This window comes from Pandoraea sp. CB10b_02 (assembly GCF_002216225.1).
In the GTDB taxonomy this organism is placed as follows: domain Bacteria; phylum Pseudomonadota; class Gammaproteobacteria; order Burkholderiales; family Burkholderiaceae; genus Pandoraea; species Pandoraea nosoerga.
Window position 1 is genome coordinate 1 of sequence record NZ_NJGW02000001.1, and the last position, 57,671, is coordinate 57,671.

Genomic DNA, 57,671 nt, shown 5'->3' on the forward strand with positions numbered 1-57,671 from the left:
TCTGTGGATAACTACGTTGGTGAGTGCTTCGGCGGAACGCCAAGAATTCTAGTGGTGCCCAGGGCCGGAATCGAACCGGCACGCCTTGCGGCGGGGGATGTAGCGGCGCGCCGCTGTTTGGCATGGCTAGATCGTCAAGTTAGACAATGCATCTCAAGTTAGACAAAAGGCCCGACGAGAAAAACTCGTCAGGCCTTCTATTTATTGGTCGGGGCGAGAGGATTTGAACCTCCGACCACCTGCACCCCATGCAGGTACGCTACCAGGCTGCGCTACGCCCCGTGAGAGATGCGTCGTTAGATGCATCGCTCGAAAGCAGGCGATTATAGCAGAGCTTTTTGCCGGAAAGGAAGGGCCCATGCGCACTGGACGCATAATTTTTTTGCGTCTCACCCGGCGTCCAACTCAACGTCCGACTCAGCGTCACCAGGCGTCACCACATCGCCACCGGTATCCCGCACCGCGCCACGGTCGCACGAAGGTCACCCCCAATCTTGCGTCGAGAGCCCCGCTTACCGGTGATGGTTATCCCGGATGTCGCAATCAGGGCCCCTCACGATAATGGAATCCTGCCTATCGAGGCTTGGAGACAAGCGATGCCGCACATCCAGGGATTCGAGGCCGCGCGCGATTTGCTGCTCGCGCAGCGCGCCCATTACGACGTGGCGTACCGTGATTTTCGCTGGCCCGTCCTCTCGCAGTTCAACTGGGCGCTGGACTTCTTCGATCCCCAGGCGCAAGGCAACGACAACCCGGCACTGTGGATCGTCGAAGAGGACGGGCGCGAAGCGCGCCTGTCGTTTCGCGAGATGTCGGCGCGCTCCAACCGCGTTGCCAACTTCCTGCGCGCCCAAGGCGTGGCGCGAGGCGATCGCGTGCTGCTCATGCTGCCCAATCAAGTCGAGCTCTGGGACCTCATGCTCGCCTGCATGAAGCTGGGTGCCGTCATGATCCCTGCCACGACGCTGCTCGCCGCCGGCGACCTCACCGACCGGCTCGAACGCGGGCGCGTGCGCCACGTCGTCACCACGGGCCGCGACGCCGTCAAGTTTGCGGACCTGCCGGGCGACTATCGCCGCATCGCCGTGGGCGGCGCGCCGCCAGAAGGCTGGACGCCGCTCGCCCCCGCTTACGAAATGCCCGACGAGTTCACGCCCGATGGCGTCACGCTCGCGACCGACCCGCTGCTGCTTTACTTCACCTCGGGCACCACGTCGCGTCCGAAGCTCGTGCTGCATACGCACCAGAGCTACCCGGTCGGCCACCTCGCCACGATGTACTGGCTCGGCCTGCAGCCCGGCGACGTGCACTGGAACATCAGCTCGCCCGGGTGGGCGAAGCATGCCTGGAGTTGCTTCTTTGCGCCATGGAACGCGGGCGCGACCATCTTCATTTACAACTTTTCCCGTTTCGACGCGCGCGCGGCCCTGGAGACAGCAGCACGCTGCGGCGTGACCACGCTGTGCGCTCCCCCGACCGTCTGGCGCATGATGATTCAGGAAGATCTCACTCGCCACGCGGTGAAGTTTCGCGAACTGATCGGCGCGGGCGAGCCGCTCAATCCCGAAGTCATCGAACAGGTGCGGCGGGCGTGGAACATCACGATTCGCGACGGCTACGGTCAGACGGAAACATGCTGCCAGATCGGCAACTCGCCGGGGCAGACGGTGAAGCCGGGCGCGATGGGCCGCCCCATGCCGGGCTATCGCGTCGTGCTTCTCGATCACAACGGCGCCGAGGCCGACGAGGGCGAGATCGCGCTCGTCCTGTCGCCGCGTCCGACCGGCCTCATGCAGGGCTATGAGGACGACTGCGAGAAGACCACCGACGCAATGCGCGACGGCTACTACCACACCGGCGATGTCGCGATGCGCGACGAACGCGGCTACTTCACCTACGTCGGCCGTGCGGATGACGTGTTCAAGGCGTCCGACTATCGCATCAGTCCGTTCGAACTCGAAAGCGAGCTCATCAAGCATCCCGCCGTGGCCGAGGCCGGCGTCGTGCCAAGCCCCGACCCCGTGCGGCTCGCGGTGCCCAAAGCGTTTATCGCGCTGCGTGCCGGCTTTCGCGCCGATGAGACGCTGGCGCTCGACATCCTGCGCTTTTGCCGCGATCATCTCGCGCCGTACAAGCGCATCCGGCGCATCGAATTTTGCGACTTGCCGAAGACGATCTCGGGGAAGATCCGCCGCGTCGAGTTGCGCCGCACGGAAGAAGGCCGCAGCCTCGACACCCGCCGCCAGATGGAATTCTGGGATGTGGATTTCGCCGACCTGAAGTGAGCGTAGCGCCGCATCGGCCCCGAGGGGGCGCAGGCGAGCGTATTGCAAGCATTGGCAAGCATTGGCAAGCATTGCTCAGCGCATATGCTGGACGACCAGTTCGGCGCCCAGCATGGCCAGCCCGACGAAGAAGCACCGGCGAAACACCGGCGCGCTCACCCGCGCGCGCACCCACTGACCGAAGAACATGCCGCCCAGGGCCGGCGCGAGCGCGAGCAACGAGACGCCGATCGCATGGCCATGAAAGACGCCGTCGCGCGCCAGACCGGCCGCCAGCGCCAGCGTCGAGACGGTAAACGACAGGCCCAGCGCCTGCACGAGATCGTCCTTGTCGAGATCGAGCGCCTGCAGAAACGGTACTGCGGGAATCACGAACACGCCGGTGGCGGCCGTCACCAGCCCGGTCACGACACCGATGCCTGCGCCCACGGCACCGACGCGCGCGCCAGGCCAGCTTTTCGGCACGTGCAGGCGCACCGCCGCCAGGCCCAGCGCGGCGTAGGCGAGCAGCGCGACGCCCAGTGCCATCCCCGCCAGGTTGCCGCCATTGGCCAGCCAGCCGCCGCCGGCCCAGGTGCCGAGGCAGATGCCGAGCAGCATCGGCCAAAGGCGTCTTGCCAGGGCGGCGAAGCGCGGGCCCGCCAGCAGTTGCCACAAGTTGGTGACGAGCGATGGCACGATCAGCAGGGCGGCGGCTTCGGCCGTGGGCATGGCCAGGCCCAGCAGGCAGACGGCCACCGTTGGCAGACCGAGCCCGATCACGCCTTTGACGAAGCCGGCGAGCACGAAGGTGACGAGGCCCAGCCAGAGCAGGGGGACGAGATCGTTGAAGTGCTGAGTATTCATCATGCGGGCAGTATCGGTGCGCGGGCGCGCGTCGCCAATGCGGCATTCGCGCAGGGGGACTCAGGCTGGCGCTGAGGCTGGCACTCAAGCTGACGCCAAGGCTGGTTCTGGAGCTGGTAGTGGGGATGGCACCGGGGATGGCGCCGGGGATGGCGCTGGGGATGGCGCTGGGGATGGCGCCGGGGCGGCGCCAGGACTCGCCTGCCGCGACCGGCGGGGCGCCCGACGCGCTTTGGCGTTTTCAGTTATGCTCAGGCCAAATTCGCGCCGTGCCGCGCATCGAGCGCGTCCACCGGAGTCCCACTTCGGCGGTCGTGCCGCCGCCGTCGGCACCCCGTAGACCCCAGTACGCCGCTGTCTCCCGTGCTTGCATGGTTCGTGCCATGCCCGCAGGGGCCGGCGTCGACAGCCATGCCAAGCATTGCGCCTGCCCAGAGGGATGGAAGTTGGAAAAACAGAATCGTCAACACGAACACGCCGGGCAAACCGGATACGCCGCCGCTCACGACACGCTCGATCGGCGCCTCGCGCTCGTCATGCAACCCACTCACCGCGCCCTGCTCGGCGAGGGCTTGTCGGGCATCGAGCGTGAGACGCTGCGCGTCGAGAGCGACGGCGCGCTCGCCCTCACGCCGCACCCGCGTGCGCTCGGCTCCGCACTGACTAACGACGAAATCACCACCGATTACTCCGAAGCGCTGCTCGAATTCATCACGCCGCCGCAGCACGACGCCGCCCAGGTCATCGCGCGTCTGCACGAAATCCATCAGTTCGCCTACCGCAAGCTCGGCGCGCAACTGCTGTGGAGCGATTCGATGCCGCCCGCGCTGCCGCCGGAAGACGTGATTCCCATCGCGGACTACGGCACGTCGCACATCGGCATGCTCAAGCACGTCTACCGTCGCGGCCTGGCGCTGCGCTACGGCAAGCCGATGCAATGCATCGCCGGCATCCACTACAACTTCTCGCTGGCCGAGCCGGTGTGGGAACTGCTGCGCGAGAGCGAAGGCGCGAAGGAATCCGCACGCGACTACCAGTCGGCGCGCTACGTGGCGCTCATTCGCAATTTCCGCCGCTACAGCTGGTTGCTGATGTATCTGTTCGGCGCGTCGCCGGTCCTGCATGCCGAGTTCCTGCGCGGACGGCAACACGGCCTCGAGTCGTTCGACGAAGGCACGCTCGGCTTGCCCTATGCGACCAGCTTGCGTATGAGCGACCTGGGCTACCAGAACAGCGCACAGTCGGAAGTCTCGCCGTGCTACGACTGCCTGCCGAGCTACATCGACGCGCTCACACAGGCCGTCAGCCAGCCGCATCCCGCCTATGAGGCGCTCGGCACCAAGCGCAATGGCGAGTGGATCCAGCTCTCCACGAATTTGCTGCAGATCGAGAACGAGTTCTACGCCACCATCCGCCCCAAGCGCGTGACGTACAGCGGCGAGCGCCCCGTGCAAGCCCTCGCGCGCCGCGGCGTGCAGTACGTGGAAGTGCGCTGCATCGACATCGACCCGTTCCTGCCCGTCGGCATCGACGTCGACACGGCGCGCTTCATCGACGCCTTCTTGCTGTTTTGCGCGCTCGAAGACAGCCCGTCGTGCTCGAATGCCGAGAACATGGAGAATCGCGACAACTTCGCGCACGTCGTCAAGGAAGGGCGCAAGCCCGGCTTGATGCTGCATCGCGGCGGCGAGGCGATCACGCTGCTCGACTGGGCCGAGCAGTTGCTCGAGCGGATCGACCGCACGGCCGCCGCGTTCGACGCGCAGCGCGGCGGCGCGCATTACGCTCACAGCATGGCGCTGCAGCGCGCGAAGGTGCGGGACGTCTCGCTCACGCCGTCCGCGCGCGTGATGGCGGCGCTCGAGCCGCTGCGCGGCACGAAGGGCGGCGCCTTTCAGGCGTTTGCGCTCGCGCAGAGCCAGCGCCACGCACAGACCTTGCGCGACATGCCGCTCGATGCCGCCGTTGTCGAACACTTCGAGACGCTCGCGCGCAAGTCGCTCGAGGCGCAGGCTGAACTCGAGCGCACACAGGTGGGTGATTTCGACGCCTTCGTCGCCGCCTATCGCGCCGGCACGCTCGGCACCGTGACGGTATGACGGCGCGCCGCGCGCCCTCGCACGCATGATGTGCCAAGAGCGCCTCGCGAGGCGCTCTTTTTTGCTTTGCAGGGCCGGCCGCACACGGCGCGTGGGTCGCTGCTCGCCCGGGTGTCGCCTGGGTGTCGCCCGGATGTCGCCCGGATGTCGCTCAGGTCGCCTGGGTCACCTGGGGGTGCTTCGGCCGCATTCAGCCGAGCACGCCCAACTGCCAGGTGAAGAAAACGGCAAGGCCGACGCCGATGGTGAGCAACTGGTGACGCGTCGCGGCGCACACGGCAATGGCGGCGAGCGCAGCGACCAACTGCGCGTTGCGCCACGTCAGCTCCAGCCCCTCGCCGTGCGGCGCAAGCGTCATCGGCACGATGATCGCCGTGAGCACCGTCACCGGCACGAACGACAGCGCTTCGCGCAGCCACTCGGGAAAACGCACGCGGTCGCCGAGCACGAAGATGCCGGCCTTGACCGCGAACGTCACAGCCGCCATGCCGAGAATGGCAAGGACGTAGTTCATCGTGCACCTCCGGCCGACGAGCCAGGGGCGCGGGTCGCCGTGCCGCCGGGCGTGTTGTCGCGCCCGGCGTCGTTGCCCGCAGCGCGCTCGTGCGACGTGTCCTGCGTCGCCCGGTGCTGCTCGCCATCGCGACGCTGCCGATGCAACGCCGCCATCCCGGCGGCAATGCCAAGCGCGACAGCCGCGAGCAGACCGAGCTTGTAAGGCAGTCCCCGGCAAAGGTACGCCGCGGTGCCCGCGACGACCGTCGCCACCGCCCACGGCATGCGCGCCATCTGCGGCACGATGATGGCGATGAACGTGGCCACCATCGCGAAGTCGAGGCCAAGCGTCTGCAGACGGGGAAACGCCGCGCCGAACAGCAGCCCGGCGAGTGTCCACAACTGCCAGTTCAGATACATCGACAGCCCCGAGCCGAGGAAGTACCAGTGACCGAGCGCATCGTCGGGATGCCGGTGAAAGTAGCTGCTCGTGACGGCGAACGTCTCGTCGGTGAGCAGCAAGCCCAGCGTCACGCGCCACCGCGCATTCAGATGGCGCACGTGCGGCAGCAGGTTGGCCGCGTAGAGCATGTGGCGCAGATTCACGATCAACGTGGTCGCCCACAGCACGGCGTAGCCCACGCCGGTGGCGAAGAGTCCCGCCGCGATGAACTGGCTCGACCCGGCGAACACGGTGAGCGACATGAGCTGGCCATGCCACGGGGCCAGCGGCGTACTGGCGACGAGCGCGCCGAAAATGAGCCCGAAGGGCGCTGCGCCGACGATCATCGGCACGGTGTCGCGGGCGCCGGCGAGGAAGCTGCCCGCGCGTGAAGGAACCGGCATGAGGAACGATCCTGAACGTTGAGACGATACGGCGAGCATACCGCGCATGCCGCCGGCCACGCTTGTACGTTCTTGCGATTCGCCCGCCGAGGCCGCCGGCGGGTTGCCGGCCCAGACAAAAACGGCCGCCCGAAGGCGGCCGCAGGCGCTGCCGGTTCGCGATCCGCTGTGCTCAGGGATGCTTGAACAGGTCGAGAATGCGCGCCTTTTCGCTCGAATCGACGCCGGGCGACGGCGCCTGGCCGGCGGCCGGCGGCGGGGCGGCAGGCGAGGGCGAGCCGCCGCCGAAGAACGGCAGCGAGAAGCCGCCGCTGTTCTCGTCGATGCCGATGCTCGCCACGAAGCCGTTGCCCGGGACCTTGTCCGATTCGTAGAGCTCGCCGTTGATCACCGTCACGCCCGACGGCATCGGCATTTGCTGCTGCGGCACGCCGTTGAGCGCCACGCCCATGTACTTCGTCCATACCGGCAGCGCCAGTTGCGCGCCGAACTCCCGGCTGCCGAGCGTCCTGGGCTGGTCGAAACCGAGCCAGGCCACCGCCACGAGCGAATGCTGATAGCCGGCGAACCAGCCGTCGAGCGCGTCGTTGGTCGTGCCGGTCTTGCCGGCCAGATCGCCGCGCCTGAGCACGTTCGTGCCCGAGCCGGTGCCGCGCTGCGCCACCGTCTGCAGCAGACTGTTCATGATGTAGGCGTTGGGCGCCGAAATGGCGCGCGCGGCGTTCACGCCGGCAATGACCGGCGCGGCCTTGTTGAGGACATTGCCGCGCGCGTCTCGGATCTCGGCGATCAGGTACGGCGCTACGCGGTAGCCGCCGTTGGCGAACACGGCATACGCGCCCGCCAGCTGCAGCGGCGTGGTGGCGCCCGCGCCCAGCGCCATCGGCAGATACGGCGGCACCTTGTCGGCGTCGAAGCCGAAGCGCGTGGCGTATTCCTGCGTGTACTGGGTGCCGGCGAACTGCAGCAGACGGATGGCGACGAGGTTCTTCGAGCGTTGCAAGCCCTCGCGCACGGTCATCGGGCCGCTGAAGGCGTCATCGTCGTGCGGATCCCAGGCCTGGCCGCCGGTCTGCGACGGCGGCAGGTTGAGCGGGCCGTCCATCACCATCGTCGCGGGGCTCACGCCTTTCTCGATGGCCGCCGAATACACCACCGGCTTGAACGTCGAGCCGGGCTGACGCCACGCCTGCGTCGCGCGGTTGAACTTGCTCTGGTTGAAGTCGAAGCCGCCGACGAGCGCGCGAATCGCACCATCGTCCGGCGAGAGCGACACGAGCGAGCCCTGCACTTGCGGCAATTGCGTGATGCGCCACTTGCCGCGCGCGTCCTTCATCACGCGAATGATCGAGCCCGGACGGATGCGCAGCTTCTCGCTCGCCTTGGCCGAGAGCGACGGGGCCGCGAAGCCGATACCGTCGCCGGAGACGACGACCGCGTCGCCCGAGAGCGGCACCGCCGTGACCTGCGACGCGCTTGCCGCGACCACGACGGCGGCGATCAGATCGCCGTTGTCCGGATGTTCGAGCAGCGTGTCTTCGATGAGTTGCTGACGATCGGGCATGGCCGCGGGCAGCTCCACGAAGCCCTCGGGCCCGCGATAGCTGTGACGTCGCTCGTAGTCGAGCACGCCCATGCGCACCGCTTCATACGCGGCCTGCTGCTTCTTCGAATCGATGGTCGTGATGACGCTCAGGCCGCGCGTGTAGGCGTCGTCCTTGTACTCGTCGTACACGGCCTGGCGCACCATTTCGGCCACGTACTCCGCATGCACGTTGTACTCGTTGCCCGACGTGCGCGTGCGGATCGGCTCGTGCAGGGCGTCTTCGTATTGACCGCGCGTGATGTAGCCCAGATCGAGCATGCGCTTGAGGATGTACTCCTGACGGATCTTCGCGCGCTTGGGATTGACGATCGGGTTGTAGGCGGACGGCGCCTTGGGCAGGCCGGCGAGCATGGCGGCTTCGCCGAGCGTGATGTCCTTCAGATCCTTGCCGAAGTAGATGCGCGCGGCGCTCGCGAATCCGTAGGCGCGCTGCCCCAGATAGATCTGGTTCATGTACAGCTCGAGAATCTTGTCCTTCGACAGCGCGGATTCGATCTTGTACGCCAGCAGCATTTCGTAGATCTTGCGCGTGGCCGTCTTCTCGCGCGAGAGGAAGAAATTGCGCGCGACCTGCATGGTGATCGTGCTCGCGCCCTGCGCCGCGCCGCCGTGCAGCACGTCCGACACGCCGGCACGCAGAATGCCGATGAAGTCCACGCCGCCGTGATCATAGAAGCGGTAGTCCTCGATCGCGAGCACGGCCTTCTTCATCACGTCGGGAATCTGGTCGATGGTCACGAGGCTGCGGCGTTCCTCGCCGAACTCGCCGATCAGCACGTTATCGGACGTGTACACGCGCAGCGGCACCTTCGGCCGGTAATCGGTGATGACATCGAGCGGCGGCAGGTTCGGCCGCATGACGATGAGCGCATAGCCCACGAGCAGCGCACCGACGATCGCCAGTCCGCCGAGCGAGGCGATGACAATGCCGAGCGTGCCAAAGCCGCGTTGGGCGCCAATACGACCCAAGTAACCAGAGCGACCGGAACTTTCCGGGGAGCCGGGGCCCGGATCATGGCTCGAAGGCGTCCGGGAGAGGGAGACGGGGGAATTGCGGTGCGCCGCACGGGACGGCGCACGAGGCGGCAAACAATGCTTCAAGGACATACCCAACGAAAATTGCAGGATGGGAACAGGCCAGCCGGCCTAGCGCTGCGTGGATCCCCGCCGCGCGGCGAAATCGGTGCAGTATGCCATGCCCGGCGCGAGCCCCTCCAAAAATCGGGAGGCACGGCCACCGCTCAGCGGCGCGCCTCGGTCGCCATGCGCAGCGCCAGCGCGCCGAGCACACCGCCCATGAGCCAGCGCTGGACGCGCAGCCAGCCCGGCCGCTGGCCGAGGAACGCGGCGATGGCGCCGGCCGACAGCGCCACGCTGGCGTTCACCATCACGCTGGCGACGATCTGCGTCACGCCCAGTGCCAGCGACTGCGTGAGCACGCTGCCGTGCTCGGGGTGCACGAACTGCGGCAGCAGGGCCAGGTAGAGCATGGCGATCTTCGGATTGAGCACGCTCGTGAACAGTCCCATCAGGAACAGGCGCCGGTTGCTGTCGCGCTCGAGCGGTCTCACCTCGAACGGCGAACGGCCGCCCGGCCTGAGCGCCTGCCACGCCAGCCAGGCGAGGTACACGGCGCCCCCGAAGCGCAGCACGTCGTAGGCATACGGCACCGCGAAGAGCAGCGCGGTAATCCCGAAAGCCGCGCACAACATGTAGAAGACGAAACCGAGCGCGACACCGCCCAGCGAAACGAGGCCCGCAGCCGGCCCCTGACACAACGAGCGCGAAACCAGATACATCATGTTCGGTCCCGGCGTGAGCGCCATTCCGATGGCGACCAGCGCGAAGGCCAGCCAGGTCGATGTTGCAGGCATGTTCGTTGCGCCTCGAATACGGAAGCTGCACGATACCACGCGATTGACGTGTACGTCAGTCGAGCGCCGACGGCCTGCCCGGTTCTTGTTCTGGTCCCGGTCCGGCCCACTTCCGGCCCGCTTCCGACCCACTTCCGGCTCCCCTCCGGGCCCATGCCCGGCGGCGCATCGTCAGCCCAGCCGCCTGAGGAAGACGGTCATTTCCTTCTCGGCCTGACGATCGCCGTGCGCCTGCGCGGCGGCAATGCCGCGGGTCCACGCCTCGCGCGCGCCGTCCACGTCTCCCGCGCCCTGGCGCGCCTTGCCCAGCAGCTTCCAGGCCGCCGTGTAGGCCGGATCGAACCCGACGCAACGGGTGAGGTGCTCGGCCGCAACGGGGAAGTTCTGCGCGTCCAGATAGGCCTTGCCGAGCCCGAAGCGCAGCAGCGCGTTGTCCTTGCCGGAAGCCAGCAATTTTTCCAGTCCTTCGATCATGACGATGAATGAATTTGTTTTATCTATAAAAATTACGTATGAAAATGGCCTGGCGCGCGATGCATGACTCCCACCTTGCCAGTTTTTCGGTTTTGCTGCGCAAGACACCGGGCGCTCGGCGCCTGGCGGGATCGCGGATTGATTTGCGTCAACCGAATGTGCGCCCGCACCTTGGCGCATGACCGCGTATACCCGCAGGATGCTCAAGTCTGGCGTTTGAAGCGCCGATGTGACAAGTAGCACCGGTCCGACAGAGGCCGGGCAGGGGGTGAGAAACCCGACACGGAGATGGAGACGACAGTATGTTGCGGAGCTTTTCGATCAAGGCGCGCCTTGGCATGACGATGGCGCTGTTGGCCGTATTGTTGATTGTGCTGGGCGCGCTGGGCGTTGCCGGCATGACCCGCACCGGTGATGCGCTTCGCGAGACCTATGCCAATCACCTTGCGGCGACGGTGGCGCTCGGCAAGGACAATGCAACGCTGGCGCGCACGCGCGCCATTCTCGATCGTGTGGTGCTGCACCCCGAGTCGCCCGACGCGGACAAGGTGGCGGCGCGCGCGCGCAACATGATCAAGGACGCGAACGCGGCCTGGACGGCCTATCTGGCGCTGCCGCGCGGCGCCGAGGAGCAGCGCCTCGCCGACGACGTCGCCAGACGTCGCACCGAGTTCTTCGACAAGGGCATGGAGCCGATGCTCGCCGCCATCGACGCGCGCGATCGCACGGCCATGGACGAACTCACGATGAACGCGCTGCCGAAGTACTACGCCGCGCTCACGGCGGCAAGCGACGCGCTCGCGCACTACAAGATGACGCTCGGCCGCGAGACATACGAAGCCTCGATGGCGGAGCTCACGGCATTTCGCTGGGTGAGCATCGGCGCCACGGTCGTGGGCGTGCTGCTCGCCGTCGCGTGCTATTTCTCGCTGCGAGGCGCGATCATGCGTCCGCTGGCCGAGGCGCTGGCCCACTTCGAGCAGATCGCGGCCGGCCATCTCGACAATCCGGTGCATGTGCGGGGCAAGGACGAGATGTCCATGCTCATGCGCGGCCTGGAGACGATGCAGTCGCGCCTGGCGAGCACCATTCGCGGCGTGCGGCGCAGTTGCGACGCGATGGCCACCGCCACGGCCGAGATCTCGGCGGGCAACACCGACCTGTCGGCACGCACGGAACAGCAGGCCGCCTCGCTCGAGGAAACGGCGTCGTCGATGGAAGAGTTGACGGCCACCGTCAAGCAGAACGCGGACAACGCACGCCAGGCGAGTCAGCTCGCCGTGAACGCCTCTGACATTGCCGCGCGCGGCGCCCAGGTGGTCGAACGCGTAGTCGAGACGATGCAGGGCATTTCGGCGAGCTCCACACAGGTCGTTGACATCATCGGCGTGATCGACGGCATTGCGTTCCAGACCAATATCCTTGCGCTGAACGCGGCCGTCGAAGCGGCGCGCGCCGGCGAGCAGGGCCGCGGTTTCGCGGTGGTGGCCGGTGAAGTGCGCACGCTCGCGCAGCGCAGCGCCACGGCCGCGCGCGAGATCAAGGCGCTCATCGAGACTTCGGCGCAAAAGGTGAGCGACGGTTCGTCGCTGGTGGCCGAAGCGGGGCGCACGATGGACGACATTCTGCAGGCGGTGCAGCGCGTGACCGACATCATGGGCGAGATTTCGGCGGCGTCCGACGAGCAGAGCGGGGGAATCGAGCAGGTCAATCAGGCCGTCACGCAGATGGACACCGTCACGCAGCAGAACGCGGCGCTCGTGGAGCAGGCCGCGGCGGCGGCGGCGTCGCTCGAAGACCAGACTGCGGCATTGCGCGAGGAGATGGCGCGCTTTCGGCTCGGCGACGAGCGGCAGGCCGGCGCCGGCGCCGCGCGAGCCGCGCTGCACGCGGTGGGCAGCCCCCCGTTGTCGCTGGCGGCATAGCGACGGGTTCATGGCGGTGGCGCGCCGAACCGGGTAACATTGCCCATCTTTTGCTCAGTTGAGGGTGTCGAAGTATGAAGCGAGTGGCGCTGATGGCGGCGGTGGCCGTTCTGGCCGGCTGTGGCCCGATCAACCAGATGAGCCGGCCCGACCCGGCAACGGGACGACTGCTCGACCAGGGCACCGGGGCCGATCGCTTCATGGTGCTCAACTGCATCTATCACGGCTGGAGCGAGCTCGCGCCGAACGTGGACTCGACCTCGTATGCCCGCCAGGGATGGGACCGTGTGCGTGTCTATCGCGGGCCGGACGCCGAAGGCAAGGCCACGTACAACCCGTATGTCGACATCAGCCAGGGCGGCTTCGGTGCGCGCATCCAGTACTTCGAAACGCCGGGCAGCAACCTGTCGCGCGATTTCGAGGCCACTGTCAAGCGCTGCATCGTGCCGTATTCCGGCAGTAGCGACTGAGGCCCTCCGGCACCGACGTCCGTTCGTCACGCAATAAAAAAACGCCATGGCTTGCCATGGCGTTTTTCCTGATGACGATCGCCGCAGGGGCTTCGCGACCCTGCCGGCCCACCGGGGCTCAGCCGTGGAAATCCTCGCGGGCCTCGATGACTTCCTTTACCACGCCCTGGCGCACGAGGAAGTCGCCAAACTTCTCGCCGGCCTCGCGCTCCTTCGCATAGCGCTGGAACAGCGGCGTGAGTTCCGCCACGATCTGGTCGTCGCTCACCGACTCCTTGTACAGCTTGTTGAGGCGCTGGCCGTGGAAGCCCGCGCCGAGGTACAGGTTGTACTTGCCCGTCGACTTGCCGACCAGGCCGATCTCGGCGAGGTACGGACGCGCGCAACCGTTCGGGCAGCCCGTCGTCCGAATCGTGATCGGCTCGCCGGCCAGACCGGCTTCGTCGAGCACCTTTTCCAGACGCGTGACCAGATCCGGCAGCGCCCGTTCGCTTTCCGCGAGCGCCAGGCCGCAGGTCGGGAAGCCCACGCACGCCATCGAGTTGATGCGCAGCGCGCTCTGGTGCTTGCCGTCGAGCAGGCCGAATTCCTTAACCAGCGCATCGATGCGCGGCCTGGCGGCTTCGCTCACCCGGCCGATGATCAGGTTCTGGTTGCCGGTAATGCGAATGTCGCCATCATGAATCCGGGCGATCTCGCGCAGGCCCGTCATCAGGCGGTAGTCGTCCCAGTCCTTCACGCGGCCGTTCTGGATGAAGAGCGTGAGGTGCCACAGGTCGTCCGCGCCCTTGAGCCAGCCGTACTGATCGCCGTTGGTCGTGAACGTGAACGGGCGCACCGGCGCCAGGTTCCAGCCCAGGTAGCGATTGAGTTCTTCCTTGAACCACTCCACGCCGCGATCGTCGATGGTGTACTTCAGGCGCGCATGCTTGCGGTTCGTGCGGTCGCCGAAGTCACGCTGCACGAGCAGCACCTTCTCTGCCACTTCCACGATGCGCTCGGCCGGCGTGTAACCGATGACGGTCGCCGTGCGCGGGTAGGTCGCCGCGTCGCCGTGCGTCATGCCCATGCCGCCGCCCACGCTCACGTTGAAGCCCTCGAGCTTGCCCTCGTCGTTCACGATGGCAATGAAGCCCAGATCGTTTGCGTAGACGTCGACGTCGTTGTTCGGCGGAATCGCAATGGCGATCTTGAACTTGCGCGGCAGATAATGCTTGCCGTAGATGGGCTCATGGTCTTCCTTGCCCGCACCCAGGCGCTTGTCGCCAAGCCAGATCTCGCGATACGCGGTGGTCTGGGGCAGCAGGTGCTGGTCGATCCTGCGGCACCACTCGAGGGCTTCGGCGTGCGCGGGCGAGAGGTGCGGATTGTTGGAGACGAGCGTGTTGCGGTTGACGTCGCCGCACGCGGCAATGCTGGTCATTGCCACTTCGTCGATGCCCTTGATGAGCGGGCGCAGCTGATGCTTGAGCACGTTGTGGTACTGCACGGTCTGGCGCGTGGTCAGGCGAATCGTATTGCCGCCGTATTTCTGCGCGAGGTCGTCGAGCTTGAGCCATTGCGCGGGCGTGCATACGCCGCCCGGCATGCGCAGGCGAAGCATGAACTGATAGGCGGGCTCGAGTTTCTGCTTCTGACGCTCGGCGCGCAGATCACGATCGTCCTGCATGTACGAGCCGTGGAACTTGAGCAGTTGCGCGTCTTTCTCGAAGATCGCACCGGTGAGCGGGTCGGCCAGACCTTCGGCGATCGTGCCGCGCAGGTAGTTGCTGACGTCCTTGATCTTCTCGACCTCGGAGCGCGCTGCCGAGGTGGCGTTGGCTTGCGTAGATTGCGTCATGTGGGCTGCTGTTGTCGGTGCAGTTGTCGGGTGCAGTTATCGGGGTACGGACATCGGGGTACGGACATCGGGGTACGGACATCGGGGTACGGACATCGGGGCGCCGTCATCGACCCTGGCGGGCGCGTTCGGGCGCCGGCCGGGATCGCACTATCGCGCCGCGGGCAGGCGCCGCGATCGATCAGTACACGTCGCGCTGGTAGCGCTTTTCGCGCTGCAGCGTCTTCACGTACTCGGCGGCGGCGTCCTGCGCCAGGCCGCCATGCTCGGCCACGATGTCCACGAGCGCGGTATTCACGTCGCGCGCCATCTGTTCGGCGTCGCCGCACACGTAAAGATAGGCGCCTTCCTGCAGCCAGGCGTAGAGCTCCTTGCCCTGCTCGCGCATGCGGTGCTGTACGTAGACCTTGTCTTCGCCGTCGCGCGAGAACGCGAGATCGATCTTCGTGAGCGCGCCGTCCTTCACGTAACGCTGCCATTCGCGCTGATACAGGAAGTCGGTGCGGAAGTTGCGATCGCCAAAGAACAGCCAGTTCCTGCCCGGCGCGTCGAGCGCCTGCCGCTCTTCCACGAACGCGCGAAACGGTGCGATGCCGGTGCCCGGCCCGATCATGATGACCGGCGCACTGCTGTCCGAGGGCAACTTGAAGTTGCGGTTCGCTTCGATGTACACCGGCACCGTTTCGCCTTCGCGGGCGACGTCGGCAAGATAGGTCGAGGCCACGCCGCGCCGGGCACGACCGTGGCTGTCGTAGCGCACGGCGCCCACGGTGATGTGCACGGCCTCGGGGTTTGCCGCGAGGCTCGAGGCAATCGAATACAGGCGCGGCTGCAGCGTGCGCAGCGTGCCCACGAACTCGGCCGCCTTCACCTTGCGCACCGGGAACTGGCGCACCACGTCGAGCACGTCGCGGCCGTACAGATAGTCGCGCAGCGCCGTCTCGTTGCCGGCGGCGAGCAATGCCTTGAGCTCGGTCGATTCGGCCAGTGCGGCGTACTTCTCGAGGAAGGCGCGCGAGAGCGTGGTGATGTCGTAGGCGCGCAGGAACGCCTCGCGCAGCGAAAGCGTGCTGTCCTGCGTGGTCGTCGTGGCTTGCGGGTCGAGCGCGAGCGTGTCGATGAGTTCGTCGACGAGCGTCTCGTCGTTCTTCACGACCACGCCGAGCGCATCGCCCGGTTCGTAGGTGAGGCCCGAGCCTTCGAGCGAGAGTTCGATGTGATGCACTTCCTTGGACGAGCCGCGGCCCGAGAGCGTGAGGTTCTCGAGCACCGTAGCGTCGAACGGGTGCTTGCGGCTGTATTGGCTCGCAGCAGCGGCGGGGGCCACGGCGCCGGCCAGCGAGGCGAGGCTGAAGCCGTCGGCGGCGCCGGCCTTGCCTGCGGCCGCCGGAGCGGCCACGCGCTTGAGCGCTTCGACCGTCTCTTCGATCCAGCGCTCGGCCGGGCCGTCGTAGTCGACGTCGCTGTCGACGCGCGCGACCAGACGCTCGGCGCCGAGAGCGGCCAGGCGGGCGTCGAAGTCCTTGCCGGCCTGGCAGAATTTCTCATAGCTGGAGTCACCCAGTCCCAGCACGGCGAAACGCGTGCCCTCGAGCTTCGGGGCCTTCTCGCCGTGCAGGAATTCGTAGAAGTCGCGAGCGTCGTCGGGCGGTTCGCCTTCGCCCTGCGTGGACACCGCCACGAGCAGCAACTTGTCGTTCTTCAGACGCGAGGCCTTGTAGTCGCCCATCGCGAACAGGTCGACCTTGAAGCCCGCCGCCACCGCCCGCGCCTTGGCATGCTCGGCCACTTCCTGCGCATGGCCCGTTTGCGAACCGTACAGAATGGTCAGCTGGGGGGCGGCGGCGCTGCCCGTGCCGGCCGCGGGCGCCTGCGCGCCGGCATGGCGCACCGAGTGATTGATGCCGGCGAGAAAGCCGCGCACCCAGGCGAGCTGCTCGGTGGAAAGGCCGTCGACCAGCTGGCTGAGCAACTGGGCTTGCTGGGCGGTGAGAGGCGTCGTCTCTTGCATGTCGTTGTGGGCTCCAGGGGCCGGACCAGCACGGAAGCCCGGGCGGGTCTGACCCGTCAAGCCACCCCCGGGTGGACCGGCAAGGGGATAGTCGACACGATATCGGTCACCGATTAGAAATTAAAATAATAAAATTTAATTCCTATATATCCAATTTCCATATAAGCATAAGCGGGCCCGACCAAGTCACGCGCGCGAGGCGGCGGGCGGCGGCGCGCGATAGCGGCCAGATGACAGTGAGGCCACCGACACTCGCATGCCGCCGTGCCGGCAAACGGGCGTTCGAGCGCGCTGGCGGGGCGGCCCGCGACCCATGTGGCGGATACGCCGCGAGCGTCCGCGCGACGGCTTTCCGATGGGGTGGGTCTCGGGAAAACGTGCTATGCTCCACGCCGTGATTGATCAGGTCCTTCCAAGCACCACTTGATTCTCGCAATCCGCTATTCGGTCAGGCCGTGTCGCGGAAGGTTTCGTAACCCGCTATTTCTCGAGACACTCGTAGAAAAGGTGAGCGCAAAATGAGTTTGATGGAACAATTCCAAGCGAACTCGTACCTCTTCGGCGGCAATGCCCCCTACGTCGAAGAACTGTACGAATCGTATCTTGATAATCCGGCGTCCGTGCCGGACAACTGGCGTCAGTACTTCGACGCACTGCAAAACGTCCCCGCTGTTGATGGTTCCAACGCCAACGACGTGGCTCACGCCCCGATCGTCGAGTCGTTCGCCCAGCGCGCCAAGGCCAATGCCTTCGTATCGCGCGCCGGCGCCTCCGATCTGGCCGTAGCCCGCAAGCAGGTGCACGTGCAGTCGCTCGTTGCCGCTTACCGCTTCCTCGGCGCCCGCTGGGCCAACCTGGACCCGCTCAAGCGCCAGGAACGTCCGGCCATCCCCGAGCTGGAACCCGCTTTCTACGACCTGACCGAAGCCGACATGGACAGCGTGTACTCGGCAGAGAACACGTATTTCGGCTTTGAGCAAGCCAGCCTGCGCGATCTGCTCAAGGCGCTGCGCGACACGTACTGCGGCTCGATCGGCGCCGAGTACATGTACATCAGCGATCCGGTGCAAAAGCGCTGGTGGCAGGAGCGTCTGGAGAAGGTGCGCGCTACGCCCAACTTCAGCGCAGAGAAGAAGAAACACATCCTCGAACGCCTGACGGCCGCCGAAGGCCTCGAGCGTTATCTGCACACCAAGTTCGTCGGCCAGAAGCGCTTCTCGCTCGAAGGCGGCGAGTCGTTCATCGTGGCGATGGACGAGCTCGTCCATCACGCCGGTGCGAAGGGCGTGCAGGAAATCGTGATCGGCATGGCCCACCGCGGCCGTCTGAACGTGCTGGTCAACACCCTCGGCAAGATGCCGTCGGACCTGTTTGCCGAATTTGAAGGCAAGCACGTGGACGACCTGCCGGCAGGCGACGTGAAGTACCACAAGGGCTTCTCGAGCGACGTCTCGACGAGCGGCGGCCCGGTCCACCTGTCGTTGGCGTTCAACCCGTCGCACCTCGAAATCGTGAACCCGGTGGTCGAAGGCTCGGCCAAGGCCCGTATGGACCGTCGCGGCGAAGCCGACGCGGCCAGCGTGCTGCCGGTGCAAGTCCACGGCGACGCCGCCTTCGCAGGCCAGGGTGTCGTGATGGAAACGCTGAACCTCGCGCAAACGCGCGGTTACGGCACGCACGGCACGGTACACATCGTCATCAACAACCAGATCGGCTTCACCACGTCGGACCCGCGTGACGCCCGTTCGACGACGTACTGCTCGGACGTGGTCAAGATGATCGAAGCGCCGGTGCTGCACGTGAACGGCGACGATCCGGAAGCGGTCGTGCTGGCCATGCAGCTGGCCCTGGATTTCCGTCAGGAATTCAAGAAGGACGCCGTCGTGGACATCGTTTGCTACCGCAAGCTGGGCCACAACGAGCAGGACACCCCGGCGGTCACGCAGCCGCTGATGTACAAGAAGATCGCGCAACACCCGGGCACGCGCGCGCTGTACGCCGAGAAGCTGGTCACGCAAGGCGTGATCACGGCCGAAGAGGGCGACGGTTTCGTGAAGGCCTATCGCCAGGCCATGGACGAAGGCCATCACACCATCGACCCGGTGCTCTCGAACTACAAGAGCAAGTACGCGGTCGACTGGGTGCCGTTCCTGAACAAGAAGTGGACGGACGCCGCCGATACGGCCGTGCCGCTGAACGAACTCAAGCGCCTGGCCGAGCGTATCACCACGATTCCGGCCAACTTCAAGGTTCACCCGCTCGTCGAGAAGGTCATCAAGGACCGTGAAAAGATGGGCAAGGGCGAGCAGCCGCTCGACTGGGGCATGGGCGAGCACCTGGCGTTCGCGTCGCTGGTCTCGTCGGGCTTCGCCGTGCGCCTGACCGGTCAGGACTCGGGCCGTGGCACGTTCACGCACCGCCACGCCGTGCTGCACGACCAGAACCGCGAGCGCTGGAACGACGGCACCTACGTGCCGCTGCAACACGTGGCCGACGGTCAGGCGAGCTTCACGGTGATCGACTCGGTGCTCTCGGAAGAAGCCGTGCTGGGCTTCGAGTACGGTTACTCGACCGCCGAGCCGAACACGATGGTGCTGTGGGAAGGGCAATTCGGCGACTTCGCCAACGGTGCGCAGGTCGTGATCGACCAGTTCATCTCGAGCGGTGAAGTGAAGTGGGGCCGCGTCTCGGGCCTCACGATGCTGCTGCCGCACGGCTACGAAGGCCAGGGTCCGGAGCACTCGTCGGCACGTATCGAGCGCTATCTGCAACTGTGCGCCGATACCAACATGCAAGTGGTCCAGCCGACCACGCCGGCACAGATCTTCCACCTGCTGCGCCGTCAGATGATCCGCCAGCTGCGCAAGCCGCTGATCGTGTTCACGCCGAAGTCGCTGCTGCGCCACAAGGAAGCCGTGAGCGAGCTGACGGAACTGTCCAAGGGCAGCTTCCTGACGGTCATCGGCGAGACCGACGCTTCGATCGACGCGAAGAAGGTCAAGCGCGTGATCGTCTGCTCGGGCCGCCTGTACTACGACCTGGTCGCCCGTCGTCGCGAAGAGAAGTCGAACGACGTCGCGATCATTCGCGTGGAACAGCTCTACCCGTTCCCGCACAAAGCGTTCGAGAGCGAGCTGAAGAAGTACGAAAACCTCACCGAAGTGGTGTGGGCCCAGGACGAGCCGCAAAACCAGGGTCCGTGGTTCTACATCGAACACCACCTGATCGAGAGCATGAGCGCCGGTCAGAAGCTGGCTTACGCGGGTCGCGCGGCTTCGGCCTCGCCTGCCGTGGGCTACTACGCCAAGCACTACGAACAACTCAAGCAGTTGCTCGATACGGCTTTCGGTCGCCTCAAGGGCGCGACCGTGGTGCAGTAAGCGGTTAGGTCCTACAGCGGTCGTCCTCCCCCCAGGGACGGCCGCTGCCGTATTTCCGAATTGAACGTCTATCGAATCCAGGATCCAGAAATGGCCATTGTTGAAGTCAAAGTCCCCCAGTTTTCCGAGTCGGTTTCCGAAGGCACGCTGCTCGACTGGAAGAAGAAAGTCGGTGAAGCCTTTGCCCAGGACGAAACCGTGATCGAAGTCGAGACCGACAAGGTCGTGCTCGAAGTACCGGCGCCCGCCGCCGGCGTGCTCGTCGAAGTGAGCGCCTCGGCCGGCGACACCGTGACGTCCGAACAAGTCATCGCCAAGATCGACACCGAAGCCAAGGCAGGCGCCGCTGCGCCGGTCGCCGCCAAGCCGGCCGAAGCCGCTGCGCCGGCCGCCGCCGCGCCGGCTGCCGCCCCCGCAGCCGGTGGCGCCTCGGGTGGCATCGCCAGCCCGGCGGCCGCCAAGGTGCTCGCCGAGAAGAACCTGTCGCCGAGCGACGTCGCCGGCTCGGGCCGCGACGGCCGCGTGACCAAGGGTGACGCCCTGGCCGCCGGTGCCAAGCCGGCCGCTGCCGCCTCGTCGATTCCGGCGCCGGCGCAGCGCGCCGCACTGCCGTCGGTCGCCGCCCCGGTGGGCCGCGACACGTCGCTCGAAGGCCGCCCGGAGCAGCGCGTGCCGATGTCGCGTCTGCGCGCCCGTATCGCCGAGCGCCTGCTGCAATCGCAACAGACCAACGCCATTCTGACCACGTTCAACGAGGTCAACATGAAGCCGGTGATGGATCTGCGCAACAAGTACAAGGACAAGTTCGAGAAGGAACACGGCGTGAAGCTGGGCTTCATGTCGTTCTTCGTGAAGGCCGCCGTGCATGCGCTCAAGAAGTACCCGGCCGTGAATGCGTCGATCGACGGTAACGACATCGTCTACCACGGCTATTTCGACATCGGTATCGCCGTCGGCTCGCCGCGCGGTCTGGTAGTGCCGATCCTGCGCAATGCCGACCAGATGAGCCTGGCCGACATCGAGAAGAAGATCGCCGAATATGGCAAGAAGGCTGCCGATGGCAAGCTGTCGATCGAGGAAATGACCGGCGGCACGTTCTCGATCTCGAACGGCGGCGTGTTCGGCTCGATGCTCTCGACCCCGATCATCAACCCGCCGCAATCGGCCATTCTGGGCGTGCACGCCACGAAGGACCGTCCGGTCGTGGAAAACGGCGAGATCGTCATCCGTCCGATGAACTATCTGGCCATGAGCTACGACCACCGCATCATCGACGGCCGCGAAGCCGTGCTGAGCCTCGTCGCCATGAAGGAAGCGCTGGAAGATCCGGCTCGCCTGCTGCTCGACCTGTAAGCGTTAGCGCGCACCGCGCGGCAGCGCCCGGCCATCCGTTGCACGGCCGGCGCGCCGCGCCTTCTTCTGCCGTCAACCTTCACTGAGTCTCAAAATGGCAAACAAAGAATTTGATGTAGTCGTTATCGGCGCCGGCCCCGGCGGTTATATCGCCGCAATCCGCGCCGCGCAGCTCGGCTTTTCCGTCGCCTGCGTCGAGAAGTGGACCAATCCGGCCGGCAAGATGGTGCTCGGCGGTACGTGCCTGAACGTGGGCTGCATTCCGTCGAAGGCGCTGCTCGCGTCGTCGGAGGAATTCGAGAAGGTCGGCCACCATCTGGCCGATCACGGTATCACCACGTCGGACGTCAAGATCGACATCGCCCAGATGCTCAAGCGCAAGCAGGGCATCGTCGACAAGATGACCGGCGGCATCGAGTTCCTGTTCAAGAAGAACAAGATTACGTGGCTCAAGGGCCACGGCAAGATCATCGCCAAGAACGATGCCGGCTATCAGATCGATGTGACGGGCGCCGAGAATGAATCGGTCACCGCCAAGAACATCATCATCGCCACCGGTTCGAAGGCGCGCCACCTGCCGGGCATGCCGGTCGACAACAAGCTCATCTCGGACAACGAAGGTGCGCTCTCGTTCGACACCGTGCCGAAGAAGTTGGGCGTGATCGGCGCCGGCGTGATCGGTCTGGAGCTCGGTTCGGTGTGGCGTCGTCTGGGCGCCGAGGTCACCGTGCTCGAAGCCATGCCGGAGTTCCTGGCCGCCGCCGACGCCGGCGTGGCCAAGGAGGCCGCCAAGCAGTTCAAGAAGCAGGGGCTGGACATCAACGTCGGCGTGAAGGTCGGCGAAGTGAAGACCGGCAAGAACAGCGTGACGGTCAACTACACGGACAAGGACGGCAACGCCAAGACGCTCGAAGTCGACCGCCTGATCGTCTCGGTCGGCCGCGTGCCGAACACCGACGACCTGGGCCTGGGCAACATCGGTCTGGCGACCGACGAGCGCGGCTTCATTCCCGTGGACGAGCACTGCCGCACCAAGCTGCCGAACGTGTACGCGATCGGCGACGTGGTGCGCGGCCCGATGCTCGCGCACAAGGCCGAAGACGAGGGCGTGCTGGTGGCCGAAGTCATCGCTGGCCAGAAGCCGCACATCGACTACAACTGCATTCCGTGGGTGATCTACACCTCGCCGGAAATCGCCTGGGTCGGCAAGACCGAGCAGCAGCTCAAGGCCGAAGGCCGTGAATTCAAGCCGGGGCAGTTCCCGTTCGCGGCCAATGGCCGTGCGCTGGGCATGGGCTCGTCGGACGGTTTCGTGAAGGTGCTGGCCGATGCCAAGACCGACGAAATCCTCGGCGTGCACGTGATCGGCCTGAACGCTTCGGATCTGATCGCCGAAGCGGTGGTCGCGATGGAGTTCAAGGCGGCCTCGGAAGACATCGGGCGTATCTGCCACCCGCACCCGTCGCTGTCGGAAGTGATGCGTGAAGCCGCCCTCGATGTCGAGAAGCGCGCGCTGAACAAGTAAGCAGCGTCACGCTGATGTGTCCGAACAAAGGCGAGGCAACTCGCCTTTGTTTTTTTGAATCCCTTAGCCTCGCGGCCCTCGGGCAATCTCAGGGCGCGCAGTCCGCATGAACGTTCGCGAATACTACCAACAAGAATTGGCCGCGCGCGGCTACAAGCCCGACGAGGCCCAGGAGCGTGCCGTCGATCGTCTGCAGCAGTGCTACGACGAATGGGCCGCCTACAAGGCGCGGCGCTCCAACACCCTCAAGAAGTGGCTGGTGCATCCCGATTTGCCCAAGGGCGTGTATCTATGGGGCGGGGTGGGGCGCGGCAAGAGCTTCCTGATGGACAGCTTCTACTCGGTGGTGCCGCTGCAGCGCAAGACGCGTTTGCACTTTCACGAGTTCATGCGTGAAGTGCATCACCAGCTGCAGGCGCTCAAGGGGCTGCCCGATCCGCTCGACGAGCTGGCCAGGCGCGTCGCCAAGCGCTATCGCCTGATCTGCTTCGACGAATTTCACGTCTCCGACGTCGCCGATGCGATGATCCTGCACCGGCTGCTCTCCGAGCTGTTCAAGAACGGCGTGCAGTTCGTCATGACGTCGAACTATCGCCCCGACACGCTCTACCCGGACGGCCTGCATCGCGATCGCGTGCTGCCCGCGATCAAGCTGCTCGAGGAGAAGCTCGACGTGCTCAATGTCGACGCCGGCATCGACTATCGTCGCCGCACGCTCGCGCAGGTGCAGGTGTATCACTATCCGCTCGGCAACGAGGCCAACCGTGCGCTGCGTGCGGCGTTTACCGAGATCGCCGGCGTGCCCGACGAGAGTCCGCTGCTGCACATCGAGCAGCGCGAACTGAAGGCGCTGCGCCGTGCGGGCGGCGCCGTGTGGTTCGACTTCCACACGTTGTGCGGCGGCCCGCGCTCGCAGAACGACTATCTCGAACTGGCCAACCGCTTTCACACCGTCGTGCTCTCGGACGTGCCGAAAATGACGCCGCGCATGGCCTCGGAAGCGCGCCGCTTCACGTGGCTCGTCGACGTGTTCTACGATCACAAGGTCAAGCTGCTGATGTCGGCGCAAGTGCCGCCCGAGGAGCTCTACACCGAAGGCACGCTCGCCAATGAATTCACGCGCACGGTATCCCGTCTGGTCGAGATGCAATCGCTGGAGTATCTGGAAGCGCCGCGCCGCACGGTCGACACGTCGCTGACCTGAATTGCCTGAATCGCCTGCAGCGCACAGGCGCACAGGCGCACAGGCGCACAGGCGCACACTCGGGCTGCGCTCAGCGCCCGCGATTGCCACGATCGGACTTGCGCTCGCCCGGCTGTCCCGGCGCCCCGGCCGGCGGTGCCGGTGCGGGCGGCTGGCGTTGCTCGCGAAGATGGTTGTAGATGTCGCCTCGCAGGTCGCCCTGCGGCCGCACTTCGGGGGGGCGCGACGGCCTGGTCCCACGGGGGGCGGCGTCACCGCGCCCGTCGCCTCGCGCGCCCGGTCGCTCGGCCCCTTGCGCGAACCAGCCGCGAAAGAAGCGGCCGTCTGACGCCGACTGCGCGGCCGCGCCCAGCGAAGCGCCGCTCAGCAAGGCAAAACACACGGCTCGGACAAGTCGGTCGTGACGCATCGTGCCACCTCCTTGTCGGTTGAAGGGCCGCAGGCGCGCGCCGGGACGACACCAGCGCGCAGCGGCAAATCGGGGGTAACCTCGCCGTGTAGGGCGCGGCGCCGGAGCTTGCCGCGACGTGCAGCTTACGCTTCGAGAGTAAAAGCCAGCCGGGCCCTGTGCTGTAAGGATTTGTAAAGCAATGTAAGTCGCTGGTGCCGCGTTCTCGCGAAACGCCTACCATGCGCAGTTTGACCGTCGCAGTGGACTGTCGGAGTATTGATGATGCGTAAATTGTGGATCGCCCTGGTCGGGCTCGTCGTCGTACTGGGGTTGCTGTTTGGCACGCCGTATTACACCTTGTGGAGGGCGCGTGAGGCGGCAAACGCGCGTGACGCCGACGCGCTCTCCGCGTATGTCGATTATCCTGCGGTGCGTGACAGCCTGAAGCTGAGCCTGCACGACGAACTGTCGCGACAGATGGACAAGCAACGCGGCAACGCCTTGGGCGCACTGGCGCTCGCCTTGGGTGGCTGGGTGTCGGACCGCGTGGTCGAAGCGCTGCTCACGCCGCAGGCCGTGGCGGCAATGCTGCGCGGCGACAGCACCGGCTTGCCGCCTGCGCCCGGGGCACCGGTGCCGCGCGAGGTCGCGCCGCCGCCGCAACAGGCGCCGTCCGCGCCATCAGCGCCGCCTCCGCCTGCGTCCGACGCGGCCACGTCCGCGCCGCCGGGCGGCAGCGATGCCGCGGCGCCGACCGAAGCATCCGCGCGCACGATCACACGCACCGAGTTCGAGGACTTCAATCATTTCCTCGTGCATGTGTCGCGCAGCAATCGTCCCGAGCGTGTCGTGACGTTTACGCTCACGCGTCGTAATCTCGTGCAATGGCGTCTGACGGCAATCGCGTTGCCGCCGTTGTAATCGCTCGCCGTTCCCTCGAACCGCTAACGAAGGTCACTGTGAAACCGATGTTCAATGCCGCGCCGTGGCGGCGCCTTGGCGCGGCGGCAATCCTGTGTGCCAGCGCATGCGCGGCCGTGGCCGCCGACCTGATCTCGCCGGTGGGCGTATGGCGAATCGTCGACGAGACGGGCGACCCGAAAGCGCTCATCACCATCACTGAAAAAGACGGCGAGTACGTTGGCGCGCTATCGAAAAGCCTGGGCCGCCCCGACGGTCTGGAGCGCCGCTGCACCGAGTGCACCGACTGGCGCAAGGGCATGAAGCTGCAGGGCCTGCAGATCATTCGCGGGCTGCGCAAGGACGGCGACGAATACACCGGCGGCAAGATTCTCGATCCCGACAGCGGCAGCGAATACAGCGTCAAGGTGAAGGTGGTCGACGGCGGGCGAAAGCTCGAGGTTCGAGGCTATTTCGGCATTTCGCTGCTGGGCCGCACGCAGGTCTGGCTGCGCGAACCGTGACACCGTTTCGCCCTTGATGCGGCGGCCTTGGAGTAGAGGACTTCCTCTGCACGTTGTGACGCCTTTGACGTAATCTTCAAAGCGACTCGCGCGAATGGCGGCGCAGGCGCGGCCGGTACGTGAGTCCTACGACAAATCAATTCCGTATCCGGGAGGATGACATCATGAAGGCGATTTCGAATTCGACGTCGTGGCGACGTCTGGGTGCGCAAGCGCTCGTCGCAGTAGCGTTGTTGGGCGGTGTTGCCAAGGCGGCGTTCGCGGCCGACGAGACCTCGCCGGTCGGTGTGTGGAAGACGATCGACGACAAGACGGGCAAGCCCAAGGCGCTCGTCACCATTACGGAGCGGAACGGCGAATACGTCGGCACGATCACCAAGGGACTCGGCGAAAACGATGATCCGGGCCGCATCTGCACCGCGTGCAAGGATGAGCGCAAGGATCAGAAGATGCTGGGCATGCAGATCATTCGCGGCATCAAGAAGGAAGGCGATCAGTACGCGGGCGGCAAGATTCTCGATCCGGAAAACGGCACCGAGTACAACTGCAAGATGACGCTCACAGACGGCGGCAAGAAGCTCGACGTGCGCGGCTACATCGGCATTTCGCTGATCGGTCGCACGCAGACCTGGATTCGCGAGCAATAAGGCACGCGATCGCATCGTCGGCTGCCACCGTCCGCACGCTCAGTACCGCCGACGGCGCCCGACGTGCGCCGCCGCGCGGTGCGCACTCCATCCCATTCTTCGCCCCATTCTCGGCTTCACCCCATTCTCGGTCAGAAGACCCGCGGCGCAGACGCCCGGGTCTTTTGTTTTTTTGAGGACGCTCCAACGCCGCTCGTGGCGCGGCGCGACGCCATTTGCGCACACACGTCGACGCCGGCGCGTCGACGCGATGCCTGCATCGCCGTCCATCAAACGACAAAGCCCGGGCAGTGTCGCTTCACTGTCCGGGCTTGCCGTCGTCCGTCGAGCTTTGACTCGAGGACGCCCCCCTCTCGCGATTTATCGGTTCGTTCTATCCGGCAGGCAATGCGCGCTGCTCGCGCGCTTACCCGCTCACTTGCCCAGGCCGCCCAGCAAGCTGGTGACGGGCGCCAGCAGGCCGCCGCCTGCACTTGCCGACGTGGTGCCCGCCACCGGGGCGAGCGGCGCCGTGACGGCGCTCAGCAGCGACGCCACGGGCGCGAGCGGATTGCCCGCACTGCCGCTGCTACCGCCGCTACCGCCGCTGCCCGAAGTGCCGCCCAGCAATCCCGTGACGGCGCCCAGCGGGTTGCCACTGCCCGACGACCCCGCCGTGCCCCCCAGACCGCCCAGGCCACCCAGCAGCCCGGTAAGCGAGCCCAACGGATGCGTCGTACCGGCCGAGGTCGATGTGATCGGCGTGTTGCCGAGACTGGCGAGCACCGCGCCCAATGCATTGGCGCTCGTGCCGTTGGTGGTGCCGTTGAGCAGGCCGCCGGCGCTGGCGACGGTGTTGCCCAGCGCCATGATCGGGTTGCCGAGGCTCGCGACCACCGCGTTCGGCGCGGCCGCCTTCACCTGCGCGCCCGTCGCGGTCAATGCGCCGCCCAGCGTGCCGAGCAGGCCCGCTACGGGGCCGCCGAGGCCGGTCGTGTTGCCGATGGTCTGCGTGGTGCTGACGACGGTATTCGTGATCGGTGAGATGGCCGAGGAGAGCGCCGTGGTCGCTTGCACGATCGGCGCGCTGGTGAGCGTTTGCGTGAGCATGGCGCCGCCTTTCACGCCCGTTTGACCGACCGTGGAGACGACCCCGCCGAGCGTTCCGGCGAGCGTGTCGACGGGGGTGCCCGCGAGCGGCCCGCTCTTGCCGATGCCCGCGATGCCGCTGCCGAGCGACACGCCCGCGTTGCCAAGATCGGCCACCACGCCGCCGGTGCTCGCGAGCGTGGTGCCGACAGGGTCGGCGCCCGATTTGCCGAGTTGCCCGAGACCGTTGCTCACGCCGGTGCCCAGATCGGTCACGGCATTGCCGGTTTGCACGAGCGCGCCGCCGAAGCCCTGCGTCGCCTGCGGCGACACGCCGGGAATCGTGGTGCCCGCGACCTGGTTGCCCACGGCGCTCACTACCGAGCCGACCGAGCTGATGACGCCGTTGCTGCTCGTTGGATTCGTCGGATTGTTCGGGTTGTTCGGATCGTTGGGGTTGTTCGGACCATTCGGATTGTTCGGATTGTTCGGCGTGGCGCCGCTGCCGCCACCCGAGCTGGAGCAGCCCGTGACACCGACGACGCCGACGACCAGGGCCGCGAGCAACGCGGGACGCAGAATTTTCGACATGACGTTTCTCCTCGGCGCGGCGGGTGCGGGCCGTCTCACGGCTTGGCCGGCGAGTGCCGGCTGCCCGATACCAGCCCCGCGATGTCCTGGTCGGCTTCGAAGCGCAGGCGGAACGTTTCGCTCTTGAGCGTGCGAATGCTCTGCACCAGAAAATCATGAATGGCAGCGAGCTCGCTGTGGTCGTAGGCGGCGCTCACCGCCGTGAGCTCGCGCGAGACCGACGACAGGAACTGTTCGATTTGCGCGCACCGCTGCGCGATGGGATGGATCATCACCATGCGGCGGTCGTGCGGGTTCTTCTCGCGCTCGACGAAGCCCGCGCGCTCGAGGCGATCGATAACCGTGGTGATGCCGCCCGAGCTCACGCCCATGAGTTCGGCGAGCTGTCCCGCGGTGATCGATTCGAGCTCGAGAATCAGATCGAGCGCGTTCAGATCCGTCACGTTCAGGCCGAGCTGTTCGGCGAGCGCGGCGTGATAGAGCGCGGTATACACGGCGAGCCGGCGTCCGAGCGAGCGGACGATGCCGGCGACGAGATCATTACGGTTCGTATGTCGGTCGCTCATGGTGCCGTGTGTTGCGTTGAGCGGGGAGGCGCCGGACGTCGCCCCGGAAGCGGCACTCGCATCGGTGCCGAACGTGTGGTGTGCGTGACGCGCGGTGAAACCGTCGCCGGTCTCGCGCATCGCCACGGGTTCGGAGGTGGGCGGGGCGGATTCGCCATGACCGCGCGTCAGAACGCTGGTGTCGGAAATGAAGCGGGCCATGGCATCTCCTTATCGATGAAGCTCGTCACATGCGCGGTGCCGGAGCGCGCCAGCGCGCTCGCGACGATGGTGAATTACTTGCCGACGTGGGCCACGCTGCCGAGCAGGTTCGTCACCGGCGCAAGCAGGCCGGTGAGGCCGCCGGTGGCGCCGGCGCCGCTACCTGCGGCGCCCGTGACGCCGGCGAGCAGGCCGGTGACCGGCGCGAGCGGATTACCGCTGCCGGAGGAGCCGCCGGTCGCGCCCGAGAGCAGGCCGGTCACGGCGCCGAGCGGATTGCCGCTACTGGCCCCGGACGATCCGCCCAGGCCGCCCAGTCCGCCCAGGCCACCCAGCAGACCGGTCACCGGGGCGAGCGGGCTTGCGCTGCCGCCGCCGGCCGTCGTCGCGCCGAGGTTGCCCAGCAGCGAGCCGAACGGATTCGCCGAGCCGGTCGACGTGGAGCCATTGAGCAGCGTGCCGAGGCCGGAGACCGTGTTGCCGGTGGCGATCACGGTGTTGCCCAGCGCGGTCACGACACCGTTCGACGAGGTGCCCTTGATCGTGCCGCCGACCGTGCCGACCGTATTGCCGAGCGTGGTCAGCAGGTTCTGCACCGGGCCGCCCAGGCCCGTGGTGTTGCCGATGGTGCGCGTGGTGTCGGACACGACGTTGGTGACCGGATTGATCGCGGCCGAGAGCGTGGACGTCACCTGCGTGACCGGGCCGCCCGAGAACGCCTGCTTGAGAATCGCGCCGCCGGCGATGCCGCCCTGGCCGACCGTACCGACGACGTTGCCGAGTGCACTCGTGAGCGTATCGACCGGTGTGCCCGCGAGCGGGCCGCTCTTGCCGATGCCGGCCACGCCGCTGCCGAGCGACACGCCGGCCTGACCGAGGTCCGTGACGACGTTGCCGGTGCTCGCGAGGGTGATGCCGACCGTGTCGGCCGACGTGCCGGTCTTGCCGAGGCCCGCGCTCACGCCGTTGCCGAGGTCGGTGACCGCCTTGCCGGTGTTCGACAGCGCGCCGCCGAAGCCTTGGGAGGCTTGCGTCGACACCAGCGGCAACTGCGTGCTCGAGACCTGGTCGCCGAGGGCGCTCACGATGTTGCCGGCGGAGCTCACCACCCCGCCCGCATTGGCTGCGGTCGTGCCGACCGCATTCGGGGTGCCGGTGGTGCCGGCCGAACTCGCACCGCTGCCGCCGCCGCTGGAGCAGCCGGTGAGGGCGATGAGACCGATGGCGGCCGAGGCCAGAAGGGTGCGTTGAAGTGCGTTCGACATGATGTTCCTCTCCCTTGATCGTTCTGAATGTTTGCCGGCGGCGGACCGTCCGGATGACGCTGTCACTTCCATCTGAGAAACCGGTGCCGCGCGCGCCGGGCGCGATACACGCGGCGCGCGCCGGTGCCGACGATTACTTCTTCACGCCGCCGAGCAGGCCGCCGAGCAGGCCGGTCACCGGCGCGAGCGGGCCGCCGCTGCCGCCCGTCGAGCCGCCGGTGGCGCCGCCCACGGCGCCCGTCACCGAGCCGAGCAGCGTGGTCACCGGGGCGAGCACACCACCGGCGGCCGATCCGCCGCCACCACCCGCGCCACCCGCGCCACCCGTGCTACCCGCGGCGCCGCCCGCAAGCGCGCCGGTCAGGCCCGAGACGAGATTCGTGACCGGCGCCAGCGGGTTGGTGCCCGACGTGCCGCCGCCCGTGGCGCCACCGAGCGCGCCGGTCAGGCCCGAGACGAGATTCGTGACCGGGGCCAGTGGGTTCGTGCCCGACGTGCCGCCGCCCGTTGCGCCGCCCAGGGCGCCCGTCAGACCGGAGACGAGGTTCGTGACCGGGGCGAGCGGATTGCCACCCGGATTGCCGCCCGAGTTGCCACCTGCGGCGCCGCCCAGCGAACCGGTGAGACCTGCGACGAGATTGGTGACGGGCGCGAGCGGATTGCCACCCGCACCGCCCGCGCCGCCGGTGCCGCCCAGCCCACCCAAGCCACCCAGGCCACCCAGAACCGAGGTGATCGGTGCGAGCGGGTTGGCACTCGTGGGCGTGCCGTGGACCACGCCGCCGAGGCTGGCGACGGTATTGCCGACACCCTTGACGATGCCGCCGATATCGGCCGCGATCGGGTTGTTGAGTTGACCGCCAATCTTCGTGCCCACGCCGGCGAGGCCGCCGCCGACCTTCGCGAGCAGGCCCGCCACTGGCGCCCCGAGGCCCGTGGCGTTGCCCAGCGTTTGCGTCGTGTTGGTCACCACGTTCGTGATCGGCGTGATGGCCGAGGACAGGCCTGTCGTGAGCTGTTGCACGGGAGCGCTTGTGATGGTTTGCGTGAGGCCGCCGCCAAGCGCTTCGCCCGCCTTGCCGACGGAGGAGACCACGCCGCCGAGCAGCGTCGTCACACCGTTGATCGGCGTGTTGGCGAGCGGGCCGGTTTGACCCAGGCCGGCAACGGCGCTGCCCAGCTGCGTGCCAGCCGTGCCAAGGTTCGTGACCGCGCCGCCGACGCTGGCGAGCGTCGGGTTGAGCGGGTCGCTCACCGAGCCGAGCTTGCCAAGGCCGTTCGTCAGACCGTTGCTCAGCGTCTGCACGGCGTTGCCGGTCGACACCGCGGCGCCAGCCAGGCCGCTTTGCGTTTGCGAGCTCACGAGCGGCAACTGCGTGCCGGCGAGCGTGGTGCCCAGGTCACTGACCGTCTTGCCGACCTGCGTGACGACGCCGGTGCTCGCCGTCGCCGCCACCGTGCCGATCGGATTGGTCGCGGCGCCCGTGCCGCCGTTGCCATTCCCGTTCCCGTTGCCATTTCCGTTGCCGCTTCCATCGCCGCCGGTGCCGCCGCCATTGCCCGAACCGTCGGGCACCGTGCCTGCGCCGGTGCCGCCGCCACCGCCCGTGCCGGCGGTCGTGCCACTGCCGCCGCCGTCGCCAAGCGAGCCGCTGGTGCCGCCCGAACCGGAACTGGCGCAGCCGGTCATCGTGATGACGGCAAGAAGGCAGGCGGATGCGAGAAGGTTGCGTTGGATGTTCTTCATGATGTTTTCCTCTGGTCTGTGCGTGGTCAGGCGAGCACGGCGTGTGCTGCCAGCCGGTCGTCCATGCGTTGTGCGATGAGTGCGAACAGAAGCGCGTCGACATCAGCGCTGTTGGGGCCTGTCATCGCACGGCCCGAATTCGTGTGGCCGACGTCGCGAACGTCGGCGGCGTCGAACGGTGTGGCGGTGGCGCGTACGCCACCGCCTTGTGCACCGCCCCTCCCTGGGCTTGCGCCTCTACGATCGTTCTCGGGCGCGGCGCCGCGCTGCGCGGCAGCGACGCGTTGCCGCTCGGCCGCGACGGCGACAGGACGCGGCGTCGATTGCTTGGTATTGCCAATGATCATGGTGTCCCCCGGTGATCTTCAGCGTTGCGTTGCAGGGGTATCCGCAAGAGGTGTGCCAAGCGCCGGGCGCGAGACCGAATAACTGCTCTAGTTTTTTGTTCGATCGCCCGAGAAGCCTGTATTTATTTGCGTTTTGGAAAACAAGAATCTTTCCGATCGAGAGATCGGCGAACGGGAGGGGGTGTTGAAAATCAGGGTTAACGCCATCAAAAAAACCGGCGTTCCGGCATGAATGCCGTTCCCGTTACGGGGCGCGTTACGGGTGACGTTACGTAACGCCCGGTCGGGAATCGGCATGTAAAACCGATTTTCGTGACGTCCGCGATCGACGAGCAAATCGGCGGATTCCAGTTGCAGTATCCGCTTCCCTTAATCCATGTAATGTCGGGCAATTGCAAATCGACGGCAGACAGTAATACGGTGCTTAAGCGCCTTAAAGCAGCGCCAGGCCGGCGCTCGCGCGGATTCGGAAATCAAGTGAAAGGTGGGCGTTAGCGTGGAGATAGCGCGGCATGACATTGCATCGCGCCGCGCCGCATAACACGGCATAACACGGCATAACACGGCATAACACGACGCAACACCGGTAGCACGGCGACACGCTGCTGCGGAACCGACGGAGCAACCGGCGCCGGCGCGCGCGGCGCAATGGTTGTTGGCGTGAGTAACGCCGACTCCATGACGGTGCTGCCGCTTTCCTTCGCGCGACGAAACATCACACCGTCCAAATGGATGAATAGTTATTTAAATAAGCGCTGCATGCACTGGAGAGCGTTATGTTGCGGCATGCGAATCATGGTTTTCCCTCGCGTGCGTTGCGCAAGCTTGTTTTGGAGTATTGTTTGAGCAACGTCTGTAACGTTTTCTTACATTCTCCGGGGCGATTGGAAGCATGACTCTAGTTTTTGCGTTTTAGTTTAAATTAGCATCGGAAGAAATGGGATGCCGCCAAAAATTCTGATCCGAGAGGCAAAGAAAATGTGGCGTCCAGAGCAAAAGAGGTTCGCAAGCCTTGCTGCGCAACGAACCCGGGGTCGAAGTCCAGAGTTGATAAGCGATATGGCGGACGTCCGTGATGACGGCGGGCCGCGAGTGCCAATGGGCGTGATACGCCTTTTTGAGGGAGACAGACATGAAACTCGGCAATCGTATTCGACTGTTTGCGCGCGACGAGCGCGGGGTGACTGCGCTGGAGTACGGCATTCTCGCGGCGATCGTTGCCATCGTCATTGGCGGCACGGTTTTCGGAAGTCTCAACACGACGTTCTCTTCCGTCTTTTCCAAGATCCAGGCGGCGGTGACGGCAGCAGGCGCGTGACAGGCGCGTCACGCGCGGGCAATCGATGCATGGGCGGCGCATTCATGGCGTGCCGGTGCCCGTCGCGATACGTTGCGGCGCCATGACCCGCGCACTCGCGCAAGCACAGAACAAGACGGTGCGACGTTCGCAGTCGATGGATCGACCGGCGGGCGGGCAGGCCGGATAACAGGGGGACGGATGCCGGTCGCGTGGGCGGCGGCATCGTTCGGAACGATCGGGATGCTGTATTCGCGAGGATGCAGGCCATGCGAACCATGAGAACAAGGGCAGCGGCTTCACCACGCCGGCCATCCCGCGAGCGGGGTGTGACGGCGTTGGAGTACGGCATTCTTGCGGCCATCGTCGCGCTCGTCATCGGTGCCACCGTCTTCACGGGACTGGGCGCGGTGCTCTCGAGTGCGTTCAGCACGGTGACGTCGGCGGCAACGTCGGCCACCTCGCACTGAGGCGAGACGCGCATGCTGACGTTGTTGTGGCTGCTTTGCGTACCGATCGTCCTTACCGACCTGATTGCGCGCCGCATCCCGAACGCCTGGCTGCTATGCGTCGGGGCGCTCGCGCTGGCGTGGATCGGCTGGCGCGCGTGGCACGGCGAGCCGGGCGCGATCCGGATCCACGGACTGGGGGCGCTGCTGGGATTGGTCGCGCTGCTGCCTTTTTGGTGGCGCGGCGTGATGGCCGCCGGCGACGTGAAGCTGTTCGCGTTGATTGGGCTGGTCGCAGGTTACCCGGCGCTGTTGCCGGTCTGGTGTCTGGCGAGCGTGGCGGCCGGCGCGCATGCCCTGGTGCTGCTCGCGGCTCGCATGAAGTGGCTGGCGCGCTGGCGCGAGGGTCTCGCCAGCCGGCGCGTGTGGCAGCGGATTTTGCAGTGGCGTGCAGGGCGTGTCGGACTGCCGTATGGGGCCTATCTGGCGGCAGCGGCGCTGGTGGTGCGCTAGGCGCGATCGATGTTGCAGGTTGAGACGACGGCTTGAGACGAACGGGCGTCGGGCGGCGCAGGGGCACGCCCGGGGCGCCACGAGTGCTACCGAAGTAGCACCGAAAACATGGGAGGCGCGGGCGACGCCGCGCAGATGAAACGAGATCAATGCGTCGCCAGACACGGCCAGGCGCGCCGTGCGCGACGGGGGGTATCGTCATGAGGCGGTCTGGGGCACGGGCGGAATCAGGGTTGCGAGGGCTGCGCGCGCGCGGCGTCGCGGCACTGGAATTCATGCTGATCCTGATGATCCTGCTGCCCGCGTTTTACGTCGCCGTCGCCTTTTCCATCACCATCCTTGCTCGCCAGATGCTCACCCAGGCCGCCTCGGAGGCCGGCCGCGCGATGCTGCGCGAGGGCACCATGTCGCAGCGCGAGACCTACGCCACGCAGGCGATCACGAATACGCTGACGTGGCCGTCGGTGTCGGCCGTCAGCACCAGCTTCACGCCCGACAGCACGTATCCGTGTCCGACATCGGGTGCCTCGGCCGGCAGTTCGCAGTGCATCGTACATGTGACGCTCACGCTGACTCAGCCGATGACCGTCAATTGGCCGGGGCTGGGCCAACTGGTGCCGCAATACGTCGTCGGCACGGCGGCGATCACGCTCGACACGTCCACGCTGGGGGGCAGTTAAAGCACCGGAGAATGCGCAGAAGGTTGCAGTGAGCGTTTGCCAGGTTGTTATGCCGCCGGCTCGCCGGCGTCCTGCAAGTTGTGAGTGAACGGCCGCAAGGCCTCAAGCCATGAACAAAGCCACCAAGATTCTCGCCGCTGTGCTCGTCGTCGCCGGGGTGCTGCTGGCGCTCTTCGCGTTGCGGCTGGGCATGTCGAATGCGCCGGCCCCGGCAGCCGCGCCGTCGCCGCTCGCGCAGACACTCACGCAACGTTATCCGGCCGTGGTGGCGGCCAGGACGCTCCCCGCCGGTCAACCGATTCGCGCCGATGGCGTGAAGCTCGTGCAGTTCGACAGCCAGACCGCCGGTGGCTTTGCCAACCCGGCCGACGTCATCGGTCGCGTACCGCTCGTGGCGCTCGCCGCCGGCGTTCCCGTCACGCAGAACACGCTCGCGCGCGGCCTTGCCATGCAGCTTGCCCCCGGCGAGCGCGCCGTGGCCATTCCCGTGACGGAGACCGTCGGCGTGAGCAATCGTATCCGCCCCGGCGACTACGTCGACGTGTTCTTCACGATGAAGACCAACCAAGCGCCCGGACCGGCAGTCGGTCTGGCCGACGATACGCAATCGCGGCTGCTCGCTTCGCGGGTGCGTGTGCTGAGCTACGGCAGCGCGTCGCTCGACGACGTGACGCCACCGCCTGCCGCGCCGTCGGTGGCCTCCGCCGTGCAGGCGGCGGCAGGCAGTGCGCCGCCGCCCCCGCCGCAGAATGTGAACGTGCAGGCGCCCATGCCCGCGACGGCGGCCGTGGTCGCGGTGCCGGTGGCCGACGTCAACCGCGTGGTGCTCGGCATGCAGCAGGGCAAGATCATGCTCGCGTTACGCAATCCGGGCGACGACGCCACGCCGGACACCACGCTGTTCACCCCGCCGCCGCCGGTGCTCGCCGGCAAGCCCGGCCTGAAGGCGGACGACAGGACGGCGCTCGATGCGCCGGAGAACCAGGCTTACGCCGGAATTGCCGCGACGGGCCTCGCCGGTGCGCCGGTGCGGCCGGCGGGCGCGCAGCGAGCGCCGCGGAACGGCTCGGGCGGCGCTGGCGGCGGGGGGATGATCGAAGTGGTGCGCGGCGCCGAACGCACGAGCGCCGCTTACTGACACGCAAGCCATCGAGGCGACGCCAGACCCCAGGCGCCGTGCCATTTAACCGACACAGTGACCGATACGCCACGCCATGATCAGAAGCCAGGTTCGCAGCGCCACACGAGAGACCGGACGCGTCAAGGGAATGCTGTTGTGCTTCGCCGCGCTGCTCGCGTGTGCAGCCACGGTGGCGGTGCGGCTCGCGGACGCGGCCGATCCGGCCCGTTCCGCGTCGGGCGGCACGCGCTCGCTCACGATCGGCGTGCACGAGCAGCGCGAGCTGCCGGTGCCGGGCGCCCTGGAGCGCGTTGCGGTGGCCGATCCGGCGGTCGCCGACGTGGTCGTGCTCAAGGGCTCGGGCGGCCGGCGCGGCACCGTGCTGCTCGTCGGCAAGAAGGCCGGCACCACGCAGGTCGCCGCGTGGCCGCGCGGTCTCGACCCCGTGCGCTGGGAAGTGCGTGTGACCGGGGACCTGCAAGGCGCGCTCGGCGACACCGGTACGGCGTCCGTTGACGCACGCGGCAACGCCGCGATCATCCGGGGCCACGCGAATACGGTCCTCGAGCACAGCGGCCTGCAGGCGGCGGCGGTGGACGCTGGCGGCAAGGGCGGCGTGGTCGTCGATCGCTCCACCGTGGGCGAGACCGGCGTGGTGCAGGTCGACGTGAAGATCGTGGAAGTCAATCGCAACACGCTCAATCAGCTGGGTGCGAGCTTCAGTGCTTCGAAGAAGACCGGCTCGGGCAGCTTCGGGGTGGCTTCGTCGCTAAATTCGGCGTTTCGCAGCGGCGCGAGCGGCGGCACGGGCAACGTGACGAATTTCGGTTCGTTCTTCGGCTCGATCACGCGCGGTGCGTTCAGTATGTCGGCCGAGATCGACCTGCTCGAATCGAACGGTCTGGGCCGCGTGCTCGCCGCACCCACGCTCGTGGCGCTCTCCGGCCAGAGCGCGAGCTTTCTTGCCGGCGGCGAGATTCCGGTGCCGCAATCGGGCGGGCTTGGCACGACCACGGTGGTCTACAAGCCGTTCGGCGTGGGCCTGACGGTCACGCCCACGATTCTCTCGCCGAACCGCATTGCGCTGAAGGTGGCGCCCGAGGCGTCGGACATCGATTACACCAATGCGATCGTGACGGACTCGATCCAGATTCCGGCAATCACGACGCGCCGCGCCGACACCACGGTCGAGCTCGGCGACGGCGAGAGCTTCATCATCGGTGGTCTGATCTCGCGCACGACGACCGCGGCAGTCGACAAGGTGCCGTTGCTCGGCGATCTGCCGCTCATCGGCGCGTTCTTCCGCAACCTGAAGTACAACAGCGCCGAGAAGGAGCTGGTGATCGTGGTCACGCCGCACCTGGTCAAGCCCGTGGCGCGAGGGGTGGCCATGCCGCTGCCGGGCGACACGCGCGAGAAGCGCGTCGGTCCGGTGTGGGGCGCCTACCTCATGGGCGGGGCGAGCGACAGCGAGTTGCCGGGATTCTCCAGGTAGCCGCGGGCAGCATGGGCAAGGCGGGGCAGCGCGGCAATCATGCAGCCCCCACGCAACACCGGCGCCGCGACGATGGCACGCAGAGGCCTCGCGCGGGACAACGCCGTACACAAGCCAGACCGGAGCACAACGCAATGGAACGGACACGGGATGGGGCAGGGTAGTAAGGAGTGCAAAAATGAACGCACCGACGCGAATACTGGACACCATGACTGAGTTGCACCGCTTTCTCTTTTGCAGCGCACATGCCGGCCACGGGCAGTGGCTCTCGGCGGCGTTGCGTGAAGCGGGCGTGGTGCTGCAGGAGGCAGGCCGTCCGGCGCAGTTGCAGCAGCGCATCGGCGATCTCGATCCGCAGGTCGTATTGCTCGACTTCTCGGGCGAGACAGGCGGGACGGGCGAGACGGGCGAGATAGGCCGGACGGGCGAGCCCGACGGCGGCATCGCGCAGGCCGTCGAGCTCGCGCAGATGCTCAAGCGCGTGGCGCCGAAGCTGCCGCTCGTGGCGGTGGGGTCGATGGCGCACGCGCACGGCATGAAGGCTGCGCTGCGCGCCGGCGTCCACGACTTCATCGACATGCATTCGACATACGAAGAGGCGCTCGACGTCGTGCGCCGCGTGATCGACCATACGCCCGAGCCGACGTCTGCCTCGCCGCAGCGACACGGGCGTTTCGTGGTGCTGCTCGGCGCGCGCATCGGCGTGGGTTGCAGCACGCTGGCCGCACACCTCTCGCAGCTCGGTCAGGAGCTCTGCGTGGGCGCGGCGCCCGAGCGCGCCGCCCGCGCCAAGGCGCTCAAGGCCATGACCGCGGCGACCGTCGCGACCAACGCGGGCGCGGTGAAGGCAGGCGCCCCGGACGGCAAGGGCGACGCGTTCGACGCGTCGCTGGTCGGCCACGTGGCGCTGCTCGACCTGGGGCTGCCCTCGGGCGATGGCCTGCTGTATCTGAACACGCAGAGCCAGTTCAGCTTCGCCGAGGCAGTGCAGAACCTGCGGCGCTTCGACGAGACGCTCGTGCATACGGCCGTCTCGCACGCGCCGAGCGGGCTGGCCGTGTTGCCGCTGCCGCTCGACCTGGGCGAGATGCGCACCGTGGCCGCGGCCGACGCGCTCGCGCTGACCGATCGGCTGCGCGCGTTCTTCGATCTCATCGTGGCCGATCTGGGCGGCTTCTCCAACCCGGCATTCGTCGCGAGCCTGGTGCGCGCGGCCGACGAGGTCTGGCTGGTCGTCGACCAGAGCGTGGGAGCGATCGTGTCGCTCGCCTCACTGCTGCGCGATCTGGAGGAGCGCGGCGTCGAGCGCCACCATTTCCATCTCGTGCTCAATCGCTACGACCCGCGCTACGGCATGGCGGCCGATCAGATCGCCAAGCGCTTCGACGTGCCGCTGCTCGCCACGCTGCCGGACCGGCCGCTCGCCATGCTCTCGGCGACCAATCAGGGCAAGTTGATTCTCGACACCGCGCGCAGCGATCCATACGTGCGCGCGCTACAGCCGCTCGTCGAACGGCTGCTCGCCGCGCAGCACGCCGGCGCCGCCGTGCACCGCCAGTCGTCGGGCTGGCTCGGCCGCTTCATGGGAAAGCACTGACATGACCGATTCCATCGAGTTTGCCGACGACAGGCGCGCGTTTGCCAATTCACAGCAATTCCAGGACATCAAGACCGCGGCGCACGAACATCTGCTCGCGCGCATCGAGGAGCTCGGCGCAGAGTTCGGCCGCTGGAGCCGCAGCGCCATCCAGCAGTTCGTCGATCTCGAGATGGACGGCTTCGTGCGCCTGCGGCGCATCCCGATCAACGAGACCGAACTGCGCCAGATCTCGGACGCGCTCACGAAGGAGCTCGCCGGCTTCGGTCCGATCGAGGACCTGCTCGCCGACCCGGCCGTGGAAGACATCCTGATCAACGGCTACAACGACGTGTACGTGTCGCGCCGCGGCGTGCTGGCGCGCGAGGCGCTGCGCTTCTCGGACAACCAGCATCTGCTGCGCATCGTGCGACGCATTCTCGCGCCGATCGGGCGGCGTCTGGACGAGTCCAACCCGATGGTCGACGCGCGTCTGCCCGACGGTGGGCGTCTGAACGTGGTGATCGAGCCGCTCGCCGTCGATGGCCCTGTGGTGTCGATCCGCAAGTTTCGCAAGGACCCGCTCAAGCCGTCCGACCTGCTCGCGCTGGGCAGCTTCAACGAAGAGATCTATGGCCTGCTCGAAGCGGCCGTGCGCTCGCGCTGCAACATTCTCGTCTCCGGCGGGACGAGCTCGGGCAAGACCTCGCTGCTCAACGCGCTGGCGAGCTTCATTCCCGCGACCGAGCGCGTCGTGACGGTGGAGGACACCGCGGAACTCTCGCTCAATCACCCGCATGTGGTGCGTCTGGAGTCGCGCCAGGGCGGCTTCGACGGCTCCGGCGAAGTGACGATCCGCGACCTGATTCGCAATAGCCTGCGCATGCGCCCGGACCGGATCATCGTGGGCGAAGTGCGCGGCTCGGAAGTGCTCGAAATGATGCAGGCCATGAACACGGGCCATGAGGGCTCGATGGCGACGATCCATGCGAATTCGCCGCGCGAATGTCTCTACCGTCTCGAGATGCTCGCGGGATTCGCCGGATTTCAGGGCAGCGAGAGCAGTCTGCGCCGTCAGATCACCAGCGCGCTCGACTTCATCGTGCAGATCGGCCGCCTCTCGAGCGGGCGACGCCGGATACTGTCGATCACTGAGGTGACCGGGGTTTCCGACACGGTAATCTCGACGCAGGAACTGTATCGCCATGAATCGTTCGTGGGGCCGGACGGCGAGGAGAAGGATCGCTGGGTGTCGCTCGGCATTCAGCCGCACTCGCCCAAGCTGCAGCGCTACAAGGAGCACACGCGCAATGCGGGCGCCGCCGCGTCGCCGGGCAACACGCCGCCCGACTCGGGGGGCGGCGGCTTCTTCGGACGCCGGCGATGAACCACGTCCTGCTGTGGATCCTGTGCATTGCATTGCTGCTCGTCGCGGCAGGGCTGGAGCTGTGGCGGCGCTCGCACCAGCGCGAGAGGGAGCGGGCGACCCGTGCGTTTCTCGAGCGGCAACTTGCGCACAACGCACCGCAGAACGCACCGCAGAACGCACCGCATTTCGCTCCGAGCGAGACGGCGGCCAGGCGCGCGCCGCGCCGCAAGTCGCTGCCATGGGAGTTCTTCTTCGAGCGCGCCGGCGTGCAGCCCGATCCGGCGTTCTACGCCACGCTCATCGTGCCGGGACTGGCGCTCGGGCTCGTGTTCTGGATCTGGCAGGGGCCGCTCTCGGCCATCGTCGTGCTCCTGTTGTATACCATCGGCGTGGTGCTGCGCTACTGGCTCAAGGCGGCGCGCAGGCACCGCAACATCGTGCGTCAACTGCCGGTGTTTCTGGACGGCATGGTGCGCATGCTGAGCGTCGGCAACAGCCTGCCGGCGGCGTTCCAGACCGCCGCGGGCAATGCCGACATGCCGCTGCGCGAATTGCTCGAGCGCGCCGTGCGTCAGGTGCAAGCGGGCGTGGACCTGGACGTCGCGCTCAAGCAGATCGCGCGCGTGTACCAGGTCGAGGAAATCTATCTCTTTGCCGCCGTGGTCGACCTGTCCACACGCTTTGGCGGGCGCGCCGACCAGATCCTCTCGCGCATGTCCGGCTTCATGCGCGATCGCGAACAGGCGCAGGCCGAACTGTACGCGCTTTCTTCGGAGACGCGGCTGTCGGCCTGGGTGCTGGCGGCCTTGCCGATCCTCGTGAGCGCGGTGCTGATGCTGCTCAACCCGAAGTTCTTCGAGCCGATGTTTCAGGAGACGTCCGGGCAGAAGCTGCTTGCCGTCGGCCTCGGGCTGGAAGTATTCGGCGGTTTCGTGCTGTACCGCCTGGCCAAGTCGCTCTGAGCGCGAGGGAATCCACGCCATGAACTCGTTGCCCGCCTCTTTGTCGTCGCTGTCGTCCGACGCCCACCTGTGGATGATGTTCGGCCTGCTGCTGGTTGCCGCCGGGCTGTTGTTGGCCGCCTCGGCGCTTTTGCTGCGCGCGATGCGCCAGGGACGCAGTGAACGCATCATCGACCAGGTGCTCGCGAGCCGCCGGCAACAGGCGCTGGCCGCATTGCGCGCGGCGACCGGGCCGATGGCCTTGCCGGATGAGGGAGCGGGCGACATGGCAAGCGGCGGGCGCGGCTGGCGCGCGTTGTTCGACCGCGCGGCGGCGCTCGGCAAGCGGTGGTCGGAGACACGCCTCGGTCAGCACCTCATCGCGGCCGAGGATCGCCTGCTGCTCGCGCAATGCGGTTACGACAGCGTGCGCGCCAAATCGCTTTTCCTGTTCGCACGCGTGGCGCTGGCCGTGGTGCTGCCAGTACTCGTGTGGCTCTGGTTTCCGGGCGGTGGCGGACTGGGCACGATACTGCGGCTGATCGGCGCGGTGGGGGGCGGGCTGCTCGCGCCGAAGTTCTACATCCAGCGCAAGGCGGCGAAGCGCCGCGCCGAACTGGTCGACGAACTGCCGCTGCTCATCGACTTGCTGCGCTTGCTGCAGGGCGTGGGCCTGTCGATGGATCAGAGCCTGTATGTGGTCGTGTCCGATTTCCGCGAAGTGCTGCCAATCCTCGCGAAGGAATTCGAGAACGCCAACCGCCAGTACGCCTCGGGGCGTGGCCGCGAGGCGTCGATGGGCCGCCTGCGCGAGGTGTACGACAACGACGATCTGCGCGCACTGGTTCGTCTCATCGTGCAGGTCGAGCAGCATGGCGGCGCGGTGCAGGAACCGCTGCAGCAGTTCAGCGATCGCCTGCGCGAGCAGCGGCGTCAGGCGATGAAGGAGCGCATCGGCAAGCTGACGGTGAAGATGACGCTCGCCATGATGGTCACGCTTCTGCCCGCGCTGATGCTGGTGGTGGCGGGGCCGGCGCTTTTGTCGCTGGCCAAATCGATGGAGGCCATGCCGTGACCCTATCTCCTCAGACACGATGGATCGGGGCGCCCCGCGCGCGCCGCACCGGCCGGGCGGCGGTCAACGCGCTGCTGGGCGCACTGTGTGCCGCGGCGCTCTCGGCGTGCGGCGGCCCGCGCATCGGCGGCTACGGCGCACCGTCGGCCGCGGCGCTCATGCAGGCGCAGCAGAACGACGAGGCCCATGCCAGGGCGGCCCGGCCCGATTCGCGAGAACTGTATCTGTCGATGATCCGGCAGATGCAGGAGCAGGGGTCGTATTTCGCGTCGCTCGCGCATATCGACCAGTTCCGGATTCAGTATGGATCGGCACCCGACATCGACATCCTGCGGGCGGACGCGCTGCGCGAGACCGGCCAGCCCGACGCGGCGCTGCAAGCTTACGGCGCGCTGCTCGACGGCCCGCAGGCCGCTGCGGCCTGGCACGGCACGGGGCTGGTGGCGGCGCAGCGAAAGGACTATGCGGGCGCCGCGCGGGCGCTGCGCGAGGCGGTCAGCCGTGCGCCGACCGAAGCGTTCTATCTGAGCGACCTAGGCTTCGCGCTGCTGTGCAGCGGCGATGCGAGCGGCGCGCGCGTGCCGCTCGCGCAAGCGGCGGAACTGCGTCCGGACAGCCGCAAGGTGCTCGGCAATCTGGCGGTGTATCTGGTGGTCGCGGGCGAGCGCTCGCGCGCCGACGAGATGATGGCACAGGCCAAGATGCCGCAGGCCACGCGCGAGGCCATCGACAAGCTGGCGGCGGATATCCGCGCGCAGATGGCCGCGCGCCGCGCGGCGGCGCAGGCGTCACTGCGGCCCGCCCCACCCGCGCCGCCCGTGCCGCCAGACGCCGCGGGCAAGGCGACGCCGTCGTCGGCGCGCGCTTTGGCAGCGGACGGCCCGGTGGTCGTGCGTCTGGGCGCCGGCGAGAGCAGTTCGGGGTGGGCGGGGGCGGCTGCCGGCGCGGCGTCGCAGGCAGCCGCCGAAGCGAAGCTCGCACGTGCGAGCGATGCGTCGCGCAGCGACATGCCGACGTCGCTGCTCGATCGGTTCGGCCACTCACAGTAAGGCAAGTCGCGCGAAGACGCTCGTGCGCGGGCGCCCCCGCCACGCATGGCGGCGCACATCAGGCAGGCTCACGCAACAGGAGGGAGACGGGATGATGGCAGTCCGGAAGTTCACAGCAAAGGCGGGCATGCGCACGCACGCGGCCGGACGCCGGCACGCCGCCGCGTTCATCGCCCTCGCCAGGCTCGCCAGGTTCGGCGCCATGTTCGCCGCGTTCACCGTGTCCGCTGTATGGGCAGGTAGCGCTGTCGCGCAAATCAGCGCGCCGATCACGGGGACGATGGGCAGTGCCAGTGCCGCGGCCGACGCGAACGCGCGCACCGTCGCGCCGCCGGCGCAATCGGCGCAATCGGCGCAATCGGCGCAATCGGCGCAATCGGCGCAATCGGCGCAATCGGCGCAAGTGGCCGGCGATGTGGCCGGCGATGTGGCCGCCGGCGCGGCGCAGCCGCGGGTCGTCCAGGCCTCGCAGGCGGGGCAGCAGGCGGCACCGGCTGCCAGGGTGCCGGCCAACGTCGTGCGCCGCACCACGCCGCTGCGGGTCGGCGAACATGCGTCCGACGGCATGCTCGGTGATGAAACCGAGGCGTTGCTGGCGCTCCAGGCGAGCAACCTCGCGGCAGGCCCGGGGCTGCCGATGCTGGGCGCCACCGCGTCGCGCGCATACAAGCGCTATCTGGACAGCTTCACCTACGCGATTCCGCAGTTCTATCCGACGATGGTGCAAACCGAGAGCGGGGTGGGCAACAACAGTGGCAGTGGCGGAGCCGCACCGGCGGCGGCGGGGGCTGGCGCCAGCCAGTGACGTGACATGACTGCGCGTGCGCGTGTGCGCCATTTCGTTCGTGTTCCACCCGGCGCGCGGCAGCGCGGCTCGGTGCCGATCGTGGCCTTCGCCTTCGTGATCGTCGCGCTGGTTCTCGCGTTCGCGATCGACGCCGGGTATGCGTTCATGAAGCGGCGCGACCTGCAGCGCGCCGCGGACATGGCGGCGCTCGCCGGTGCGCAGACGCTGCCGGGCTGTGCGAACGCCGCGTCGTATGCCGCCGTGGCGCAGGCCAACGTGACGTCGAACATGGGCAGCAACGTGAGCGGATTGCAGGTCACGTCGGCGTGCGGCATCTGGACCTCGCCCGCGGCGAACGCCACGGGCCCCGGAACGTTCGCCGCGGTGAGCTCGGGCAATGCCGCGAGCGGCAACGCGGTGCAGGTCACGCTCTCGCTCACGGTACCGTCGTTCTTCCGGCTCACAGGCAATCGCACGATCACGGCCACGGCCATCGCCCGCAAGGCGCCGGCGGTGGTGACGTTTACGGTCGACTCGGGCCTGCTCGCCCTCAACACGAGCAACTCGGTCCTCGCACCGCTGCTCAACACCATCGGGATATCGCCGTCGCTCTATGTGGGCGCGGCGCAGCAACTCGTAGGCGTCAATGTCACGCCGAAAGGCATTCTGCAGGCGCTGGGCGTACCGATCACGGGCGACGTGTCGGTGGCTTCGCTCACGGGCGTGGCCGCGGTGAGGAATCTCACGGTGGGCTCGTTGCTCAGCGCGACGAATACGGCGCTCGCGACGCAAAACGGTGCGCTCTCGGCGTCGGTCACCGCGATGAACAACCTCATCAGCGTATTCGCCGGCAGCCCGGTGCTGAATCTGCCGATCAATCTGCTCAGCACGGCCACCACGCCCGGGATCATCGCGAATATCGACGCGGCGGGCGTCAGCGCCGCGAACGCGCTCACGGCGAACATCGGTGTCGCGGACCTGATCACTGCCGCCATCATCGGTGCGAACGGCACCAACGCGATCTCGATCAGCGCACCCGTCAATACGCTCGGGCTGTCGGTCTATGCACGGGTGGTCGCGCCGCCGCAGGTGGGCGTCGGCGGCGTCGGCGCGACGGCCACGTCGGCGCAGCTGCGTCTTTTCGTGAGCGTCAATCCCGGCGCGACCGGGCCGGTCTCGTTGCTTGGCGGACTGCTGAGCGGTCTCAATACGACGCTGAACCTGCCGCTCGTGCTCGAACTGGCGCAGTCGAGCGCCACGGTAACGGCCCTGCAATGCGGGGCGACGCCAGCGGCGACGCTACAGGTGAATTCCGGGCTGGTGAACGTGTGCGTGGGCGGTACGGCCAGCGGCGTGAACATGGCGACCAATACGGCGAGCTGCACGACGCTCATGACGCAGCGCACGACGGTGGCGAGGCTGCTCGGCCTGATCGACGTGAACGCCAACGTCAATCTGTCGCTCGCCTCCAGCGCACCGGCGCCGATCACGTTCAGCGGTCCGTTTCCGCAGAGCGTCGGACCGATCGGAACGAGCGTGAATCTGGGTTCGATCGTCGGCGGCCTGCTGGCCGGTCTGTCGCTGGACGTGAGTGCGTCGGCGAGCGCCAGCACAGGCGCGCTCGGCACCGGACTCGTGAACAACGTGCCGGCCGCGGCGGCCGGCGCGACGATCTCGACGGTCAACGCGTTTCTCAGTTCGGCCGCATCGGGACTGAAGGCGACGACCAATGCACTGGGCAGCACGCTGGGCGGTGTCCTGACGTTGAACCTGCCGCAGGTCGTGGGCGGCGTCGGCGGGCTGGTAACGGGGCTCGTCAACACGCTGGGCGGCATCGTGAACGGCTTGCTCGGCGGCCTCTCGGATCTCGTTTGCAATCTCGGCGGGAGTGCTGCAAATGCATGTCGCATCAACGCCGTATCGAATTCGATCGGCACGAGCGACATATCGCCCGTGCTCGGCAGCATTCTCTATACGTTGCTCAACCCGCTGCTCACGCCGTTGAGCACGCTGCTCAACACGCTTCTCACGTCGCTCGGCATCCAGCTGGGCATGACCACGGTAACGGTGGACAGCATCAACTGCCAGAACGGCCTCGTGCAACTGGTGTATTAGCGGCGAAGTGGGGAAACGCAGATATGCGGATGTGCGGATGTACGAAGCGATGGGCCCGACCGAGACGGCCAGGCGTGCGGACGTCCCCCGGGGCGGCCGCACCGGATTTCATCATGACGGATGCCCGTGGTATCCGGCGACCAGCGGAACAGCATGAAAAGCAAGCCAATACGTGAAGATCTCGACGTGTACGTGTGGGAAGGCAAGTCGGATATTGCCGAGCGCGTCGCGCACTGTCTCGCGAGCTTCGACATGGAGGTCATTCGTGCCGACGGCATGGATCTGTCGCGCGAGCGCACGAAGGCGAGGCCGTCTATCGCCGTGGTGAGCGTGTCGGTGATCGAGGGCGCTTCCACCAACGCGCATGAGTGGCAACTGGGCCACGGCATGCCCGTCATCTGGGTGGCGACTTCCCCGCGCGAGAACGATCCGCGGGTCTATCCGCCGGAATACAGCAACATCCTGACGCTCGACTTCACCGGCGCCGAACTGCGCACGCTCATCTTCAAGCTCGCGGGCGCCATCGCCGAGGCGGACAAGGCGCCGGCGCCGAGCGATCCGCTCGTCGCGCAATCGAGCGCCATGCTCGCGCTGCTCGCGGAAGTCGACGCGTTCGCCGACTGCGATTCGAACGTGCTGATTCACGGCGAGACGGGCGTCGGCAAGGAACGCATTGCACGGCTGCTGCACGACAAGCACAGCCACTACGGTCAGGGGCCGTTCGTGGCGGTGAACTGCGGCGCGATTCCCGACGGGCTCTTCGAGTCGCACTTCTTCGGCCATGCCAAAGGGGCGTTCACAGGGGCGCTCTACTCGCACAAGGGCTATTTCGAGCAGGCCAACGACGGCACGCTGTTCCTCGACGAAATCGGCGATCTGCCGCTGTATCAGCAGGTCAAGCTGCTGCGCGTGCTGGAGGACAGCGCGGTGACGCGTCTGGGCTCGGCGCAGCCCGTCAAGCTCGACTTCCGACTGGTCGCGGCGACCAACAAGAACCTCAAGGCGATGGTGCGCGAAGAGTTGTTCCGTGCGGACCTGTTCTATCGCCTTGCCGTGATCGAGCTGCGCATTCCCAGCCTGGAAGAGCGCGGCCCCGTCGACAAGCTGGCGGTCTTCACGGCGTATCTCGGCAAGGTCGTGGGCGACGGCGAGATCGGCGCGCAAGTGCCGCCGTGGTTGCGCGAGCTGGTCGAGGTCGGGGTGTTTCCGGGCAATGTCCGGGAAATGCGTAACATCGCCGAGCGCGTGGGCATCATCTATCGCCAGTTGGGGGCGTGGGACGAGCGGCGCATTCGCCCGATCTTCGAGGCGCTCTCACCGGCGCCCGCCGCACGCGGCGACGACGTGGCGCGCGGCGGCGCACTGGTCGACCGCGCTCGCTGGGACGCGGCCGAGCGCGCCCGCATCGTCGCCGCGCTCGACGCCAACGGCTGGCGCCGTCAGGACACGGCCAACGCGCTGGGCATCAGTCGCAAGGTCCTGTGGGAGAAAATGCGCAAATACCAGATTCTCGGCAACGACTCGGAACTGGCCAACGAGTACGAGGCTTGAGACGCCGGGGCTCGCCCGGCACTCCCCATCCTGCGTGGGACAGGCCTCGAAACGCCGTCGTATGACGGGATTTTTCCGACAAGCGAGTTCGCCCGTGCGGAACCCGGCGCCCCCTGGAGTTGCGCGGTGTCAACAGATGAAATGGGGCGGCCACAATTGCGCATTCCCCGCTTGGAAGAGCGCCTGTCAATGGATAGAATTGTCGGCTATTGCGGGCATGCGGTTATCATTCCACAAATACGCAGGTCTCAGATCCTCGGGACGGAGTCCGGGGTGGCGAATGAATGCGACGAACAAGGGCCTGAAACGGCTCGGTCGATAACAGGAAAACAGATCAGATGAAAATCAGTGATTGCCGGGGGCGGTTTTGGTTGGGCGTGGGGGTGGCATGCCTGGCTGCCTGGGGGACGTCAGCAGGCGCAGCTGAAGCCGTCAAGGATGTGACCGGTGCGGCGCCCGCCCAGCTCGCGGCTCCGGCAGTGTCCGCAACGGCTGGGGCGCAGCCTGCCGCATCGGGGACGATCCAGGAACTGCGCGATCGCATCCAGAACAAGGAAGTCACCGAACTCCGTACCACGTACAACGGCCGCTACGGCGCGAGCCTGCTGTTCTATCCCCAGACGATGGGTTATTACGTGGCCCTGTTCCACGAAGGCCAGTTCTGGCGCGTGGTCAAGCTCAACAACGAGAAGAAGGCCGAGGCGCTCTACGGCGACTTCGTGCGCCAGACGCAGGTACTCGCCGACGTCGAGATCCGCCGTATCAAGCTCGAAGCACAGAAGGCGTTGATGGAGCGCCAGCTCGCCGAGAGCGAAGCGCGCCTGAACGCGGTGCAGAACGATCTCGCGATCCAGCGTCAGCAGGAGCAGGCCCTGGCACAGAACCAGCAGGCCATTCGCGAACAGGCTTCGGCGCTCGAGACGGAACGCACGGCAGCCCGCATCCGCCTGACCGACCTGCAAGGCCAGATCCGCTCGCTCGAAGCCGAGCAGAACAGCGCCGACTCCGATCTCGTGCGCTCGGTCAAGAACGCCAGCGGCCGCAAGCCGGTCCGCCGCCGTTGAACGACGGGGCTACTCAGGGCCCCGGATGTACAAAAAGCCGCCTCCGGGCGGCTTTTTTCGTTGCGACATGGCCGACCGCGGCCCGGCGGGGTGCCGCGCTACACCCAATCGGCAAGCCTGTCGACAGGCAGTCCGTCATGGCCGGGATATGTCGCGCATTTGCAACTTGCAAACGGACGTCCACAAGCCCGGAGCCCGGCGGCATAACATCGGTGAAACCCTTGCCCCATCGCACTGGTCACGGCGTGCGGCTCGAATTATCCTAGCGAAGCCCGTCATGCAGGACGCCCGGCACTCAGGACCTGCCCGGACTGGCGAGGGAACCGGCGCCCAGTTAGAATAGCGGCCATTTTGTGCAGCGCAATATTGCGATTACCCAAACCTTATGACGCAAAACATTCGACACGGGCAGCGCCGTCAGGCTTTGCCCGCGCTCATGGTGTCGGCCATCGGCGTGGTCTTCGGCGATATCGGTACCAGCCCGCTCTATGCGCTCAAGGAATGTTTCGATCCGCAGCACGGCATTCCGTTTAACCAACAGGCCGTGTTCGGCATCATCTCGCTGCTGTTCTGGGCCTTGGTGGTCGTCGTTTCCCTGAAGTACGTGCTGTTCGTGATGCGAGCGGACAACCGAGGCGAAGGCGGCGTGCTCGCCCTCATGGCGCTGAGCCTGCGCAGCGTGCGCGGCGGCGGCCGATGGGCGTCGGTGCTCATGATGCTCGGCATGTTCGGCGCGTGCATGTTCTACGGCGACGCCGTCATCACACCCGCCATTTCCGTGATGTCGGCGGTCGAAGGCCTGGAGATCGCCGCACCGTCGCTCTCGCGCTTCGTCCTGCCGATCACGATCGTCATTCTGATCGTCCTGTTCTCGATGCAGAAGTCCGGCACGGCCAAGGTCGGCCGCCTGTTCGGACCGGTGATGGTGACGTGGTTCCTGATCCTCGGCGTGCTCGGCCTCTACAACATCGTGGCGGCGCCGGAGATCATCAAGGCGATCAATCCTTACTACGGCATTCACTTCATCCGCACGCACGCGCTGCAGGCGTATATCGTGCTCGGTTCCGTGTTCCTCGTGCTCACTGGCGCCGAAGCGCTCTACGCGGACATGGGTCACTTCGGCATCCGGCCGATTCGCTTCGCGTGGTCGTTTCTCGTCTTCCCGGCGCTGGCGCTGAACTACTTCGGCCAGGGTGCCTTGCTGCTGTCCGACCCGAAGGCCATCGAGAACCCGTTCTTCCTGCTGGCCCCGGACTGGGCGCTCCTGCCGCTCGTGATCGTGGCGACTGCGGCCACGGTCATCGCCTCGCAGGCGGTGATCTCGGGGGCGTTCTCCCTCACGAGCCAGGCGATTCAGCTCGGCTACGTGCCGCGCATGAAGATTCTGCACACGTCCGATCGTGAAATCGGCCAGATCTACATGCCGGTGATCAACTGGTCGCTGCTGCTCGTCATCATCTGGATCGTGCTGGCGTTCAAGTCCTCGAGCAACCTGGCGGCGGCATACGGTATCGCCGTGACGACGACGATGGTCATCACGACGATTCTCGCGTGCGTAGTCATGGTCAAGGTGTGGAACTGGAACAAGTTGCTCGTGGCGCTGATTATCACGGGCTTTCTGGTGGTCGACTTCGCGTTCTTCGGCGCCAACCTGATCAAGGTGGAAGAGGGCGGCTGGCTGCCGCTCGCGCTGGGCGCATTCCTGTTCTTCATGCTGATGACGTGGCACAAGGGCCGTCAGCTGCTGCGTGAGCGCACGGCCGCCGACGGTATTCCGCTCGGGCCCTTCCTGCAGGGGCTGCTCGCGCATCCGCCACATCGCGTGGCCGGCACGGCGATCTATCTGACCGGCGGCAACACGCTCGTGCCGGTGAGCCTGCTGCACAACCTCAAGCACAACCGTATCCTGCACGAGCGCACGATTTTCCTTACCTTCCGCACGGTGGACGTGCCCTACGTGGAGGACGCCACGCGCATCGAGGTCAAGGACCACACCGGCGGCCTTTACAGCGTGGTGGCGACCTTCGGCTTTAACGAGACGCCCGATGTGAAGGAGGTGCTGCATCTGCTCGAGGAGAAGACGGACATGCATTTCGAGCTGATGGACACGTCGTTCTTCCTCGCGCGCGAGACCGTGGTGCCGACGAAGCTGCCGGGAATGTCGATCTGGCGCGAGCGTCTGTTCGCGTGGATGCATCAGAACGCGGCCAAGCCCACCGACTTCTTCAGCATTCCGGCGAACCGCGTCGTGGAGTTGGGCACGAAGATCGAAATCTGAGGCAGCGTGCGCGGTGCGGAGGCGACATGCCGCGCCGGTCTCGCATTGCCGCCGCGCGCGCAATCTCAGGCGTCGTCCCACGAAAAAAGCCCGCTCGATGGAGCGGGCTTTTTCATTGCGACACGTCGTTCGCCCTCGCACGGACGCCACCTTCGCGCCGAGGGTGACATCGCGCGCGAGTTCAACGCTTGAGCTTGGCGAAGGCGGCGGCCATGGCGCTGATCGTCTCCGGCTCGCGTTGGCGGGGTGCGCCGCCGCCACGCTGCGCACCGCCGCCGTGGCGCTGGGCGCCACCGTTGCCAGCGCGCTCGCCAGCACCGGCGGCCGGAAGGTCGTCGTTCAGACGCATGGTAAGTGAGATGCGCTGACGGCGGGGGTCGACTTCGAGCACCTTGACCTTCACGATGTCGCCGGCCTTCACGACTTCGTGCGGGTCCTTGATGAACTTCGTCGACATGGCGGACACGTGGACCAGGCCGTCCTGATGCACGCCGATGTCGATGAACGCGCCGAATGCGGCCACGTTCGTCACCACGCCTTCGAGCTGCATGCCCGGCTTCAGGTCGGTCAGCTTCTCCACGCCCTCCTGGAACGTCGCGGTCTTGAACTCGGGACGCGGATCGCGGCCCGGCTTCTCGAGCTCGGTCAGGATGTCCTTGATGGTCGGCAAGCCGAAACGCTCGTCGACAAATTCGTTCGCCGACAGGCTGCGCACCACCGGGCCGTTGCCCATCACGTCACCGATGGACTTCTTGATCTTGGCGAGAATGCGCTCGACGACCGGATAGGCTTCCGGGTGCACCGACGAGCGATCGAGCGGGTTGTCGCCGCCATTCACGCGCAGGAAGCCGGCAGCCTGCTCGAAGGTCTTGTCGCCAAGACGCGGCACCTTCTTGAGCGCCTCGCGGTTGGGGAACGGGCCGTTGCTGTCGCGAAAGTCCACGATGTTCTTCGCGAGCGTGCTGTTCAGGCCCGACACGCGCGCGAGCAGCGGGACCGACGCGGTGTTCACGTCCACGCCCACCGCGTTCACGCAGTCCTCGACCACGGCGTCGAGCATGCGCGCCAGCTCCCGCTGGTTCACGTCGTGCTGGTACTGGCCGACGCCGATGGCCTTCGGCTCGATCTTGACCAGCTCGGCGAGCGGGTCCTGCAGGCGCCGAGCGATCGATACGGCGCCGCGCAGCGAGACGTCGAGTTCCGGGAATTCCTTGGCGGCGAATTCGGAGGCCGAATACACCGAGGCGCCGGCTTCCGAGACCACGATCTTCTGCAGCTTGAGTTCGGGGTGGCGCTTGATGAGCTCGAGCGCGAGCTTGTCCGTCTCGCGCGACGCCGTGCCGTTGCCGATGCTCACGAGCTGCGCGCCCGTGGCGGCCGCGATTTTGGCCAGGCGTGAAATCGAACCTTCCCAGTCGCGGCGCGGTTCGTGCGGATAGATGGTGTCGGTGCCGAGCAGCTTGCCGGTGGCGTCGACGACGGCGACCTTCACGCCGGTGCGCAGGCCCGGGTCGAGGCCGATCACGCCCTTCGGGCCGGCCGGTGCGGCCAGCAGCAGCGCCTTGAGGTTGCGCGCGAACACGCGAATCGCTTCGTTCTCGGCGCGCTCGCGCAGTTGCGTGAGCAGCTCGGACTCGAGATGCGGCTGCACCTTCACGCGCCAGCACCAGCGGCACACGTCGGCCAGCCACTTGTCGGCGGCGCGGTTTTGCTGACGAATGCCGAAGTGCCCGGCAATCAGGCCTTCGCACGGGTGCGGCACCTGGGCGTCGAGCTCTTCGCCGAGGCCGAGCTTGACCATCAGGATGCCGAGATTGCGGCCGCGGAAGAGGGCGAGCGCGCGATGCGACGGGACGGCCGAGATCGGCTCGTCATAGTCGTAGTAGTCGCGGAATTTCTCGCCTTCCTCGTTTTCCTTGCCTTCGATGACTTTCGAGGACACCACGCCCTGAGTCCACAGGTAGTCGCGCAGCTTGCCGAGCAGTTCGGCCGTCTCGCCAAATTGCTCCGACAGGATGTCGCGCGCGCCGTCGAGCGCAGCCTTGACGTCGGCTACGCCTTTGCCGGCGTCGACGAACCTGGCGGCTTCGGTTTGCGGATCGAGCGTCGGGTCGGCGAGCAGCGCCTGCGCGAGCGGCTCGAGGCCGGCCTCACGGGCGATCTGCGCACGCGTGCGGCGCTTCGGCTTGTACGGCAGATAAAGGTCTTCGAGCGTCTGCTTCGTGTCGGCCGCCTCGATGGCGGTGCGCAGTTCGTCGGTGAGCTTGCCCTGTTCGTCGATGCTCGCGAGGATCGCGGCGCGGCGATCTTCCAGCTCGCGCAGATAAAGCAGGCGTTCTTCCAGCGTGCGCAATTGGGTGTCGTCGAGGTTGCCCGTCACTTCCTTGCGGTAGCGCGCGATGAATGGCACGGTGGCGCCTTCATCGAGCAATTGCACGGCGGCAGCGACCTGACGCGGCTGCACGCTAAGTTCGGCAGCGATGCGTTGAACGATCTGAAGAGCTACGTTTTGCGTCATGAGTGTTGCGAATTACCCAAGTGCCAGGAGCGGGGCATTTTGCCATAAACGGCGGACGCGTCCGGGCGGGCAATGCTAAAATTTGACATCACTCTGCTCAACCTCATGATTTCCTTCGCAAAATTGTTTTCGCGCCGCCATGTTGGCGTGTCGCTCACCGCATTTGCCGCGCTCGGCAGCGTGGCAGCGGTCAGTGTCTGGCCCGGCGTATCGCTCGCGCAGGGATTGTCGGCCACCGAGGCCGCCGGGCGCACGACCGAACAACTTCGCGTGCCGCAGGTGCCGTTCGATGCCACCGCCGATCGCATACCGTCGCCCGCAAGCGCGGCGTCGGCCGCGGCAGCGGCCGAGGACGACACGCCGGTGGCATACGACGATCAGCTCGATCTGCATCCCGCACAGGACGACTTCGCCGGCCGTCGCGCCTTGCTCGAGCGTCAGCGCGCATGGGTGGATTACCGGTTCGAGGAAGCGAAGTACGAATGCGCGTCGAAGTTCTTCGTGAACTACTGCATCGACAAGGCGCGCGACGCGCAGCGCGAGGCCCTCAAGGCCATTCGCAGCCAGCGTCTTGTGCTCGAGGATCAGGAGCGCAAGGCGCGTGCGCAGGAGCGCGAGCAACGTCTGGCCGAAAAGCGGGCGCAGACGGCAGCCGAGGCGCCGCAACGCGCTGCCGAGCGTGCGCAGAACGTGGCGGACTACGAAGCCAAGCAAGCCGAATACCAGCAGCGCGTGACCGAGCGCACGGGCCAGGCCCCGCAACGCGCGGCCAACGTCGAGCAGTACAATGCCAAGCAGGCCGAGCAGCAAAAGAAGCTCGAGGATGCCAAGGCATCGGCCGCGCAGAAGGCGGCCGAGCGCGAAGAGAACGTGCGCAAGTACAACCAGAAGCAGCAGGAAGCCATCGAGCGCAAGCAGAAGTCGGACCAACGCCGCAACGAGTCCCAGTCGGGCGGCTCGCCGGCCCAGAAGGCGCTGGAAGGGAAGTAAGCGAGTCGCACCGGCGGCGTTGCGCGCCGGTCAGATTCGCGGACGTGGCCCCGGCAAGGCTGGCGGGCCCGGTATCATTCGAGAGTCGCAGGAGAGTTGCCAGGATGCAGCACGATCTTCACTCCATTGGACGCCGCATCATCGAGTTGCAGATCGAGCATCGCGATCTCGACTACCTGATCGACAAGTTGCTGACCGAGCCGACATACGACGAACTGCAGGTCACGCGGCTCAAGAAGCGACGTCTGAAAATCAAGGACACCATCACCCTGTTGCAGGTGCAGCAGATGCCGGACCAGCCCGCCTGAGCGGGCGCCGCGCACAACGCCCGCGAGGCCCGGCCAAGCTGCCGGGCCTCGCGGCTCGCGATTGCGCGGTTTTCATTTTTCATCGCGGCGCGGCGAGTGCGCACCGTCCGGCGGTTCGAACCGTTCAGACGGATGCGCAAGCGTATCGCGCGCCGCCTTTGCTTTTTTTTTGCCGTTTTGATCGATTCCGCCGCCGCTGCCAGCGATTCCCCCGAGACCGATTCCCCATCCGACGCCGCCACGTTCCACGGGCTCAAGCCGCTCGCCCCCAAGCGCGAGCGGGAGCTGCAGGCAATCTTCGGCGACGGGGGGATGCTCGCGCGCGCCATCGATGGCTACCGTTCGCGCGAGCCGCAAACCGAGATGGCCCGCGCCGTGGCCGCCGCCATGGACACGCACGACACGCTGATCGCCGAGGCGGGTACGGGCACGGGCAAGACCTACGCGTATCTCGTGCCGGCCATGCTGTGGGGTGGCAAGACGATCATCTCCACAGGCACCAAGCACTTGCAGGACCAGATCTTCGCGCGCGACATTCCCACGGTGCGCCGCGCGCTCGCGGTCCCCGTGACGGTGGCGATGCTCAAGGGCCGCGCGAATTACCTCTGTCACTACTATCTGGAGCGCGCCCAGCAGGAAGGGCGCTTCGCGTCGCGTCACGAAGCCGCGCAGTTGCGCGAGATCACGACCTTCGCGCAGATCACCAGGAGCGGCGACAAGGCGGAGCTCGCGTCCGTGCCCGAGAACGCGCCGATCTGGTCGCAGGTCACCTCCACGCGTGAGAACTGCCTGGGCCAGGACTGCCCGCGTTACAAGGACTGCTTCGTGATGCTCGCGCGCAAGGAGGCGCAACAGGCGGATATCGTCGTTGTGAACCATCACCTGTTCTTCGCGGACGTGATGCTGCGCGACACGGGCATGGCGGAGCTGCTGCCGAGCGCGAACACGGTGATTTTCGACGAAGCGCACCAGTTGCCGGAGACCGCGACGCTGTTCTTCGGCGAGACGGTGTCGAGCGCACAGATGCTCGAACTGGCGCGTGATTGTGTGGCCGAAGGGCTGATCCACGCGCGCGATGCCGCGGACTGGGTCAAGCTGGGCGCGAATCTCGAGCGCGCCGCACGCGACGTGCGCCTGACCTTCGGCCCTGACAACGCGCGCATGTCCGTGACGCAACTGCCGGAAAATCACGAGCTCTTCGACGCGCTCGAGGCGGTCGACGCCGCGCTGCAAGACATGATCGGGACGCTCACCCATCAGGCTGAACGCGCCGAAGCGCTGGGCGCGTGCCTGCGCCGCGCGCTGGACCTGCGCCAGCAGGTGGGGCGGTGGCAGACGGGCGAGAGCCCGCCGTTGCCCGGCGAGCCGCCATTGCCGCTGCTCGATCCGGACGCGCCGCGCGTGACCGACAGCAAGCGCGAGAGGGCCGCGAAGGCAGCGAAGGCCGCCGAGGCGCGCGAAGCCGAAGCGGCGCGCGCTGCGGTCGAGGCGGCGTCACGGGGCAGCGATCGGGGCAGCGATGGCGGCGATGGCGGCGATGGCGGCGATGGCGCCGGCAGCGGGCAGAAGGCCTATACGCCGCCCGAGAACGTGCGCTGGATCGAAGTGTTTTCGCAGACGGTGCAGTTGCATCAGACGCCACTGTCGATTGCGCCGATCTTCGCGAAGCAGCGTGCCGGTGCGCCGCGCGCCTGGATCTTTACGTCGGCTACGCTCTCGGTGAAGGGCAATTTCACGCACTACGCCGCGCAGCTGGGCCTCGACGCGCAGAAGTCCCTCACGCTGGCGAGCCCCTTCGATTATCAGAACCAGAGCTTGCTCTACGTGCCGCGCGGACTGCCGCAACCGTCAGCGCCGGGCTTCACCGACGCGGTGCTCGACGCCGCGCTGCCCGTGCTCGAAGTGAGCGGCGGCAGGGCCTTCGTGCTATGCACGACGCTGCGGGCGGTCGGGCGTGCCGCCGAGCGTTTGCGCGACGAATTCGAGCGTCGCGGCTGGGACTATCCGCTGCTCGTG

Annotated in this window: 44 protein-coding genes, 1 tRNA gene and 1 pseudogene (1 of these 46 running past the window's edge); 30 read left to right on the forward strand and 16 right to left on the reverse strand. The window is 66.7% G+C overall.

Features of this window, described 5'->3' with window-relative positions; translation table 11 throughout:
- Positions 1–205: 205 nt before the first annotated feature.
- A tRNA-Pro gene (locus tag CDN36_RS00005) sits at positions 206–282 on the reverse strand.
- A gap of 314 nt (positions 283–596) precedes the next feature.
- On the opposite strand from CDN36_RS00005, the gene CDN36_RS00010 reads away from it, so the two are divergent.
- Complete coding sequence (locus tag CDN36_RS00010) at positions 597–2,285, forward strand: AMP-binding protein (protein WP_287495663.1); 1,689 nt, start codon at positions 597–599, stop codon at positions 2,283–2,285.
- A 75-nt stretch (positions 2,286–2,360) separates the two neighbouring features.
- On the opposite strand, the gene CDN36_RS00015 is transcribed toward CDN36_RS00010, so the two are convergent.
- On the reverse strand, positions 2,361–3,134 hold the full coding sequence (locus CDN36_RS00015; protein WP_287495664.1) for a sulfite exporter TauE/SafE family protein: 774 nt from the start codon (positions 3,132–3,134) through the stop codon (positions 2,361–2,363).
- Positions 3,135–3,577: 443 nt separating this feature from the next.
- On the opposite strand from CDN36_RS00015, the gene gshA reads away from it, so the two are divergent.
- Positions 3,578–5,230 carry a glutamate--cysteine ligase gene (gene gshA / locus CDN36_RS00020; protein WP_287495665.1) on the forward strand — a complete coding sequence of 551 codons (1,653 nt, stop codon included), beginning with the start codon at positions 3,578–3,580 and terminating at the stop codon, positions 5,228–5,230.
- A gap of 190 nt (positions 5,231–5,420) precedes the next feature.
- On the opposite strand, the gene CDN36_RS00025 is transcribed toward gshA, so the two are convergent.
- The 5 genes from CDN36_RS00025 to CDN36_RS00045 form a co-directional block, all read right to left on the reverse strand.
- Positions 5,421–5,744 carry an AzlD domain-containing protein gene (locus CDN36_RS00025; RefSeq protein ID WP_150555817.1) on the reverse strand — a complete coding sequence of 108 codons (324 nt, stop codon included), beginning with the start codon at positions 5,742–5,744 and terminating at the stop codon, positions 5,421–5,423.
- Positions 5,741–6,571, reverse strand: a complete 831-nt coding sequence (locus CDN36_RS00030) for an AzlC family ABC transporter permease (RefSeq protein ID WP_287495666.1) — start codon at positions 6,569–6,571, stop codon at positions 5,741–5,743. Before CDN36_RS00030 ends, CDN36_RS00025 begins: the two co-directional genes overlap by 4 nt.
- A gap of 172 nt (positions 6,572–6,743) precedes the next feature.
- A complete protein-coding gene (locus tag CDN36_RS00035) occupies positions 6,744–9,284 on the reverse strand; it encodes a penicillin-binding protein 1A (RefSeq protein ID WP_502920316.1) in 2,541 nt (846 codons plus the stop codon).
- A gap of 134 nt (positions 9,285–9,418) precedes the next feature.
- Positions 9,419–10,051 carry a LysE family translocator gene (locus CDN36_RS00040; protein ID WP_150555819.1) on the reverse strand — a complete coding sequence of 211 codons (633 nt, stop codon included), beginning with the start codon at positions 10,049–10,051 and terminating at the stop codon, positions 9,419–9,421.
- Positions 10,052–10,222: 171 nt separating this feature from the next.
- Positions 10,223–10,525 carry a tetratricopeptide repeat protein gene (locus CDN36_RS00045; protein WP_287495667.1) on the reverse strand — a complete coding sequence of 101 codons (303 nt, stop codon included), beginning with the start codon at positions 10,523–10,525 and terminating at the stop codon, positions 10,223–10,225.
- 302 nt (positions 10,526–10,827) lie between these two features.
- On the opposite strand from CDN36_RS00045, the gene CDN36_RS00050 reads away from it, so the two are divergent.
- Both CDN36_RS00050 and CDN36_RS00055 read left to right on the forward strand, forming a co-directional pair.
- Complete coding sequence (locus CDN36_RS00050) at positions 10,828–12,450, forward strand: methyl-accepting chemotaxis protein (RefSeq protein WP_150555821.1); 1,623 nt, start codon at positions 10,828–10,830, stop codon at positions 12,448–12,450.
- Between the two features lie 74 nt (positions 12,451–12,524).
- The gene (locus CDN36_RS00055; RefSeq protein WP_150555822.1) at positions 12,525–12,920 is read left to right on the forward strand and encodes a hypothetical protein; all 396 of its coding nucleotides are present in this window, start codon (positions 12,525–12,527) and stop codon (positions 12,918–12,920) included.
- 118 nt (positions 12,921–13,038) lie between these two features.
- Here the strand turns inward: CDN36_RS00055 and CDN36_RS00060 are convergent, their stop codons facing one another.
- Both CDN36_RS00060 and CDN36_RS00065 read right to left on the reverse strand, forming a co-directional pair.
- Positions 13,039–14,760, reverse strand: coding sequence for an NADPH-dependent assimilatory sulfite reductase hemoprotein subunit (locus CDN36_RS00060; RefSeq protein WP_287495668.1), 1,722 nt, complete (start codon positions 14,758–14,760; stop codon positions 13,039–13,041).
- Positions 14,761–14,941: 181 nt separating this feature from the next.
- Positions 14,942–16,771, reverse strand: a complete 1,830-nt coding sequence (locus CDN36_RS00065; RefSeq protein WP_287495669.1) for an assimilatory sulfite reductase (NADPH) flavoprotein subunit — start codon at positions 16,769–16,771, stop codon at positions 14,942–14,944.
- A gap of 518 nt (positions 16,772–17,289) precedes the next feature.
- Between CDN36_RS00065 and CDN36_RS00070 the strand changes: the two genes are divergently transcribed.
- The 4 genes from CDN36_RS00070 to zapE all read left to right on the forward strand — a co-directional run bounded on the left by CDN36_RS00070 (position 17,290) and on the right by zapE (position 24,233).
- Positions 17,290–20,151 carry a 2-oxoglutarate dehydrogenase E1 component gene (locus CDN36_RS00070; RefSeq protein ID WP_150555825.1) on the forward strand — a complete coding sequence of 954 codons (2,862 nt, stop codon included), beginning with the start codon at positions 17,290–17,292 and terminating at the stop codon, positions 20,149–20,151.
- Positions 20,152–20,241: 90 nt separating this feature from the next.
- Positions 20,242–21,504 (forward strand): 2-oxoglutarate dehydrogenase complex dihydrolipoyllysine-residue succinyltransferase, encoded by a 1,263-nt coding sequence (odhB, locus tag CDN36_RS00075; protein ID WP_206111460.1) that lies wholly within the window; start codon positions 20,242–20,244, stop codon positions 21,502–21,504.
- 94 nt (positions 21,505–21,598) lie between these two features.
- On the forward strand, positions 21,599–23,029 hold the full coding sequence (gene lpdA, locus CDN36_RS00080) for a dihydrolipoyl dehydrogenase (RefSeq protein ID WP_150557508.1): 1,431 nt from the start codon (positions 21,599–21,601) through the stop codon (positions 23,027–23,029).
- Positions 23,030–23,135: 106 nt separating this feature from the next.
- Entirely contained in the window at positions 23,136–24,233 is a 1,098-nt protein-coding gene (zapE, locus tag CDN36_RS00085; RefSeq protein WP_150557507.1) for a cell division protein ZapE, read from the forward strand.
- A 70-nt stretch (positions 24,234–24,303) separates the two neighbouring features.
- On the opposite strand, the gene CDN36_RS00090 is transcribed toward zapE, so the two are convergent.
- Entirely contained in the window at positions 24,304–24,642 is a 339-nt protein-coding gene (locus CDN36_RS00090) for a hypothetical protein (protein WP_287495670.1), read from the reverse strand.
- Between the two features lie 261 nt (positions 24,643–24,903).
- Between CDN36_RS00090 and CDN36_RS00095 the strand changes: the two genes are divergently transcribed.
- The 3 genes from CDN36_RS00095 (at position 24,904) to CDN36_RS00105 (ending at position 26,695) form a co-directional block, all read left to right on the forward strand.
- Entirely contained in the window at positions 24,904–25,545 is a 642-nt protein-coding gene (locus CDN36_RS00095; protein ID WP_287495671.1) for a DUF2939 domain-containing protein, read from the forward strand.
- Between the two features lie 47 nt (positions 25,546–25,592).
- Positions 25,593–26,048, forward strand: coding sequence for a DUF2147 domain-containing protein (locus CDN36_RS00100; RefSeq protein WP_287495851.1), 456 nt, complete (start codon positions 25,593–25,595; stop codon positions 26,046–26,048).
- Between the two features lie 164 nt (positions 26,049–26,212).
- Complete coding sequence (locus CDN36_RS00105) at positions 26,213–26,695, forward strand: DUF2147 domain-containing protein (protein WP_150557503.1); 483 nt, start codon at positions 26,213–26,215, stop codon at positions 26,693–26,695.
- 414 nt (positions 26,696–27,109) lie between these two features.
- Here the strand turns inward: CDN36_RS00105 and CDN36_RS00110 are convergent, their stop codons facing one another.
- The 5 genes from CDN36_RS00110 to CDN36_RS00130 form a co-directional block, all read right to left on the reverse strand.
- Entirely contained in the window at positions 27,110–28,354 is a 1,245-nt protein-coding gene (locus tag CDN36_RS00110) for a collagen-like triple helix repeat-containing protein (protein ID WP_287495672.1), read from the reverse strand.
- 35 nt (positions 28,355–28,389) lie between these two features.
- A complete protein-coding gene (locus CDN36_RS00115) occupies positions 28,390–29,121 on the reverse strand; it encodes a MarR family winged helix-turn-helix transcriptional regulator (protein ID WP_150557501.1) in 732 nt (243 codons plus the stop codon).
- 74 nt (positions 29,122–29,195) lie between these two features.
- Complete coding sequence (locus CDN36_RS00120) at positions 29,196–30,386, reverse strand: collagen-like triple helix repeat-containing protein (RefSeq protein ID WP_287495673.1); 1,191 nt, start codon at positions 30,384–30,386, stop codon at positions 29,196–29,198.
- A 133-nt stretch (positions 30,387–30,519) separates the two neighbouring features.
- On the reverse strand, positions 30,520–32,133 hold the full coding sequence (locus tag CDN36_RS00125; protein ID WP_287495674.1) for a collagen-like triple helix repeat-containing protein: 1,614 nt from the start codon (positions 32,131–32,133) through the stop codon (positions 30,520–30,522).
- Positions 32,134–32,159: 26 nt separating this feature from the next.
- Positions 32,160–32,480 carry a hypothetical protein gene (locus CDN36_RS00130; RefSeq protein WP_150557475.1) on the reverse strand — a complete coding sequence of 107 codons (321 nt, stop codon included), beginning with the start codon at positions 32,478–32,480 and terminating at the stop codon, positions 32,160–32,162.
- 1,132 nt (positions 32,481–33,612) lie between these two features.
- On the opposite strand from CDN36_RS00130, the gene CDN36_RS00135 reads away from it, so the two are divergent.
- The 16 genes and pseudogenes from CDN36_RS00135 to CDN36_RS00210 all read left to right on the forward strand — a co-directional run bounded on the left by CDN36_RS00135 (position 33,613) and on the right by CDN36_RS00210 (position 51,839).
- Positions 33,613–33,798 carry a Flp family type IVb pilin gene (locus CDN36_RS00135; RefSeq protein ID WP_150557476.1) on the forward strand — a complete coding sequence of 62 codons (186 nt, stop codon included), beginning with the start codon at positions 33,613–33,615 and terminating at the stop codon, positions 33,796–33,798.
- A 308-nt stretch (positions 33,799–34,106) separates the two neighbouring features.
- A complete protein-coding gene (locus tag CDN36_RS00140) occupies positions 34,107–34,247 on the forward strand; it encodes a Flp family type IVb pilin (protein ID WP_306440564.1) in 141 nt (46 codons plus the stop codon).
- A 12-nt stretch (positions 34,248–34,259) separates the two neighbouring features.
- Positions 34,260–34,739 (forward strand): A24 family peptidase, encoded by a 480-nt coding sequence (locus tag CDN36_RS00145; RefSeq protein WP_206111464.1) that lies wholly within the window; start codon positions 34,260–34,262, stop codon positions 34,737–34,739.
- Between the two features lie 200 nt (positions 34,740–34,939).
- A complete protein-coding gene (locus tag CDN36_RS00150; RefSeq protein WP_277396695.1) occupies positions 34,940–35,419 on the forward strand; it encodes a TadE/TadG family type IV pilus assembly protein in 480 nt (159 codons plus the stop codon).
- A gap of 109 nt (positions 35,420–35,528) precedes the next feature.
- Positions 35,529–36,557, forward strand: coding sequence for a Flp pilus assembly protein CpaB (gene cpaB / locus CDN36_RS00155; RefSeq protein WP_287495675.1), 1,029 nt, complete (start codon positions 35,529–35,531; stop codon positions 36,555–36,557).
- Positions 36,558–36,687: 130 nt separating this feature from the next.
- Positions 36,688–38,034, forward strand: a complete 1,347-nt coding sequence (locus tag CDN36_RS00160) for a type II and III secretion system protein family protein (RefSeq protein WP_206111471.1) — start codon at positions 36,688–36,690, stop codon at positions 38,032–38,034.
- Between the two features lie 208 nt (positions 38,035–38,242).
- Positions 38,243–39,631 carry a CpaE/TadZ family protein gene (locus CDN36_RS00165; RefSeq protein WP_287495676.1) on the forward strand — a complete coding sequence of 463 codons (1,389 nt, stop codon included), beginning with the start codon at positions 38,243–38,245 and terminating at the stop codon, positions 39,629–39,631.
- A gap of 1 nt (position 39,632) precedes the next feature.
- Positions 39,633–40,997 (forward strand): TadA family conjugal transfer-associated ATPase, encoded by a 1,365-nt coding sequence (locus tag CDN36_RS00170; RefSeq protein WP_150557480.1) that lies wholly within the window; start codon positions 39,633–39,635, stop codon positions 40,995–40,997.
- A 449-nt stretch (positions 40,998–41,446) separates the two neighbouring features.
- Positions 41,447–41,803 (forward strand): annotated as a pseudogene (locus tag CDN36_RS22570) (type II secretion system F family protein); the annotation flags it as partial.
- Positions 41,804–41,960: 157 nt separating this feature from the next.
- Entirely contained in the window at positions 41,961–42,995 is a 1,035-nt protein-coding gene (locus CDN36_RS00180; RefSeq protein ID WP_287495678.1) for a type II secretion system F family protein, read from the forward strand.
- Positions 42,992–44,044, forward strand: coding sequence for a tetratricopeptide repeat protein (locus CDN36_RS00185; protein ID WP_287495679.1), 1,053 nt, complete (start codon positions 42,992–42,994; stop codon positions 44,042–44,044). Before CDN36_RS00180 ends, CDN36_RS00185 begins: the two co-directional genes overlap by 4 nt.
- Before the next feature lie 91 nt (positions 44,045–44,135).
- Complete coding sequence (locus tag CDN36_RS00190; RefSeq protein ID WP_287495680.1) at positions 44,136–44,849, forward strand: DUF3613 domain-containing protein; 714 nt, start codon at positions 44,136–44,138, stop codon at positions 44,847–44,849.
- 6 nt (positions 44,850–44,855) lie between these two features.
- Entirely contained in the window at positions 44,856–46,946 is a 2,091-nt protein-coding gene (locus CDN36_RS00195) for a pilus assembly protein TadG-related protein (protein WP_287495681.1), read from the forward strand.
- Positions 46,947–47,099: 153 nt separating this feature from the next.
- Positions 47,100–48,497, forward strand: a complete 1,398-nt coding sequence (locus CDN36_RS00200; RefSeq protein WP_287495682.1) for a sigma 54-interacting transcriptional regulator — start codon at positions 47,100–47,102, stop codon at positions 48,495–48,497.
- Positions 48,498–48,835: 338 nt separating this feature from the next.
- Positions 48,836–49,561, forward strand: a complete 726-nt coding sequence (locus tag CDN36_RS00205) for a DUF2968 domain-containing protein (protein WP_150554194.1) — start codon at positions 48,836–48,838, stop codon at positions 49,559–49,561.
- Between the two features lie 385 nt (positions 49,562–49,946).
- On the forward strand, positions 49,947–51,839 hold the full coding sequence (locus CDN36_RS00210; protein WP_287495683.1) for a potassium transporter Kup: 1,893 nt from the start codon (positions 49,947–49,949) through the stop codon (positions 51,837–51,839).
- A 181-nt stretch (positions 51,840–52,020) separates the two neighbouring features.
- Here CDN36_RS00210 and CDN36_RS00215 read toward each other — a convergent pair whose 3' ends face one another.
- Positions 52,021–54,357, reverse strand: coding sequence for a Tex family protein (locus CDN36_RS00215; RefSeq protein ID WP_287495684.1), 2,337 nt, complete (start codon positions 54,355–54,357; stop codon positions 52,021–52,023).
- Positions 54,358–54,429: 72 nt separating this feature from the next.
- On the opposite strand from CDN36_RS00215, the gene CDN36_RS00220 reads away from it, so the two are divergent.
- The 3 genes from CDN36_RS00220 to yoaA all read left to right on the forward strand — a co-directional run.
- Positions 54,430–55,347, forward strand: a complete 918-nt coding sequence (locus CDN36_RS00220; protein WP_287495685.1) for a hypothetical protein — start codon at positions 54,430–54,432, stop codon at positions 55,345–55,347.
- Positions 55,348–55,451: 104 nt separating this feature from the next.
- A complete protein-coding gene (locus CDN36_RS00225) occupies positions 55,452–55,655 on the forward strand; it encodes a YdcH family protein (protein WP_150554198.1) in 204 nt (67 codons plus the stop codon).
- Between the two features lie 180 nt (positions 55,656–55,835).
- On the forward strand, positions 55,836–57,671 hold the 5' portion of the coding sequence (yoaA, locus tag CDN36_RS00230) for a DNA repair helicase YoaA (protein WP_287495852.1). Its footprint extends 447 nt past the window's final position; the window shows 1,836 of its 2,283 coding nt (coding positions 1–1,836); it begins with the start codon at positions 55,836–55,838; its stop codon lies off the right edge, out of view.

Excerpts from the sequence above, each read along its gene's own strand:
- CDN36_RS00010 (WP_287495663.1), top strand. The coding sequence starts at position 597 with ATGCCGCACATCCAGGGATTCGAGGCCGCGCGCGATTTGCTGCTCGCG.
- CDN36_RS00015 (WP_287495664.1), bottom strand. The coding sequence starts at position 3,134 with ATGATGAATACTCAGCACTTCAACGATCTCGTCCCCCTGCTCTGGCTG.
- CDN36_RS00025 (WP_150555817.1), bottom strand. The coding sequence starts at position 5,744 with ATGAACTACGTCCTTGCCATTCTCGGCATGGCGGCTGTGACGTTCGCG.
- CDN36_RS00030 (WP_287495666.1), bottom strand. The coding sequence starts at position 6,571 with ATGCCGGTTCCTTCACGCGCGGGCAGCTTCCTCGCCGGCGCCCGCGAC.
- CDN36_RS00035 (WP_502920316.1), bottom strand. The coding sequence starts at position 9,284 with ATGTCCTTGAAGCATTGTTTGCCGCCTCGTGCGCCGTCCCGTGCGGCG.
- CDN36_RS00040 (WP_150555819.1), bottom strand. The coding sequence starts at position 10,051 with ATGCCTGCAACATCGACCTGGCTGGCCTTCGCGCTGGTCGCCATCGGA.
- CDN36_RS00045 (WP_287495667.1), bottom strand. The coding sequence starts at position 10,525 with ATGATCGAAGGACTGGAAAAATTGCTGGCTTCCGGCAAGGACAACGCG.
- CDN36_RS00050 (WP_150555821.1), top strand. The coding sequence starts at position 10,828 with ATGTTGCGGAGCTTTTCGATCAAGGCGCGCCTTGGCATGACGATGGCG.
- CDN36_RS00055 (WP_150555822.1), top strand. The coding sequence starts at position 12,525 with ATGAAGCGAGTGGCGCTGATGGCGGCGGTGGCCGTTCTGGCCGGCTGT.
- CDN36_RS00060 (WP_287495668.1), bottom strand. The coding sequence starts at position 14,760 with ATGACGCAATCTACGCAAGCCAACGCCACCTCGGCAGCGCGCTCCGAG.
- CDN36_RS00065 (WP_287495669.1), bottom strand. The coding sequence starts at position 16,771 with ATGCAAGAGACGACGCCTCTCACCGCCCAGCAAGCCCAGTTGCTCAGC.
- CDN36_RS00070 (WP_150555825.1), top strand. The coding sequence starts at position 17,290 with ATGAGTTTGATGGAACAATTCCAAGCGAACTCGTACCTCTTCGGCGGC.
- odhB (WP_206111460.1), top strand. The coding sequence starts at position 20,242 with ATGGCCATTGTTGAAGTCAAAGTCCCCCAGTTTTCCGAGTCGGTTTCC.
- lpdA (WP_150557508.1), top strand. The coding sequence starts at position 21,599 with ATGGCAAACAAAGAATTTGATGTAGTCGTTATCGGCGCCGGCCCCGGC.
- zapE (WP_150557507.1), top strand. The coding sequence starts at position 23,136 with ATGAACGTTCGCGAATACTACCAACAAGAATTGGCCGCGCGCGGCTAC.
- CDN36_RS00090 (WP_287495670.1), bottom strand. The coding sequence starts at position 24,642 with ATGCGTCACGACCGACTTGTCCGAGCCGTGTGTTTTGCCTTGCTGAGC.
- CDN36_RS00095 (WP_287495671.1), top strand. The coding sequence starts at position 24,904 with ATGATGCGTAAATTGTGGATCGCCCTGGTCGGGCTCGTCGTCGTACTG.
- CDN36_RS00100 (WP_287495851.1), top strand. The coding sequence starts at position 25,593 with ATGTTCAATGCCGCGCCGTGGCGGCGCCTTGGCGCGGCGGCAATCCTG.
- CDN36_RS00105 (WP_150557503.1), top strand. The coding sequence starts at position 26,213 with ATGAAGGCGATTTCGAATTCGACGTCGTGGCGACGTCTGGGTGCGCAA.
- CDN36_RS00110 (WP_287495672.1), bottom strand. The coding sequence starts at position 28,354 with ATGTCGAAAATTCTGCGTCCCGCGTTGCTCGCGGCCCTGGTCGTCGGC.
- CDN36_RS00115 (WP_150557501.1), bottom strand. The coding sequence starts at position 29,121 with ATGGCCCGCTTCATTTCCGACACCAGCGTTCTGACGCGCGGTCATGGC.
- CDN36_RS00120 (WP_287495673.1), bottom strand. The coding sequence starts at position 30,386 with ATGTCGAACGCACTTCAACGCACCCTTCTGGCCTCGGCCGCCATCGGT.
- CDN36_RS00125 (WP_287495674.1), bottom strand. The coding sequence starts at position 32,133 with ATGAAGAACATCCAACGCAACCTTCTCGCATCCGCCTGCCTTCTTGCC.
- CDN36_RS00130 (WP_150557475.1), bottom strand. The coding sequence starts at position 32,480 with ATGATCATTGGCAATACCAAGCAATCGACGCCGCGTCCTGTCGCCGTC.
- CDN36_RS00135 (WP_150557476.1), top strand. The coding sequence starts at position 33,613 with ATGAAACTCGGCAATCGTATTCGACTGTTTGCGCGCGACGAGCGCGGG.
- CDN36_RS00145 (WP_206111464.1), top strand. The coding sequence starts at position 34,260 with ATGCTGACGTTGTTGTGGCTGCTTTGCGTACCGATCGTCCTTACCGAC.
- CDN36_RS00150 (WP_277396695.1), top strand. The coding sequence starts at position 34,940 with ATGAGGCGGTCTGGGGCACGGGCGGAATCAGGGTTGCGAGGGCTGCGC.
- cpaB (WP_287495675.1), top strand. The coding sequence starts at position 35,529 with ATGAACAAAGCCACCAAGATTCTCGCCGCTGTGCTCGTCGTCGCCGGG.
- CDN36_RS00160 (WP_206111471.1), top strand. The coding sequence starts at position 36,688 with ATGCTGTTGTGCTTCGCCGCGCTGCTCGCGTGTGCAGCCACGGTGGCG.
- CDN36_RS00165 (WP_287495676.1), top strand. The coding sequence starts at position 38,243 with ATGACTGAGTTGCACCGCTTTCTCTTTTGCAGCGCACATGCCGGCCAC.
- CDN36_RS00170 (WP_150557480.1), top strand. The coding sequence starts at position 39,633 with ATGACCGATTCCATCGAGTTTGCCGACGACAGGCGCGCGTTTGCCAAT.
- CDN36_RS00180 (WP_287495678.1), top strand. The coding sequence starts at position 41,961 with ATGAACTCGTTGCCCGCCTCTTTGTCGTCGCTGTCGTCCGACGCCCAC.
- CDN36_RS00190 (WP_287495680.1), top strand. The coding sequence starts at position 44,136 with ATGATGGCAGTCCGGAAGTTCACAGCAAAGGCGGGCATGCGCACGCAC.
- CDN36_RS00195 (WP_287495681.1), top strand. The coding sequence starts at position 44,856 with ATGACTGCGCGTGCGCGTGTGCGCCATTTCGTTCGTGTTCCACCCGGC.
- CDN36_RS00200 (WP_287495682.1), top strand. The coding sequence starts at position 47,100 with ATGAAAAGCAAGCCAATACGTGAAGATCTCGACGTGTACGTGTGGGAA.
- CDN36_RS00205 (WP_150554194.1), top strand. The coding sequence starts at position 48,836 with ATGAAAATCAGTGATTGCCGGGGGCGGTTTTGGTTGGGCGTGGGGGTG.
- CDN36_RS00210 (WP_287495683.1), top strand. The coding sequence starts at position 49,947 with ATGACGCAAAACATTCGACACGGGCAGCGCCGTCAGGCTTTGCCCGCG.
- CDN36_RS00215 (WP_287495684.1), bottom strand. The coding sequence starts at position 54,357 with ATGACGCAAAACGTAGCTCTTCAGATCGTTCAACGCATCGCTGCCGAA.
- CDN36_RS00220 (WP_287495685.1), top strand. The coding sequence starts at position 54,430 with ATGCTAAAATTTGACATCACTCTGCTCAACCTCATGATTTCCTTCGCA.
- CDN36_RS00225 (WP_150554198.1), top strand. The coding sequence starts at position 55,452 with ATGCAGCACGATCTTCACTCCATTGGACGCCGCATCATCGAGTTGCAG.